This window comes from Arthrobacter pascens (assembly GCF_030815585.1).
Lineage (GTDB): Bacteria > Actinomycetota > Actinomycetes > Actinomycetales > Micrococcaceae > Arthrobacter > Arthrobacter pascens_A.
In genome coordinates this window covers 1,194,616-1,252,286 of sequence record NZ_JAUSWY010000001.1, presented here as the reverse complement: position 1 = coordinate 1,252,286, position 57,671 = coordinate 1,194,616, and the positions used below count along the sequence as shown (strand labels likewise).

General features: G+C 61.7%; 39 protein-coding genes and 6 pseudogenes (2 of these 45 only partly in view). 18 read left to right on the top strand and 27 right to left on the bottom strand.

All coding sequences use genetic code 11. The annotated features are described in order from the left end of the window. The 3 genes in view from QFZ30_RS05840 to QFZ30_RS05830 are tightly spaced (each overlapping or abutting the next) and all read right to left on the bottom strand, a layout consistent with a single transcriptional unit that may run on beyond the window. Positions 1-629: the 5' portion of a type II secretion system F family protein gene (locus QFZ30_RS05840; protein ID WP_307074340.1), read on the bottom strand. It extends 241 nt beyond the left edge of the window; only the first 629 of its 870 coding nucleotides appear in the window; the start codon lies at positions 627-629; its stop codon lies off the left edge, out of view. Further along, positions 626-1,480, bottom strand: a complete 855-nt coding sequence (locus QFZ30_RS05835) for a type II secretion system F family protein (RefSeq protein ID WP_307074339.1) — start codon at positions 1,478-1,480, stop codon at positions 626-628. Before QFZ30_RS05835 ends, QFZ30_RS05840 begins: the two co-directional genes overlap by 4 nt. Next, the gene (locus tag QFZ30_RS05830; RefSeq protein ID WP_307074337.1) at positions 1,480-2,703 is read right to left on the bottom strand and encodes a CpaF family protein; all 1,224 of its coding nucleotides are present in this window, start codon (positions 2,701-2,703) and stop codon (positions 1,480-1,482) included. Before QFZ30_RS05830 ends, QFZ30_RS05835 begins: the two co-directional genes overlap by 1 nt. Positions 2,704-3,400: 697 nt before the next feature. On the opposite strand from QFZ30_RS05830, the gene QFZ30_RS05825 reads away from it, so the two are divergent. Next, positions 3,401-6,061 (top strand): GH25 family lysozyme, encoded by a 2,661-nt coding sequence (locus QFZ30_RS05825; RefSeq protein WP_307080073.1) that lies wholly within the window; start codon positions 3,401-3,403, stop codon positions 6,059-6,061. A gap of 76 nt (positions 6,062-6,137) precedes the next feature. Here QFZ30_RS05825 and rfbA read toward each other — a convergent pair whose 3' ends face one another. Then, entirely contained in the window at positions 6,138-7,007 is an 870-nt protein-coding gene (rfbA, locus tag QFZ30_RS05820; RefSeq protein WP_307074333.1) for a glucose-1-phosphate thymidylyltransferase RfbA, read from the bottom strand. Positions 7,008-7,062: 55 nt separating this feature from the next. On the opposite strand from rfbA, the gene rfbB reads away from it, so the two are divergent. The 6 genes and pseudogenes from rfbB to QFZ30_RS05790 all read left to right on the top strand — a co-directional run bounded on the left by rfbB (position 7,063) and on the right by QFZ30_RS05790 (position 12,179). Further along, positions 7,063-8,061, top strand: a complete 999-nt coding sequence (gene rfbB / locus QFZ30_RS05815) for a dTDP-glucose 4,6-dehydratase (protein WP_307074331.1) — start codon at positions 7,063-7,065, stop codon at positions 8,059-8,061. 4 nt (positions 8,062-8,065) lie between these two features. Next, positions 8,066-9,493: a bifunctional dTDP-4-dehydrorhamnose 3,5-epimerase family protein/NAD(P)-dependent oxidoreductase gene (locus tag QFZ30_RS05810; RefSeq protein ID WP_307074329.1), complete on the top strand. Its 1,428-nt coding sequence runs from the start codon at positions 8,066-8,068 to the stop codon at positions 9,491-9,493. Positions 9,494-9,565: 72 nt separating this feature from the next. Then, positions 9,566-10,204 carry a glycosyltransferase family 2 protein gene (locus tag QFZ30_RS05805; RefSeq protein WP_307080071.1) on the top strand — a complete coding sequence of 213 codons (639 nt, stop codon included), beginning with the start codon at positions 9,566-9,568 and terminating at the stop codon, positions 10,202-10,204. A 12-nt stretch (positions 10,205-10,216) separates the two neighbouring features. Beyond that, positions 10,217-10,627, top strand: a complete 411-nt coding sequence (locus tag QFZ30_RS05800; protein ID WP_307074326.1) for a DUF2304 domain-containing protein — start codon at positions 10,217-10,219, stop codon at positions 10,625-10,627. A gap of 106 nt (positions 10,628-10,733) precedes the next feature. Further along, a pseudogene (locus QFZ30_RS05795) lies at positions 10,734-11,178 on the top strand (helix-turn-helix domain-containing protein); the annotation flags it as partial. 54 nt (positions 11,179-11,232) lie between these two features. Further along, positions 11,233-12,179: pseudogene (locus tag QFZ30_RS05790) on the top strand (transposase). A gap of 86 nt (positions 12,180-12,265) precedes the next feature. On the opposite strand, the gene galE reads toward QFZ30_RS05790, so the two are convergent. Further along, complete coding sequence (gene galE, locus QFZ30_RS05785; RefSeq protein WP_307074324.1) at positions 12,266-13,288, bottom strand: UDP-glucose 4-epimerase GalE; 1,023 nt, start codon at positions 13,286-13,288, stop codon at positions 12,266-12,268. A 110-nt stretch (positions 13,289-13,398) separates the two neighbouring features. Here galE and QFZ30_RS05780 point away from each other — a divergent pair, with 110 nt between their 5' ends. After that, complete coding sequence (locus QFZ30_RS05780; protein WP_307074322.1) at positions 13,399-14,145, top strand: glycosyltransferase; 747 nt, start codon at positions 13,399-13,401, stop codon at positions 14,143-14,145. Between the two features lie 107 nt (positions 14,146-14,252). Here QFZ30_RS05780 and QFZ30_RS05775 read toward each other — a convergent pair whose 3' ends face one another. Then, complete coding sequence (locus QFZ30_RS05775; protein WP_307074320.1) at positions 14,253-15,137, bottom strand: glycosyltransferase family 2 protein; 885 nt, start codon at positions 15,135-15,137, stop codon at positions 14,253-14,255. Between the two features lie 354 nt (positions 15,138-15,491). Between QFZ30_RS05775 and QFZ30_RS05770 the strand changes: the two genes are divergently transcribed. The 3 genes from QFZ30_RS05770 (at position 15,492) to QFZ30_RS05760 (ending at position 18,117) form a co-directional block, all read left to right on the top strand. Continuing rightward, positions 15,492-16,421 carry a glycosyltransferase gene (locus QFZ30_RS05770; RefSeq protein WP_307074318.1) on the top strand — a complete coding sequence of 310 codons (930 nt, stop codon included), beginning with the start codon at positions 15,492-15,494 and terminating at the stop codon, positions 16,419-16,421. Beyond that, positions 16,418-16,921, top strand: a complete 504-nt coding sequence (locus QFZ30_RS05765) for a glycosyltransferase (RefSeq protein WP_307074316.1) — start codon at positions 16,418-16,420, stop codon at positions 16,919-16,921. Before QFZ30_RS05770 ends, QFZ30_RS05765 begins: the two co-directional genes overlap by 4 nt. A gap of 146 nt (positions 16,922-17,067) precedes the next feature. Continuing rightward, positions 17,068-18,117, top strand: coding sequence for a glycosyltransferase (locus tag QFZ30_RS05760; protein WP_307074314.1), 1,050 nt, complete (start codon positions 17,068-17,070; stop codon positions 18,115-18,117). A 19-nt stretch (positions 18,118-18,136) separates the two neighbouring features. Here QFZ30_RS05760 and QFZ30_RS05755 read toward each other — a convergent pair. The 4 genes and pseudogenes from QFZ30_RS05755 to QFZ30_RS05740 all read right to left on the bottom strand — a co-directional run. Next, positions 18,137-18,812: pseudogene (locus QFZ30_RS05755) on the bottom strand (IS1634 family transposase); the annotation flags it as partial. A gap of 141 nt (positions 18,813-18,953) precedes the next feature. Further along, positions 18,954-20,243, bottom strand: a complete 1,290-nt coding sequence (locus QFZ30_RS05750; protein WP_307074312.1) for an ISL3 family transposase — start codon at positions 20,241-20,243, stop codon at positions 18,954-18,956. Positions 20,244-20,356: 113 nt separating this feature from the next. Further along, a pseudogene (locus tag QFZ30_RS21950) lies at positions 20,357-20,802 on the bottom strand (IS1634 family transposase); the annotation flags it as partial. A 294-nt stretch (positions 20,803-21,096) separates the two neighbouring features. Continuing rightward, a complete protein-coding gene (locus QFZ30_RS05740) occupies positions 21,097-22,035 on the bottom strand; it encodes a glycosyltransferase family 2 protein (protein ID WP_307074310.1) in 939 nt (312 codons plus the stop codon). A gap of 145 nt (positions 22,036-22,180) precedes the next feature. Between QFZ30_RS05740 and QFZ30_RS05735 the strand changes: the two genes are divergently transcribed. Then, positions 22,181-23,392: a lipopolysaccharide biosynthesis protein gene (locus QFZ30_RS05735; protein WP_307074308.1), complete on the top strand. Its 1,212-nt coding sequence runs from the start codon at positions 22,181-22,183 to the stop codon at positions 23,390-23,392. 829 nt (positions 23,393-24,221) lie between these two features. Here QFZ30_RS05735 and QFZ30_RS05730 read toward each other — a convergent pair. Then, a pseudogene (locus QFZ30_RS05730) lies at positions 24,222-25,528 on the bottom strand (IS256 family transposase). 134 nt (positions 25,529-25,662) lie between these two features. Between QFZ30_RS05730 and QFZ30_RS05725 the strand changes: the two are divergent. Beyond that, positions 25,663-26,415 (top strand): annotated as a pseudogene (locus tag QFZ30_RS05725) (transposase); the annotation flags it as partial. Positions 26,416-26,827: 412 nt separating this feature from the next. Here the strand turns inward: QFZ30_RS05725 and QFZ30_RS05720 are convergent. The 6 genes from QFZ30_RS05720 to glf all read right to left on the bottom strand — a co-directional run bounded on the left by QFZ30_RS05720 (position 26,828) and on the right by glf (position 35,146). Beyond that, the gene (locus QFZ30_RS05720) at positions 26,828-28,156 is read right to left on the bottom strand and encodes a hypothetical protein (protein WP_307074307.1); all 1,329 of its coding nucleotides are present in this window, start codon (positions 28,154-28,156) and stop codon (positions 26,828-26,830) included. Next, positions 28,153-30,147, bottom strand: a complete 1,995-nt coding sequence (locus QFZ30_RS05715; RefSeq protein ID WP_307074305.1) for a DUF6541 family protein — start codon at positions 30,145-30,147, stop codon at positions 28,153-28,155. The genes QFZ30_RS05720 and QFZ30_RS05715 overlap by 4 nt, the downstream gene beginning before the upstream one ends. A 189-nt stretch (positions 30,148-30,336) precedes the next feature. Beyond that, positions 30,337-31,062: an ABC transporter ATP-binding protein gene (locus QFZ30_RS05710; RefSeq protein WP_307074303.1), complete on the bottom strand. Its 726-nt coding sequence runs from the start codon at positions 31,060-31,062 to the stop codon at positions 30,337-30,339. Beyond that, a complete protein-coding gene (locus QFZ30_RS05705) occupies positions 31,063-31,944 on the bottom strand; it encodes an ABC transporter permease (RefSeq protein WP_307074301.1) in 882 nt (293 codons plus the stop codon). It lies immediately after the preceding gene. Next, positions 31,941-33,962 carry a glycosyltransferase gene (locus tag QFZ30_RS05700; protein ID WP_307074299.1) on the bottom strand — a complete coding sequence of 674 codons (2,022 nt, stop codon included), beginning with the start codon at positions 33,960-33,962 and terminating at the stop codon, positions 31,941-31,943. The genes QFZ30_RS05705 and QFZ30_RS05700 overlap by 4 nt, the downstream gene beginning before the upstream one ends. Then, positions 33,959-35,146: a UDP-galactopyranose mutase gene (gene glf, locus QFZ30_RS05695; protein ID WP_307074298.1), complete on the bottom strand. Its 1,188-nt coding sequence runs from the start codon at positions 35,144-35,146 to the stop codon at positions 33,959-33,961. The genes QFZ30_RS05700 and glf overlap by 4 nt, the downstream gene beginning before the upstream one ends. Positions 35,147-35,430: 284 nt before the next feature. Here glf and QFZ30_RS05690 point away from each other — a divergent pair, with 284 nt between their 5' ends. Both QFZ30_RS05690 and QFZ30_RS05685 read left to right on the top strand, forming a co-directional pair. Beyond that, positions 35,431-39,642: an FtsK/SpoIIIE domain-containing protein gene (locus QFZ30_RS05690; protein ID WP_307074296.1), complete on the top strand. Its 4,212-nt coding sequence runs from the start codon at positions 35,431-35,433 to the stop codon at positions 39,640-39,642. A gap of 710 nt (positions 39,643-40,352) precedes the next feature. Continuing rightward, a complete protein-coding gene (locus QFZ30_RS05685; protein WP_003804966.1) occupies positions 40,353-40,601 on the top strand; it encodes a WhiB family transcriptional regulator in 249 nt (82 codons plus the stop codon). An 88-nt stretch (positions 40,602-40,689) separates the two neighbouring features. Here QFZ30_RS05685 and QFZ30_RS05680 read toward each other — a convergent pair whose 3' ends face one another. From QFZ30_RS05680 to QFZ30_RS05665, 4 genes are read right to left on the bottom strand one after another with little or no spacing between them, the layout of a single operon-like run. Beyond that, a complete protein-coding gene (locus QFZ30_RS05680; protein ID WP_307074294.1) occupies positions 40,690-42,159 on the bottom strand; it encodes a sensor histidine kinase in 1,470 nt (489 codons plus the stop codon). A 27-nt stretch (positions 42,160-42,186) separates the two neighbouring features. Continuing rightward, entirely contained in the window at positions 42,187-47,040 is a 4,854-nt protein-coding gene (locus QFZ30_RS05675; RefSeq protein ID WP_307074292.1) for an NAD-glutamate dehydrogenase, read from the bottom strand. A gap of 55 nt (positions 47,041-47,095) precedes the next feature. Next, on the bottom strand, positions 47,096-48,403 hold the full coding sequence (locus QFZ30_RS05670; protein WP_307074290.1) for an AAA family ATPase: 1,308 nt from the start codon (positions 48,401-48,403) through the stop codon (positions 47,096-47,098). Beyond that, entirely contained in the window at positions 48,400-49,041 is a 642-nt protein-coding gene (locus tag QFZ30_RS05665; protein WP_307074289.1) for a hypothetical protein, read from the bottom strand. Before QFZ30_RS05665 ends, QFZ30_RS05670 begins: the two co-directional genes overlap by 4 nt. Before the next feature lie 154 nt (positions 49,042-49,195). Here QFZ30_RS05665 and QFZ30_RS05660 point away from each other — a divergent pair, with 154 nt between their 5' ends. After that, positions 49,196-49,411 (top strand): helix-turn-helix domain-containing protein, encoded by a 216-nt coding sequence (locus QFZ30_RS05660; RefSeq protein WP_307074287.1) that lies wholly within the window; start codon positions 49,196-49,198, stop codon positions 49,409-49,411. Positions 49,412-49,489: 78 nt separating this feature from the next. Here the strand turns inward: QFZ30_RS05660 and QFZ30_RS05655 are convergent, their stop codons facing one another. Next, positions 49,490-50,062, bottom strand: coding sequence for a hypothetical protein (locus QFZ30_RS05655; RefSeq protein ID WP_307074285.1), 573 nt, complete (start codon positions 50,060-50,062; stop codon positions 49,490-49,492). A 147-nt stretch (positions 50,063-50,209) separates the two neighbouring features. On the opposite strand from QFZ30_RS05655, the gene QFZ30_RS05650 reads away from it, so the two are divergent. Together QFZ30_RS05650 and QFZ30_RS05645 are read left to right on the top strand one after the other, a co-directional pair. Next, positions 50,210-50,956, top strand: coding sequence for a LysM peptidoglycan-binding domain-containing protein (locus QFZ30_RS05650; RefSeq protein WP_307074283.1), 747 nt, complete (start codon positions 50,210-50,212; stop codon positions 50,954-50,956). Positions 50,957-50,998: 42 nt separating this feature from the next. Further along, a complete protein-coding gene (locus QFZ30_RS05645) occupies positions 50,999-51,463 on the top strand; it encodes an Rv3235 family protein (protein WP_307074281.1) in 465 nt (154 codons plus the stop codon). A 119-nt stretch (positions 51,464-51,582) separates the two neighbouring features. On the opposite strand, the gene secA is transcribed toward QFZ30_RS05645, so the two are convergent. From secA to QFZ30_RS05620, 5 genes are all read right to left on the bottom strand, one after another. Then, positions 51,583-54,324, bottom strand: a complete 2,742-nt coding sequence (secA, locus tag QFZ30_RS05640) for a preprotein translocase subunit SecA (protein ID WP_307074279.1) — start codon at positions 54,322-54,324, stop codon at positions 51,583-51,585. A gap of 47 nt (positions 54,325-54,371) precedes the next feature. After that, positions 54,372-55,640: a winged helix-turn-helix domain-containing protein gene (locus QFZ30_RS05635; protein WP_307074277.1), complete on the bottom strand. Its 1,269-nt coding sequence runs from the start codon at positions 55,638-55,640 to the stop codon at positions 54,372-54,374. 32 nt (positions 55,641-55,672) lie between these two features. Beyond that, positions 55,673-56,398 (bottom strand): ribosome hibernation-promoting factor, HPF/YfiA family, encoded by a 726-nt coding sequence (gene hpf, locus QFZ30_RS05630; protein WP_307074273.1) that lies wholly within the window; start codon positions 56,396-56,398, stop codon positions 55,673-55,675. A 143-nt stretch (positions 56,399-56,541) separates the two neighbouring features. Further along, positions 56,542-57,477 (bottom strand): ComF family protein, encoded by a 936-nt coding sequence (locus tag QFZ30_RS05625; RefSeq protein ID WP_307074271.1) that lies wholly within the window; start codon positions 57,475-57,477, stop codon positions 56,542-56,544. A gap of 152 nt (positions 57,478-57,629) precedes the next feature. Continuing rightward, positions 57,630-57,671 carry the final stretch of an LpqB family beta-propeller domain-containing protein gene (locus tag QFZ30_RS05620; protein ID WP_307074268.1) on the bottom strand. The gene runs 1,677 nt beyond the window's last position, so the window shows 42 of its 1,719 coding nt (coding positions 1,678-1,719); the start codon falls outside the window, past its right edge; its stop codon occupies positions 57,630-57,632.

Sequence of the window (57,671 nt, the reverse complement as noted above, 5' to 3'; positions counted from 1 at the left end):
TCGGTGCGGGCTGAAAATTCCTGCAGGGCTTCGACCAGCGGTTTGCCTGCCCTGGTTTCGGCAAGGATCTTGGAGAATTCCTTGGCCAGTTCTCCGCGCGCACTGCGGCAGACCCTGTCCAGGGCACCGGTGGCGCTTTCCCCAGCGCTGACTGCCAGGGCCATTAGCTCGGCGAGGCTGGGGAACTCGGCCATCATCCGGGATTCCCGCTTGCTGATCTGGACGCCCAGCCAATAGTCGCGGAACAGAAAGCCGCCGAGCGCACTCCCCAGGACCGCAATGACAGCCAGGACAGGACTGAAGCGGCCGGACACGGCACCCAGGACAACCAGCCCAATGGAAATAACAAACCCAGCAGCTGCCCACAGAACCTGTTCGGCGCGGAACTCAACAGGTGATTTGTTGATGCCTGCCTGGGCCAGCCTCCGGGCGAGCGCCTTTGAACCCAGGTTCAGCTTGCCCCGGGCGATCAGGCCATCGCGCAGCACGGGGCGCACGATCCGTTCCAGCGGGCCGATCCGCTGGGTGAAGGTCGTGGGACGCATAAAGGGCAACCTGAACAGCAGCAACCAGAGGCCTGCCCCCAGAATAACGCCGTAGACGATAGCAGCCGCAGAAGTACCGGTCATCGGAGCACCCGTTCGTCCTGCGGAAGTGCGCCGATGCGCAGCATGATGGAGTAACAGACAAGTGACACCACCAGGCCGGCCACCAGGACCCCGGCTCCCAGCGGCGTATTGTAGGCCTGCACGGCTTCAGGCCGGCTGGCTAGAAGGACCATCACAATCCACGGGGCGGCAACAGCGAGCCTGGCTGCGTTGACGGTCCACGACTGCCTGGCCTCCAGTTCGCTTCGCGTCCGGGCATCTTCACGAAGAAACTCAGCAAGGGTTCCGAGCAGTTTCCCGAGGTCGGACCCGCCCACTTCGCGTGTCAGTCGGAGGGCCTCGACTATCCGGTCTGCCACCGGATCAGCCAGCCGGTCCTTGAGCTTGTTCAAGGATCCGTCGAACTGGCCCCCGGCGCGATAATCTGCACCGAAGTCCCGAAAAACATGCCGGAGCTCCTCCGGGCCCTTTGCGCCCAGCTGGATGAGGGCTTCGGGCAGGGACAACCCCGCCCGGATAGCGGACCTCAGATGATCAACCACGTCGGGCCACAGCTGGCGCAGCACCGCCGTCCTCTTCTTCGCCCGCCATCGGACCAGGCTGACCGGAAGCCACGCACCGAACAGTCCAAAGCATGCAGACATAGGCCAGGACCTGCTGACAGCATAGAAGACGAGTGTCACAAATATGCCTAGGCCCAGGCACGTGGCAACGAGTCCGGTCCCTGTCACCCTTTCAATGCCGGCGGATGCGAGCAGGTCCTCCAGCCGGTTGACTTTCGGAGGGCGGTCAGCGGGTTTCGGTTGCTCCCAGAAAGACCACCAGACAAGGAACAGCCCGGTTCCTGCAAGCACCCCCAGGAGAGGCGCCATCAGCGGGGCTCCAGCAGTGCGGCGACGTCGTAACCGGCGCGGGCAAATTTCTCGGGCGACGGCATTGAGTTGGCCCTCGGCTGAAGTTGTCCGTCCGCCGTGGCGAACACCATCGATGACTCAATGATGCCGTTCTCCACCCGCCGGCCCAGGGACAGGATCTCCGTTACATGGCGGCGACCATTGGTCTGCCGGCTGCAGTGCACCACAAGATCGATGCACGAGGCAACGGTGGGAACCACAAAGGCGCTGGAGATGTTTTCCCCGGCCAGCAGTGGAAGGGTACAGATCTTGGTCACCGCGTCGTGGGCTGAGTTCGCATGGACAGTACACATCCCTGGCAAGCCCGAGTTCAAGGCGATCAGCATGTCCAGGCTTTCTGCCTCGCGCACTTCGCCCACCACGAGGCGGTCGGGGCGCATCCGCAGCGCTTCCTTGACGAGCCTGCGCAGAGGAATTTCGCCTTCACCCTCAAGGTTGGGCTGGCGGCATTGGAGGCCCACCACGTCCCGCAACGGAAACTGGAGTTCAAAGATCTCTTCGACCGTGATCACCCGTTCTCGGCTGCCGATGCTGGCGGCGAGGCAATTAAGCATTGTGGTCTTACCCGCTTGGGTGGAACCCGAAACCAGGATGTTCAGTCCGCTGGCCACGGCGGCGCCGAGGAACCGGGCTGACTGTGGCGTCAGCGTGCCCAATTCCACGAGGTGCTCCAACCGGCTTGCCTTGACGACAAACTTCCGGATGTTCACCGCCCAGTGACGGCGGGTTACATCCGGAATGACCACGTGAAGCCTCGAGCCGTCCGGCAAAGCCGCATCCACAAAAGGAGATGACATGTCGAGGCGGCGGCCAGAACTCTTCAGCATCCGTTCTACAAGGTCGCGCACCTGCTGATCTGTCAGGCTCAGGGAGGTCAGCTCGGATTCGCCGTTCCGGGCAACATAAATTTCGTTGGGCGCGTTCAGCCAGATTTCCTCGATGGAGGGATCGTCCAGCAGCGGCTGAAGCGCCCCAAAGCCGGCAACCGCATCAAAAACGAACCTGCGGGCAGCCTCCAGTGGACCTATCGGAGGAAGCGGCCCCATGAGGGCACGCTCGTCGTAGTCAGTGACCGCCGCCTCAACAAGGCGCCGGACCTCTCCAGCTTGCCGCAAGGGGTCGAGCCCCCGCCGACGGATCAGCTCGCGGACTTCGTCCTCCACGATTCGCACAGCGTCCATGAGTTCCCCAATACAAAGGCCGCCCCGGTCGAGGCAGTGCAATTGGGTTAAAGCTAAAGGAGCTACCACACGGTGCCAAGTCATATGCGCAGAGCTGTGGATAACAGTGCTGCATCTTTCACTTTGGCAACACCAGAATCACTAGTTTCACCAGGCACCCCGGTGTTAGTGTGAGCGCATTAAGTCTCGGTATTCCCAGTTCGGTGTCTCCTGGCCGGATTTCACTGGACCTGCCAACCCGTAATGACGCGCTTTGGGGAGCGCATCATTTGTCTCCGGAGCAAAAATGAAGCGGAATCAGTTCAACAGTCACCGCCCTCTCCTGCAGGTTCTGGGGACAGCAGTTTTGACTGCATCGCTCGTTGCCGGCCCGGGTCTGGCCGGTATTGCCCTCGCAGTTGAACCAAGCCCATCGCCAGCCTCGGCTTCCACCACCCCGGCCCCCAGCTCCACCCCAGCCGTTTCGACGCCCGTTCGGGAAACATCAGCGCCGGCAACAATTGCTCCAACGGTGCCCACTACGGATCCGCTGGCGTCCGCCGTGCCCCCTGCAACGCCCACCAAGGAATCCATGGCGGAGGCCGTGGGCGACGGCGGCGCCGAAATGGGCCAGCGCTCCGCCCGTGTCACCGCGTCGGCTCCTTCTACATCATTTAAGAGACTCACCACGGAATCCCTAGCAACCGAAGGCACCTGGATGCCCACCTTCGGCATTCAGGGTCTGGACGTCAGCGGCCACCAGCCCAGTGTGGACTGGCAGCATCAGTGGAACATGGGCGCCAGGTTCGCGTATGTGAAGGCCAGCGAGGGCAACTACTACACCAACCCGTCCTACAGCTCTCAGTATCAGGGTTCACGGAACGTCGGCATGATCCGCGGGGCGTACCACTTCGCCATACCCAACTGGTCCTCCGGTGCAGACCAAGCACGCTATTTCGTCCAGAACGGCGGAGGCTGGTCGGCCGATGGTTACACGATGCCTCCCGTGCTGGACTTCGAATTCAACCCTTATGAGGGCCGGACCATCAACGGCTTCTACTTCGGCAACACCTGCTACGGGATGTCGCCGGCGCAGTTGGGCTCCTGGGTCCGCGACTTCGGCAACACCATGCGCTCAATGACCGGACGCTTGCCTGTCATCTACACCAACACTTCCTGGTGGAACCAATGCCTCGGCAATCCCTCAGGTTTTGGTGACTACCCGCTTTGGGTTGCTGCCTACCCGAGCTCTCCGACGAACAATGCAGGAGGGGTTCCAACGGCCAGCTGGAGCACCTACAGCATCTGGCAATACAGCAGCACAGGACCGTTCGCCGGCGACTCCAACGTCTGGAATGGGGATTACGGAAACCTGGTTGCGTTCGCCCGCAGTGGAGTGCCGGACGCAGCAGCACGTGCGATCGCCGATGTCCGTGCCAGAACGCCGCAGTTGGGAACACAGACGTCCGGAGTTATCTGCGGATTGCGCGGCGGCGGTTGTTACCAAAACTTCCAGGCGGGGGCAATCGTGTGGTCACCGTCGTTTGGTGCACACCCCAGCCCATCCGGCCCAATCCGGAATGCCTGGCAACAGGCTGGCTTCGAGAACGGTGTCCTGGGCTACCCAACATCGGCGATCGTCTGCGGGCTAAAGGACGGTGGCTGTTACCAGGCTTTCCAGGGCGGCGCCGTCGTCTGGACACCCGCGACTGGCGCACATCTAAGCCTGAATGGTCCGATCCGCACCGCGTGGGAGAAGTCGGGCTTCGAAGCGGGCCCCATGGGCTACCCGGTCGGCGGACAGGTCTGTGGCATAGCCGGAGGGGGTTGCTACCAGAACTTCCAGGCCGGGGCCATCCTGTGGTCCCCGGCGACGGGAGCTTATCGCAGTATTATCGGACCCGTCAGGTCAATGTGGCAACGGACCGGATTCGAAGGTGGGCCGTTGGGTTACCCGACGAGCAATACGCTCTGTGGGCTCAGGGACGGAGGTTGCTTTCAGACTTTTCAGACTGGGAGCATCGCTTCTTCAGGTTCAGCAGGAACACACGTCATATGGGGAGAAATGGCCCTGGCATGGCGCGCTTCCGGCCGTGAAAGCGGCCCTTTGGGCTACCCCACAGCAGATGAGGTGTGTGGTCTCGCACATGGAGGGTGCTACCAGAGCTTCGAAAAGGGGGCCGCGATTTGGTCACCGTCCAGCGGCGCACAACTGAGTCCCACCGGACCCATACGCGCAGCCTGGCAGCAGCAGGGTTATGAAAATGGGGTTCTCGGCTACCCCACCTCCTCCCAGACATGTGGACTCGTCGGCGGAGGCTGCTACCAGAACTTTCAAGGGGGTGCAATCATCTGGTCCCCGTCGACGGGCGCTTATGTCAGTAAATCGGGCGCAATTCGGAGCGAATGGAGCAAAGGAGGTTTTGAAAACGGGCCGCTGGGGTACCCCACCCGCAACGAAACCTGCGGGCTTCCGGAAGGTGGCTGCTACCAAAACTTTCAAAAAGGCACCATCACCTGGTCTCCAACACGCGGGGCGTTTGTCGTATTAGGTTCAATCTTCACCAAGTGGGATGGGATGCAACGCGAGGCGGGACGGCTCGGTTTTCCGACAGCTGGCCAGGTATGTGGTCTTGTAGACGGCGGCTGCTACCAGAGCTTCGCAAACGGAGCGATGCTGTGGTCCACGAAGACGAACGCTCAGCCAAGCATCAGTGGCCCCATACGTTCAACGTGGCAGGCCACCGGATTCGAAACCGGCCCGCTCGGATACCCGGTTGGAAGCGAAACGTGCGGTCTCTCCGAGAGCGGGTGCTATCAAAACTTCCAGAACGGAACTGTCACGTGGACGCCGGCACGCGGCGCCTTCGCAGTGACAGGGCCGATCTTTGCTTCATGGAAGGCGCTGGCGCGCGAGTCCGGGACACTCGGATTCCCGACTTCGTCTCAAGTATGCGGACTCATCGCCGGCGGCTGCTACCAGAACTTTCAAAAGGGAGCCATTCTCTGGTCGCCAGCGACCGGGGCTCAGGTCAGCCCAACGGGCCCTATTCGCACTGCTTGGGGTTCGATGGGCTTCGAGCGCAGTGGCCTGGGATATCCCACGAGCGGGGTCGTTTGCGGTCTACGCGACGGCGGCTGCTACCAGAACTTCCAAGGCGGTGCGTTTCTCTGGTCGCCGACCACCGGAGCCCAACCGAGCGTAGGACAAATCCGTATCCGGTACGCCAGCCTGGGATACGAAAACAGCTCCCTTGGGTATCCCGTCACCGGAGACATTTGCACCTTGGCAAATGGCGGCTGTTACCAGAACTACCAGCGGGGCTCCATCACCTGGTACCCCGCGACAGGGACCAGCGTCAGCAGCGTACGCCGCTGATTGCCGTGTGGATAGTGATGAAGGGCGCGAATGTTGACCTTTCACGCCTTCATCAATCGCGACTCTTTGGTAGGTGCTATGCGTGGTGCTCCAAAAGATCAATCAGGTAGGACCCGTAACCGCTCTTAACGAGGGGCTCCGCGCGTTCGCGGAGTTCGTCGTCACTCAAGAATCCGAGCCGCCACGCTATTTCCTCAGGCGCGCCGATTTTGAGTCCTTGGCGGTTCTCAGTGGTCCTGACAAAGTTCGACGCGTCATTCAGGTCGTTGAAGGTTCCCGTATCGAGCCAGGCTGTGCCTCGAGGCAATATCTCAACCTGGAGCTTGCCTCGCTCAAGGTAAGTGCGGTTGACGTCCGTAATCTCGAGTTCGCCCCGGGGTGAGGGTTCCAGGTTTCTTGCGATCTCCACGACGTCGTTGTCGTAGAAGTACAAACCAGGCACTGCGTAGTGGCTCTTGGGTTTGGCTGGTTTTTCCTCGAGCGAAACAGCCCTGCCATCGCCATCGAACTCCACCACACCGTAAGCCTTCGGGTCTGCCACCCAGTATCCGAAGACGGCTCCCCCGTCGATGTTTTCGAACCGGCGCAACTGCGTGCCCATCCCGTGCCCATAGAAGATATTGTCGCCAAGAACCAAGGCCACACGGTCATTACCGATATGTTCGGCGCCGAGCACAAAAGCCTGGGCCAGGCCGTCCGGGGAAGGCTGCTGCTTGTACGTTATAGAGACACCAAAGCGAGAACCGTCGCCGAGAAGACGCTCGAATTGCTCAGCGTCGTGGGGCGTGGTGATGATGAGGATGTCCCGGATCCCCGCCAAGATCAAAGTCGACAGCGGATAGTAGATCATAGGCTTGTCGTAAACCGGAACTAGCTGCTTGCTGACGCCCAGTGTGATGGGGTGAAGCCGAGAGCCGGTACCGCCGGCAAGTATTATTCCGCGCATGCCCCCATCTTTCCCTTCGCTAACTGCCGCGGCAAATCCGGTACCCTTGGGAACTATGCAGCGACTTCTCGTTACCGGCGGTGCCGGCTTCATAGGTTCGAATTTTGTCCACTACGTTCTGGAGAATACCGGGGACCATGTCACAGTTTTGGACAAGCTGACCTACGCCGGCAATCTGGAGTCGTTGAGGGATCTCCCGGAGGACAGGTTCGCGTTTGTCCAAGGGGACATATCCGACGCCGGTCTGGTTGACGGGCTTGTGGCTGACGCCGACGTCGTGGTCCACTACGCGGCCGAGTCACACAACGACAACTCCCTGCACGATCCCCGTCCGTTCCTGGACACGAACATCATCGGAACCTATACCCTGATCGAGGCCGCGCGGAAGCACAACAAGCGTTTCCACCACATCTCCACCGATGAGGTTTACGGAGACCTTGAACTCGATGACCCGGAGCGGTTCACGGAGGAGACCCCGTACAACCCATCGAGTCCATATTCCTCCACGAAGGCCGGCTCCGATCTGCTGGTCCGCGCCTGGGTGCGTTCCTTCGGCTTGCAGGCCACCATCAGCAACTGCTCGAACAACTATGGCCCCTACCAGCACGTCGAAAAGTTCATTCCCCGCCAGATCACCAACGTGATCGACGGCATCCGCCCCAAGCTATACGGCAAGGGTGAGAACGTTCGTGACTGGATCCACGCCAACGACCACTCTTCCGCCGTTCTAGCCATCATCGCCAAGGGAAAGATCGGCGAAACCTACCTGATCGGCGCCGACGGGGAAAAGAACAACAAGGACGTCGTGGAGCTGATCCTCAAGCACATGGGCCAGTCAGCGGACGCCTACGACCACGTCGTGGACCGCGCCGGTCACGACCTGCGCTACGCGATCGACTCCGCCAAGCTCCGCGACGAGCTGGGATGGGAACCGCGCTTCTCCAACTTTGACGCCGGCATCGAGGACACCATCGCGTGGTACCGGAACAACGAGGACTGGTGGCGTCCGCAGAAGGCCGCCACAGAGGCCAAGTACAAGGAACAGGGCCAGTAGACCTATGCCGATTGAGTTCTCCAAGAAACTGACAGCGCACGAAACCCCCATTCCCGGAGTTGTGGTCTACGATCTTCCCGTTCACGGGGACAACCGTGGGTGGTTCAAAGAAAACTGGCAGCGGGACAAGATGGTGGCCCTCGGGCTGCCGGACTTCCGCCCAGTGCAGAACAACATCTCGTTCAATGAGAAGGCCGGCACCACCCGCGGCATCCATGCCGAGCCGTGGGACAAGTTCATTTCAGTCGCCACGGGCAAGATCTTCGGAGCCTGGGTAGATCTGCGCGAAGGATCCTCCTTCGGTGCAGTCTTCACAACCGAACTGGATCCGAGCCAGGCGATCTTTATCCCCCGCGGCGTTGGCAATGCCTTCCAGACCCTGGAGGACAACACCGCCTACACCTACTTGGTGAACGACCACTGGTCCGCCGATGCACAGGGCCAGTACACCTTCCTGAATCTCGCCGACGAGACCGCCGCGATCGCTTGGCCGATCCCGCTGGACCAAGCAGAATTGTCGGACAAGGACAAGGCCCACCCCCGTCTTTCCGATGTTCTCCCGATGCCGGGCAAGAAGACTCTCGTGGTCGGTGCTGACGGCCAGCTCGGCAAAACCCTGCGGGAAATCTACGACGCCGACCCATCCGTGGAGTTCGCCGGTCGAGCCGAATTCGATCTCACCGACGAAACGGCGTACACCGGCCGGAATTGGAAGAACTACTCCACGATCATCAACGCCGCGGCCTATACCGCCGTCGACGCTGCGGAAACCCCGGAAGGCCGCGAGGCCGCTTGGAATGTCAACGTCACGAGCGTGGCACGCTTGGCGCGCATCGCCGTCGAAAATGACCTGACTCTGGTACACGTTTCCTCGGACTATGTCTTCGACGGCGCAAAATCCGCCGCCTACACCGAAGACGACCCCGTGTGCCCGCTCGGGGTTTATGGCCAGACGAAGGCTGCCGGCGACGCCGCAGTGAGCGTGGTGCCGAGGCACTACATCGTCCGCACCAGTTGGGTGATCGGGGACGGCAACAACTTTGTCCGCACAATGGCAACACTCGCAGGGCGCGGCATCGAACCTTCCGTAGTGAACGACCAGATCGGCCGGCTCAGCTTCACGCAGGACATCGCCGCAGGAATCAAGCACCTACTAACCACAGGTGCGCAGTACGGCACGTACAATCTCACGAACGACGGCGAGCCGTTGTCCTGGGCGGCCATCGCCACCGTGGTGTACGAGCTCTGTGGCGCTTCACGGGATTCCGTAACCGGGGTGACCACAGAGGAATACTTTTTGGGCAAGGCCGCGGCGCCACGTCCACTCAACAGCATCCTCGACCTATCCCGGATCAAGTCCGCAGGCTTCTCCCCCGCCGATCAGCTCCAGCGACTTCGCGCTCTGCCTCCTGTTTCTTCGACTGTGCGGTGATTGTGGCGCGTCTGGGTGTGTGGGGTTCTGTGAGAGGATGGTTTCGTGAGTAAGACGTGGGTTGTCATTCCGATGTACAACGAGGCAACCGTTGTGGGCGAGGTCATCGAGGGCTTGTTGGGGACGTTCCCGAACGTGGTGTGTGTTGATGACGGCAGCCGTGATGGTTCGGTGGCTGTGGCCCGGAACGCGGGGGCGGTGGTCGTTGAGCATCCTGTGAACCTGGGTCAGGGTGGGGCGTTGCAAACGGGCATTGAGTACGCATTGCAGGATCCGCAGACGGATTCGATTGTCACGTTCGACGCCGATGGGCAGCACCGGGTCGAGGACGCGGCGGCGATGGTGGCGCGTTTGCGCACGGAATCGCTGGATGTGGTGCTTGGTTCACGGTTCCTGGATTCCAGGACGAAGCTGACGGCCATGAAGCGGATCGTGCTGAAGGTCGCGGCGTTGCAGATGAAGCTTTCGACGGGGTTGGACCTGACTGACGCTCACAACGGCCTGCGTGTGCTGGGCCGGGATGTTGCGGGCCGGATCAACCTTACGCAGAACCGGATGGCCCACGCGTCGGAGCTAGTCCACCAGTTGGCGGCGTTCAAGGTCCGCTACGTGGAACATCCCGTGCACATCATCTACACAGACTATTCCAAGGCCAAAGGCCAGTCTCTGCTCAATTCGGTGAACATCGTCGCCGACCTGTTCTTCAAATAGGAGCGCCACCCCTTGATCTTCATAGTTCAGCTCGTTCTGGTCATCGCGGTGATCCTTGTGTCGCTGGCCCTGATGCGGGGCGGGTCGAACGCGCGGCACCTGGCCATCCGTCGGCTGCTGCTCGTGGTGTTCGCGTTCGCGGCCGCGACCTCGATTTTCATTCCCGACCTGCTGACCCGGGTCGCGCAGTTCCTAGGGATCGGCCGCGGCACCGACTTGGTGCTCTACGCCCTGATCTTCTGTTTCTTCGTGTTCATGTCAACGACCTACCAGCGCTTCCGGCAGTCCGAGTTCGCACTGACCCGGCTGGCGAGGCGGATCGCCCTTGACGAAGCCCCCCGCCCCTGGCTGGACGAGGACCGGGCGCGTTTGCAGGCCCCACCCACCCAGCAGCCGCCCGCCGCAACGGGCAGCGACCGCTAGGTGTAGTTCCCACGGAGGTTGTGAACAGCGTGGCGTGATGTGAAGGGCGAGGGCCTCCGATATCAATTTGGGTTACCACACTCATCTCGATGCCCAGGAGGCCGTCGTGTCCTACATTACCCACGACAACGCCGATCACGCACCGAAAGCGCGGGGGAAACTCGCCCGTCTGATCATCGAGGAAGGGTGGACTTTGCGCCGCGCCGCCGAGCGATTCCAGTGCTCGCCGGCCACGGCCAAAAAGTGGGCCGACCGCTACCGTTTCCGTGGAGAGGCCGGCATGGCGGACCTGTCCTCAAGTCCGCGACGGAGCCCGAACCGCACCGGGCTGCGTACCGAGCGGCGGATCGTGGCGCTGCGCTTCACCCGCCGCTGGGGACCGCACCGCATCGCGGCCCACCTGCACCAAGCACGCTCGACCGTGGGCCAGGTCCTGACCCGGTACCTGTTGCCCCGGCTGGCCTGCCTGGACCAGGGAACCGGCCTGCCCGTGCGTAAGCCGGCACCACAACGCTACGAACACCAGTCGCCAGGGGGACCTGATTCACGTCTACCCGGACTGGTACCGGCCGCTGAACCATGTCCATCACTCTTGGAAAGGTGCCGTGACCGCCATGTCCATCGTCGCTCATCCCCACCCATTTGTCGTGGGTGTCGACACTCACGCCCGCAGCCACGTCTATGCGATCCTCGTCGCGACCACCGGAGCCCTACTTTATACCAGGGAACTTCTCACCAATACGGCCGGAATCAACCGGGCGATCAGTTGGGTCGCCCGCCGTACCGGCGCGGACGCCGACACGCTCTGGGTCATCCGAAGTTGTCGCGACTTTCGGTGCGATCCTGGCCGGCACGGTGGCCTCCCATGGTATCCGGTGGCCGAGGCGCCGCGCATGGATGCTAGGAAGCGCCGCGGCGTTGGAAAATCCCATGCCTTAGACGCCCACCAGGTCGCGGTCATGGTGCTGCCGCTGCCCGTCGAGAAGCGGCGCCGTCCCCGGCTCAATGACGGGCTTCGCCAAGGCACGAGGATCCTGACCACCGCCCTCAGCACCATGAGTGCAGATCGCACACGGTCGGTGAATGTCCTCAACCCCCTGCTACGCAGCAACAACCTGGGGATCGATGCCCGCATGGCCCTGACCAAGCAACTGGAAGAGCTGGTGAAGGCCAGCGAGGCCGCACGCTTGCTGGAGCAAAGGGGTTCGGGGCGATCAGCGCCGCGAAGTGCCTTACGGCGTGGTCACACGAGGGCAGGGTCCGTAACGAGTCAGCGTTCGCCTCACTGGCTGGGGTGAACCCCATCCCGGCATCGTCCGGGAACACGGTCAGGCATCGGCTGAACCGGGGCCGTGACAGGAGCCTGAACAGCGCACTGCACATGGTTGCAGTAACGAGGATGACCCAGGACACCGAAACGCGTGCGTACGTGGAAAAACGACGCGCTGAAGGTCGTACGGACAAGGAAATCCGCCGCTGCATCAACCGCTATCTGGCCCGCCGCATGTACCGGACGCTCAACGCCGGATCCGCATCCATGAACGCGGCTTGACAGACATAGAAGAGTCCACAGGACCCATACCGGCATCGGAGGCAAAACCCCATCAGCCGCGTTCACAACGTCAGTGGGAATTACAGCTAGGACGCCGGAGTGGCGTAGCCGGAGGGATTGGATTCCTGCCACCGCCAATGGTCCACGCACATGGCCTCGAAGGACCGTTCGGCCTTCCAGCCCAGGTCCTGGAATGCTTTGGACGGGTCGGCGAGGCTGACCGCGACATCGCCTGGCCGACGGCTGACGATCTCGTACGGCACCGGACGCCCCTTGACTTGGGCGAAAGCATCAATGACCTCCAGCACAGACGTTCCCCGGCCCGTGCCCAGGTTCCACGTGAACAACCCGGCGTTGCCTTCGAGATAGTGCAGCGCAGCCAGGTGGCCGGCGGCAAGGTCCACCACATGGATGTAGTCCCGCACCCCCGTCCCATCCGGGGTGTCGTAGTCATCGCCGAACACCCGTACCACCGGCCGCAGCCCCACAGCGACCTGCGCCACGAAAGGCAGAAGGTTGTTCGGTGTGCCCACAGGGTCCTCGCCGATCCGGCCCGACCCGTGTGCGCCAGCCGGGTTGAAGTACCGCAGGACCGCGATCCGCCACGACGGATCCGCAGCGGCGATGTCCTCCAGGATCTCCTCGATCTGCTGCTTCGTGCGCCCGTACGGGTTCGTCGCGCCGCGGCGCATCCCTTCCAGCAACGGCAACGGGTTCTGCGGGTCGTAAACAGTCGCCGACGAACTGAACACCAAGCGCCCGACACCATGCTTCTTCAGGGCCGCCAGAAGGTTCAGCGTGCCCACCACATTGTTCATGTAGTACTCGTACGGGATCCGGGCCGACTCCCCCACAGCCTTCAACCCGGCGAAATGGATCACCGCATCCGGCCTGAAATCCCTCACAGCCCCTTCCAGGGCCTCTGCATCCAGAAGATCCGCCCACCGCGTCTGCACCTGCACGCCCGCAAGCTCCTGCACCCTTTCAAGCGACACCGGGCTGGCATTACTCAAATTGTCATACACCATGACCTCGTGCCCGTGCTCAAGCAACTGCAAAACAGTATGCGAGCCAATGAAACCCGCCCCGCCGGTAACCATAATCTTCATGCCCTCAGGCTATCGGCATATACCCGCGCCGGCTCAATCCAGCACCACCCGCACCTGCCCGTTGCTATGATGGGGGACGCCCCGCACCCCCAAGCCGCCGGAGAATACCCATGCCCACACGACCGGTCGTATCCGTCTGCATGGCCGCCTACAACGGCGCCCGGCACATCCACGAACAACTGGATTCCATCCTCGCCCAACTCACCGAACACGATGAAGTCATCATCGTCGACGACGGTTCCACCGACGGCACCCGCGAATGGCTCACCACCCTCCATGACCCCCGGGTCAAAGCCCACTTCAACGACACAAACCTCGGCTACGTCCGCAACTTCGAAAAAGCCCTCCAACTCAGCGGCGGAGACATCGTCATGCTCTCCGACCAAGACGACCTCTGGCTCCCCGGGCGCGTAGACGCCCTCATCCAAGCGCTCGACAACGCCGAAGCCGTCGCCTCCAACTTCAGCTACTTCGAAGGCACCCCACGCAAAATCGAACAACTCCGCCTCAAAAACGGCACCGGCCATCACAAAATCCGCAACCTCATCCGGCTCTGGATCGGCATCATCCCCTACTACGGCTGCGCCATGGCTTTCCGCCGCACCTTCATCCAAGCCAGCCTGCCCTTCCCCCCGTTCCTCTACGAAACACACGACCAATGGCTCGCCATGCTCGCCAACGTAAGAGGAACCATGACACACCTCGAACTCGAAACCCTCAGCCGCCGCCTCCACGCACACAACACCACGCCCAAAACCTTCCGAGGCCTCACAACCATCCTCAAAGCACGCTGGATGCTCACCAAAGCATTCATCGAAGCACTCCACCGCAGCAAAACAACGCCGCAGCCTGCGTAGCCATCCCGCGCAGAAGACCAACGCTTTCCCGGCCGCAACAGCGCGGAGAAAGACGGAGGGGCGGTGCCGATGGCACCGCCCCTCCGCATCATCGAGAGTTCCTAAGCTCAAGCCACAACGTGCTTGAGAAGCTTCTGCACCGCCGCACCATTTCCGGCTGCAAGGCCTTTGACGACCAGGGAGCCAGCGTTGAGCCTGCTCATCAAGTGGATATTCGCAGCCCGGGCAGCCTTCGTCCAGCCACGGTCCCGGAACCGATCCGCCTGCGTCTGGAAGAAACGACGCTCCTCCTCAAACCGACGTCCGTCAAGAGCGCGCACCGAGGAATCGGACGCGGAGTGGCGACGGTACAGGAAGGCGAGTTCAGGATCGACGACGAGCGCGCCACCGCGATCCGCTACGTCGAGGAGCATCGCCAGGTCCTGCACGACATCAAGGCCCTCGGTAAACCCGATCTCCTGTACGACCTCCGCACGCCACGCCAGCGACGGAAAGTAGGTCCAGTTGGCACGCAGGAGACTTGCAGCCAGATCCTCGTTGGCGAGTACCAGCGGTGCGGATGTCCGCGGCGCACACGCCTTCTTCACACGATCCACGAGAGGACTGACGGCCGCGCCGTTCTCATCGATCACCTGAACACCCGGCTGAACGATCGCAGCTTCCGGGTGAGTTTCAAAGGAGCGAACGACGACGTCGAGGTAGTTCGGCAGCATGATGTCGTCAGCACCCATAATGACCACGATTGGAGCATCGGCCCGCGCAAGCGCCTTGCGGTAGTTTCCGTTCGCGCCGAGATTCTCAGCGTTTTTCTCGTAGGAAACCCGTGGATCATCGATGCTCGCGAAAAACTCTTCGGGCTCCGCGCTCGGATAGCCATCATCGAAGACGCGCAGCCGCCAGTCTCGGAATTGCTGAGCCATGACGCTGTCGGCAGCCTTCTTCATAAGTCCCACGTCCCCGTAATAGGGCAGCATGACGTCGACTACGGCCATAGAGATCCTCCCACCTCATTCTTGCACCGGACGGCGCCTGACCCATGCTACCGGACCGAGCCGAACGGCATCCGCCGATAGCTGGAGCGAACAGCCAGAGATCAAGGCTCCTGAAGGAACCCCGTTGTCGCGGTCCTTTTCTTGAGTCAACACCTTTTTGGTTACATCTGCCCGGAGATAGCACCCCGCCAATGCTAGCTCGTCGATCTGGTACGGTACCTGTGCGGCCCGTTCCTTGGTTAATCCTGCCGGCGAATGGAGGCCAGCGGCCGCCAACGATAGACTGAACCCTGCTGTTTGATGGTTTCCGGCCATTGGGACGGTCTGTAGGGTGAGCGAAAGGAACATTGCGACGTGACGCGCCAAAGCGACGCCCGTGTGGTTGCCATTATTTCAGCCTTCCACCCGCCCGAAGACCTGCCGGCAAGGGTACAGGTGCTCAACCAACAGGTCCTTCATACCGTGGTGGTTGACGATGGCTCAGACGCCGACGGAATTAGTCCAGTGCTTCAGAGGCTGGAAGCGATCGGGTGCACCGTAGTCCGCATGCCGGGGAATGCAGGAATCGCTGCCGCCCTCAACAAAGGCCTCAACGTAGCCCTTGAGTCTTTGTCCCCCGACTTTGTGTTGACATTGGATCAGGACTCCGCTCTGGATGCGGGATACGTAGACGCTGCTTTGGACACTTATGCGCAAGCCAAGGCCAAGGGCATCAAGGCCGGGATCATCAGTGCGAAATCGCACAACGGGTTAGACGTTCCCTTGCTTACCAGAAAAACCGAATTCCCCGAAGCATTCGATCCCATGCAGTCCGGTGCACTGATCCCGGTCTCTACCCTCAAGACGGTAGGGATGCTGGACGAGAGGCTGTTCATCGACTATGTAGACTCAGAATTCAATCTCCGGGTTCGGTCCCATGGCCTGGCAACGTTGGTGGGGCGTGGCTGCAACATGACACATGCGCTAGGCCAAGCCCAACCTATGATCCTGTTCGGGTGGCATGTCACTGTTCTAGGAGTAAAACGCCACCTACATTCACACGCCCCGTTTCGTGTCTACTACATGACTCGCAACGGTATCTACCTATGGCGTCAATACGGCGCACGCTATCCTGGCTGGCTCGTCCGCAGGCTTCTCTTCCAGCTGCAAAGCGATGTTTTGCGGCTGCTTTTCGGAACGAATCGAAGAGGGCAACTTCATGCCTTAGCGCGGGGAGCCTGGGATGGCTGGCTTGGTCGGCTGGGAAAAATTGACCCGACCCTGCAGAATCGGATCGGCACGTGATCACGGAACCCGAAATCGGGCTTTCCGTCTGCATGGCAGCCAGCAACGGACAAGACTACGTGACAGGGCAAATCGGGTCTATCCTCCAGCAAGTCTCGCCCAAGGACGAACTGGTTGTAGTTGACGACACGTCCACTGACGGCACGGCCGATGTCGTCCGGGGCATAAACGACCCCTGCATTGTGCTAATGCCAAGCCGTGATAATCAAGGCTACGTCACCAGGTTTGAAAAGCCGATAACCGCCAGCAGAAATGAATACATCATGCTGTCGGACAAGGACGATATCTGGTTGCAGGGTCGTGTGGACCGTCTCATCAAATCCCTTCAGGACAAATGCTTCGCGGCAAGCAACTTTACGGTCTTCGTGGGAACGGCGAACAAGCTTCAAGAAGTGCCGCTGAGGGAACGGGACAGCCGTCGGTGGATTGCCGCTATCTTCGCCATGTGGATTGGATGCCGGCCTTATTATGGGTGGTCGCCAACCTTCACCGGGACATGATCCACGTTGGGTTCCAACAGTCGCAAGGCGCTTCATGCCGAGAACACTACGTCAAGGAAGATGCGGCGCCTGACCGATGTTCTCTGTGCAAGGATCATGCTTGTTCGCGCATTGTCGGTCGCCATCATAGGAAAGCTGGGTAGAGGATGAACTTCACAGGTCAAGCTATTGGCGAGCCCACTGGCGCTGGCCGGCTAACCGGCACATTCGGCGCGATCGCCCTCGCCGCCTACGAACCTGACGAATCAATGTTTGCGCGCCAGCTTCTTTCTATCCAGTCCCAGACCCACGCTCACTTTGTCTGCCTCATTTCGGTGGACGGCAATTTTGAGCGGACCGAAAAAATGGTGCAGGAAATATGCGGCGGCGACGAACGCTTCGTAGTCCTCGGCTACAGCAGCCGGCTCGGTTTTCATCACAACTTTGAGCGTGCCTTGAAGGAAGTACCGGCCGAGGCCCGCTGGGTGGCACTCAGCGACCAAGACGATTACTGGTATCCCACAAAGATCTCAACTCTGCTGCCCTACCTGGACGAGGCCCCACTGGTCACCGGCCAAGCTCGGGTTGTCTCGGCGGACATTTCGTCGAGCGACCCGGATCCGGCCAGAGGACGTTTGACTGACAGGAAGCGTGTTCCGGCTGCTGACCTTATTGCCAATAACCAAGTTACTGGTTCTTTGTGTATCTTCCGCCGGGAGGTTCTCGAACTGGCCTTGCCATTTCCATCCATGAAGACACCGTCTCAGTACCACGACCATTGGATCGGGCTCTGCGCCTCGGCCATGGGCGGTATCGCGGTCAAGGAATTCGTGCTCCAGGACTACATCCAGCACGGCGGCAACGTGGTCGGGGAGTCGCGGCAGAGCCTCTTTGGCTCGATCCGCAACACCTTCCGGTTGGTGCGGCGCTATGAAGGCGACGCCAGGCCGTCGAGCATGTGCAGGATTGTATATAAGACCGGCCTGGGATGGCGGAGCCTCATTGCCGAAAGCCTCACGGAACGGCTCGAGGCGCGCGGGCTAACCGTCCCGGGTGATCTCGACGAAGCACTCAGCGTTTATGGGGCGCCCCGGCGCGCTCGCTTGGTCCGTCTTCTTTTTACGGGAATGAGAAATAAGAATGTGCCTCCTATGAGGGTTCTGGAAATCCTCCTAGGTGCGGCAGTTAAGCGATGGGCCGCTCAGGCCACGCAGTGAACTCGGCCCGCTAGTTTCGGGAGATGGCCAGCGCGGTAACGACGATTGTCACGTGCGCCTCGATTTGCCTTCGGGTGCGATGGAACATGGGCCGGGCCCGCAGGTTGCTGATCCGAAGGACTGCTCGACGTGCCAAAGGTCGTGGTAGGAACCGATGACCTCCGTTGCGGCCATGATGGTCGCGGGAATGTTCGTCACGTAGCCTTTGAGCCCGGGTGCGTGGCGAGTTCAGCGCGCAGGTCTGGGTTGATGTCGTTCTTGTGGCCGGTTCTGGGGGGTGACCGTATGTCAGCGATCGATCAGCTGCGCGTCGGTGAACGCGTCGCCGTGCCATCGGAGGTGCGAGTCCAGGTCATTCGGGGCCTTCGTCATCCGTGAGCCGACGATGAACCGCAGGTTCGCCTCGTCCAGCTCGCGCAGGTTGTCCGCTGAGAGCATGCCGGCGTCCGCGACGACGACCATGTCGGCCAGACCGTGGCGGGACTGGAACTGATTGATGATCGGGACATTGGTCGCGGTCTCGGCCTTGTTGCCTTCGAAGCAGCCGATCTCCAACGGAACCACCCCGGTCCACGAGCAGACCGACAACGGTCTGGGGGTCGACCCGGCGTTCCTTGGAGTAGCCCCCCCTTCTGCAGTTGGTCTTCCTTCTCGGCCTCGAAATACAACGTGGTGACATCGTAGAGAACCGGGGAGACGTCCGCGTCGGTGCTGGCGTGGTGGGAGTACCAGGTCGCGATCCGGTCGCGGTACTTGCCGGTGGCCGAGGGTGCGTTTCATCGTCGCGTAACTGGGCTCTTCACGGTTCGTGGGGAAGTGGATCCCTGGAATGAGTGTCATGCCGCCGTCCGGACGGCACTTCTCAAGAGAATAATCGATTTGTAGTTGGTGGCGTTGCGGTACCCGCGGGCGGTGCGTTTGATGTTCTTGATCGCGGTGTTGTTAGCTTCCACCTTGCCTGTCGTGGCACCGGTGATGATCAGCACCTCGATTTCTTTCCACCACCGGCAGACGGTGCGGTAGAGCCTGTTGGTTTCCGGCCTCGCGGCTGCTGTGACAAGTTCCTCAAGCTTGGCTTTCGCTATCGCGGCGTCCTCCAGGGAGCCGGTGCGCAGCAGGGCTCTGAGTTGTTCCTTGACCTTCCAGACGGCTTGAAGGGTGCCGGTCGGATCGTCAGCGGTGAACACTTCTTCCAACCGGCGGGCGGCCCGGCAGCTGAGGGTGTCGCCGCCACGCAGGAGAAGCATGCGGTGGGCCCAGGCCTTGTCGATGGCCCTGCCGCGGCGGCCCTTGACCTGTTGGGAGAGGTTCTGCCGGGTCTCGGTCATGGACTGGTTGGCCAGCGAGATCAGGTGGAAGTGATCGACCGCGACAGCGGTGCGGGGAAGCCACATCCGCAACGCCTTGCGGAACGCTGCGGAAGGGTCGATCGCGACGACCTGCACGGCCAGCCGCCACTGCAGGGGCCGGGCAAACAGCCAGTCTCCGACGCCTTTGTGGTCCCGGCCATCAACGACGCCAAGGACCTGGCCGGTATCCAGATCAACGATCGTTGTCATCCACGGTTCGAACCGGGTCCACGCCTTCGAGATGGGGTCTTGGAAGTAGCGCACGGACCGGAACCGGTGCTCGTCGATGCCCAGCATTCGAGGACTGAGCTTGTCCACGTCGGGCAGCCGGAGCAGACATGCTTCGGTCACCGCGGCCCGGACCATCCACCAGGACACGGCGAAGCCGGCAGCTGTCTCCGACACAGCCCTGCCGGAGCGGATGACAGCATCCACGAGCTGGTCCCGGAGCCGGGCCGTGGAGCGCGCACGGCGCGGAACCTGCGGAGTGGATTCAAAGAAGGACCGCCGGTCGCAAGCCGTTTCCTCGCAGTACCAGCGGTACTTGGACCAGAGCACTTCGACAGGTCCGGCAACAGGAATATCTCTAAGGCGCTGCACGCGGCGTTCCTTCCGCCGGGACGAGATGACACCGCAGCTCGGGCAGCCCGGCGGCTGGTCACTTTCAACGATGACCTGCCGGGAACCAGCAGTGACGGTGGTGGAGACGACGCGGTAGTCGGGCAGATTAAAGAGGATGGTGGCAGCGTCGGTTGCTACCCCGGTAGGCTCGTTCACGGGCTCGTGGTCCTGTTCCAGGTTGAATGCTAGACACACTCATCCCAGCAGGGCCACGGGCCCCTTTGTCTTCAACGACACGAACTCAATTCCCCACCAACCACGAAGAGCCCGTAACTGGCAGGCACCTGGCCCAGGTCCCGAAGGACCCTGCCGGCATCCAGAAGAGAGGTCGGTTCCTCGACCCGGGCGATCACCAGGTCCCGGAACACGTCGTCTTCGAGCCCGTCGAATCCCAGCGCCGTGAACACCGAAGCCAGCGCACTGAACAGGAGGCGGGAGTCCACTCCCAGCACGCGTCCCGGGCTGTCACGACCGGCTGGTCCACTCGGGACGGCCACGTCAACCAAACCTGGCCCACGGGCAGGCTCAACCAGGCCCTTCACCTGCGGCGTTGGCTCAAGACCCAAGTCAAGAACACATTAAGCAGCTCAACGGCGCGTTGCAGCAGGCCGCCGAGCTTGGCTTCGGTGTGCGCTGAGCCGACATGCTGCACGATCCGCTGATTCCCGCACACGTACTCCGCGATCTGCACCGCCGTCGCTCCCGAGGCAGTCAGTCAGCACCCGCCTGATAAACACCACATCAGCGAAAGTAGGCCAAACCATTGGTGCGTGAAAAGCGGCCAGTTAAAAAAACATCACCGCAGGTCAAAGCCATATGCCTCCCCGAATGGGGTAGGCGTGAGCCAAGTCAGGAGGCGCGGGGGCTGACCGTCCCGGGTGAACTCGACGAAGCACTCAGCATTTACGGGGCGCCCCGGCGCGCTCGCTTGGTCCGTCTTTTTTACGGCAATGAGAAATAAGAATGTGGCCTCCTATGAGGGTTCTGGAAATCCTCCTAGGTGCGGCAGTTAAGCGATGGGCCGCCCAGGCCACGCAGTGAGCTCGGCCCGCTTGTCTGAGGGCAAGGAACGGAGTAGATCGCCGGGCTGCATAATTGCCGGCAAACGGAACATTCCGTCGGTTAGGCCCCTCACAGTGCTGGAGAACCACAGTTTCTTGTTTTTCGCTACTGAGAACTGGCGGAGTGCGAGTAAAGCCAGCCCGGCCAGCCTAAAAAAGGGACGGTCCGTGATAGGCCGAGGCCGAGGGTTAAGCCGGGTAATCCACAAATTGTTGCGGAGGAAGTAGTACAGCCGACCACCCATGTCGAGGACGCCAGCGTTGTTGGGGTGTTTCATACGGGAGGCCACAACATGTACGCCGAAAGATTCTCGCGCCAACCGTTTAGTGTATTCGACGTCGTCAAACCAGATAAAGAAGTCGGCGAACGGAAGAGGCATCTTAGCGGCAAGCTTCAGGTCAACCAGAACTCCCACGAATGTAGCGTGAGCGAGAGCTATACCGCCCAACTTTTGTGCTGCCAACTGGGCAAGGGGATCTGTCGAGATAGTGGGCAGGTTGCCCGGTACGATTGCCCCGTTTTCGTCTTGAACAAGGGGGGCGGCAAATCCGGGCCGCGGGGTGCTTTCCATAGCCTCGAGCAGAGGGCCCAAGGCATCGGTGTGGGGTTCGGCGTCGTCGTCCATCAGCCACGCCGAAGTGTGTCCGTGCTTCAGGGCCAACTCCACTCCCCATGCGAAGCCGCCCGCACCCCCCAAATTTGCACCTGTCTCGAAGAGCGTCATGCCGGGGTGGTTCCGTCGCACGTAATCCGCGCTGCCATCTGTGGATCCGTTCTCAACTACTATGATTTCGTCCAGTGGCCGTACCTGTGCCTCCAGGGCCCGAAGGCATTTCTTTAGATAGTCCAGTCTATTGAAGGACACGACGACGGCTGCTACGGACATTGATCATCCTGACTCTGCGGTGCAAGTTACCAATACAGCTTAGTCGTATGACCGTGGTTGTAGGGACGATGCGCTTTGTCTGCTCTAAGCTGGAGACTTTGACGCTACTCCCCACGCGGGCCACGAAAGGTTAAATTCTCACCTCATGAACGCCATCATGATCGCTCTCCTGAGGTTGGGGACCTTCACTCTCACCGTCGGCGCGAGCACCGTCGTAGGACTGCTGGCCATTCCAGTCATAACGCGTGTGGTCGGCGCAGATGCCTGGGCTGTCCAGGTCCTGGTTCAGTCGCAGGCATCACTATTTGGCGTTCTTGTCGCTTTTGGTTGGGGCACGGTCGGCCCAAGCCTGGTCGCTTCCACGGCGCCGGAAAAGCGGCCCCAGCTTTTCTTGGATTCTCTGGTGACCCGCACTTATCTTCTGCTCGTTGCCGCTCCGCTGATGATCCTCCTGATGACAGTACTTCGACCCGCGGAGACCGTGTTCGTTTCGATTGCCTCCGTGGCTTATCTGCTGCCGTTCGTGGGCGCGTCCTGGTACTTCGTGGGAGAGGGCCGCCCCCTCCGTTTGTTCCTCTTCGACGCTCTTCCCCAACTTCTTGGGACGATAGGCGGGCTGGGCGTGCTTATAGCGACTGACGACTTCACCCTGATGGTTCTCACGCAACTCGTCTTCAACGCAGGGGCTGTTTTGATCAGTTCCGTAGTTATTCTTCGCCAAGGGCCTTGTCTCAAGGCAAATTTCGCCCTGAGTAACTCCATCAAACAGATGTCAACGCAGCGGCACGGGGTTATCACCGCGGCTACAGGAAGCTTCTACGTGAACCTGCCGATGTTAGTAGTGAATACGTTCATCCCGAACCAACTGGACAGCTATGCCATAGCAGATCGATTGTTTCGGTTCGCGGTTACTGCCTTCTCCCCCGTTCTGCAGTTCGTTCAAGGATGGATCCCAGAGGGTGGGTCGGAATCCGTTGGCCACCGTATCAAAAGGGCGTCACAGCTTGCGCCTTTTCTTGGACTGTTCGGGGGCGCCGGCCTGGCGTTGTTGGGTCCGCTGGCTGCCCAGATCCTGGTTCAGGCACCAAGCGAGTTCGGGCCCGCCCTTAGCTTTCCTATCGGTGTCAGCTTTGCTGCGGTGGCTGTCTCCCAAGTCATTGGTCTCGCGTGTCTAGTCGCCATTGGAAGGGCACGTGACCTTGCCTCCTCGACGATAGTCGGCGCAGTGTTGGGGGCGCCCTTAATACTGCTGGGCGCCTTGAACTTCGGCGTCACGGGAGTGATTTGGGGCATGGCTTTGTCGGAAATTGCCGTCGCTCTGTTCCAAATCCGGGTTCTACAACGTCACTTTAAGTGAAGGAAAAGATCCACTGTATCCGTAATTACCTGCAGTTTGGGCTCGCTTATCAGGTGAAGCAGTGGGAAAGGGACATGCGGACGCCGTCTGCAATAGCCAGACTCTTTGCGCAACATTCCAGCGTGAGCTGTTTCGCATTTCTAGTGAGAAAGAAATTAAATCTAGGTCTAGTACATTTATTCCCGCCAGCCGGAACTTGACAGGGTGAATGAGGCCAGCGTGAGTTTAGACGGCTAGTTTCTTCTGGGCCGTTGGCTCCGTGTCTGTCTGGCTTTTCTCAAGAGGTTTGTTGATCCAGATCGTGTCGGGCAGGGCGAGGATCTTCGGGTGGGCTGTGGTGGAGAAGCGTTAGGGGTCCATCGTCCGGGCGGCGGCCAGGGTCGCCGACCGCTGAACGGTTTTGGCCGCAGCCAACGTCGGACGCGGTCTTCAGCCCGATCTCGGAGTGGCAATGGTTCTCTGGGGGTCGTTGATTTTTTTCCCGGCGCTCGTTTTCAATATCGTCGCAGGTCAGCGTCTTGTTGGGCGGTATTTTCGTGCACCGTTGGTGTGGTGCTCTGACCCGTCGAGGCCAGATAGGCAAGCCGGTTCATTGAATGTTTCGATGTCGGCGCCGCCAAGACCGCCGGGAATCCGGCCTTGGTCCGGGCGCATCCGCAAGGCTTCCGACAGACGAACCAAGGCGTTCACGTGGTGGCGCACCGACATGCCCGTGGTGCTCCGTCGGCCGGGGCTGACCCGTCTTCTGGGCGTCTTCCACACCGCCGCGGCCCAACTGCCCGCGAGCCTCTTGAGCCTGTCAAGTTATTTGTGTAAGAGAGGTGGAGCCTCATCGGTTTAGGTAGGGTCCGAGTCTGTCGGGATAGTTCAGAACGAGGACGCCAAGGGCTTCGCTCCATCCTTGCGTGAAGGTTCCCTCTATGAGTTTGTTGACCGTCTTGGCACGGTTCTCCCGGGCTCGGCCCTCAAGTTTGGCCCGGTCGCTGGCGCGTTTGTCCTCGATGTTGCAGATCGCCAGCCAGAGCAGTTTCACGGCGGCCTGGTCGTTGGGGAAATGCCCGCGGTTCTTGATGATCTTGCGCAGCTGGTAGTTCAGCGACTCAATCGCGTTGGTGGTGTAGATGATCCGACGCACCGGCGGCGGGAACGCCAGGAAGGGGGTGAATTTCTCCCAACCGTTCCGCCAGGTTCGTACAGTCGCGGGATACTTCCGTCCCAGATCGGAGGCCTCGAACGCGTCGAGTGCCTCCTGCGCTGCATCGGCCGTCGGGGCGGTGTAAACCGGCCGCAGGGCGGAGGCGACCTTCTTCCGGTCCTGGTAGCCGATGAAACGCATCGAGGCACGGATCAGGTGAACGACACAGGTCTGGACGGTCGCGGCCGGCCACGTCGCGCCGATCGCCTCAGGGAAGCCAGTAAGCCCGTCGCAGCAGACGATCAGGACGTCCTTCACACCGCGGTTGGCGAGTTCCGCGCAGACCCCTGCCCAGAACTTCGCGCCCTCGGTGGCTTCGACCCAGATCCCCAGAACGTGCTTGATGCCGTCCATGTCCACGCCCACGGCAATGTGCGCGGCACGGTTCTGCACCTGGTGTCCGTCGCGGACCTTGATAATGATCGCGTCCAGATACAGGATCGGATAAAGCGGCTCCAAGGGTCGCTTCTGCCATTCGAGGACCTCGTCCAGGACCTCGTCGGTGATCTTGGAAATCGTCTCGTGGGACAGCTCCGTGCCGAGCGTGGATTCCAGATGGTGGGCGATGTCCCGGACTGTCATCCCGCCGGCGTAGAGGCTGATAATCATGTCATCCAGACCACCCGTCCGGCGGGCACCCTTCGGCACCAGATGCGGGGTGAAGGACCTTCGCGGTCCCGAGGCACGGCCAGATCCACGTCCCCGGCAGAGGTTCCAAGTGTCTTCGGATACGACCCGTTGCGGGAGTTGGGCAGGAAACGCCCGATCGGATCGCCCTTGTCATAGCCCAGATGCCCGGAGAGCTCGGCCTGCAGCCCGCGTTCCAGCGAGGCCTTGATCAGCTGCTGAATGAAACCGTCTTTGCCGTCGAGTTCCAACTGCCCGGAATCGATCTGGTTCATCAGCTCATCGAACGCACCCGAAGCCTTCAACGCATCCATGCTGCCAGCCGCCGCGGCCTTGCGGGCCAACTGCTCTACCAGCTCTTCACGCGGTTTCGTCATAGCCACAATGATTCTCCAATCATCCAGCGACTACAGCCCTCCTACACAAACAATCTGACACCCCCAGCCTCTTCAACGACACCGGGGCCCTCGCCGGGGAGAAGGTCCTGGTACGCACCGACAGCGCTGGGGCCTCACGGAAATTCACCTGGCACCTGGCACAGCCTCGGCGTGCAGTTCTCCACCAGCTACACCCTCCCGTTCGGCAAGGCACACATGATCGACTGGATCAACGACAAACAGTACTGGCAGCCAGCCCAGGACCAGCACGGGAACGACCGCACCGACGCGTGGGTCATCAACGCCACCGACGTCATTCCGCTCACCGACTACCCGCCAGGCACAAAACTGTTCCTGCGCGCCGAATCCCTGCACCCCGGCGCGCAGCCGACCCTGCTCGATGCCGACGGACACCGGATCACCGCGTCCCTGACCAACTCCCCGCGCTGGCACGGCCCCTTCCTGGACGCCAGGCACCGCGCCCGCGGCCGGTGCTGGAACAGGATCAAAACGCTGAAAAACATCGGCCTGGGCAAACTGCCGTTCTTCGACTTCGCCGCGAACCAAGCCTGGGCAAACATCGCCGCGCTGGCCTTCAGTCTGGTCTCCTGGCTCCAGCTCGCCGCCCTCCCTCACGGCCACCACGCCACGGCCTGGGACATCAAACGCTGGCGCTACCGGCTCTTCGCGATCATAGGGAAATCATCCCCCGCGCCCGCCGCAACCAGCTGCTCTTACCGGAATCCGCCCCCGAGAAAGACCTCCTGAAACTGCTCCTGGAAAACACCGGCCGCCTCAAACAGCTCCTGCCTACCCCAGAGTAAGCGGGCACTCATCCTGTCCCGACCAGAAAACCCCATCACCGGAAGTGGAACCGGCGCCAAACCCAAGCGATCCAACGGGCCACATCACACTGCCCGAAAACAGAAAACAACCGCCGACCAACCCGCCGGCCGCAAACCAACGACCATCACCGACCATCACGAAAAATCGAGGCTAGCATGCCTGATGTCGCTCGGGCGTTCCCGGGAGTTGGCAAGGTCCACCGTAGTAGAAGCCATAGTTGGAGCGCCCTTGATCATCGTCGGCGCCGTTACCAATGGCGTCGTAGGCGTGGCGGTAGCAGTTTCCGAAATCGCAGTAGCGGCGTTTCAATTCGCTGTCCTGCGACGTTATTTTCGCTTCTTTGAGGTAAGCCCGGGAAGGTCCGCACAGCGCCCCCTCGAGCACTCGACACTAGCGCAGCAACAATGTGCAGCTAACCTCTACTTTGTCCCATGTCCAGCCACGGGGAGCGATGGGAACAGACTGACTCATGACAGTGGGTTCATTGAGGCAGGCCTGCCTCGCTACCAGGACTCCTTCAGCCCAGATAGGGCCGTCCTGTCGGCTAACCCACGATGGAAAGAAATAGACCGCCTGCAGCACTAGAAACCCACTGAGCACGGCTGCGAAGGCTGTCCGGACTCTAACCTCGGTGGCCGCTGCCGCCAACGGCAGCAAGGCCAGGAGGAACATTGACGGCACTGTACTGTAGCGGGAAAGAAAAAAAGTCTGCCATTCAGCATCGTTGAAACCGGCGTAGTCAAAGAATCGCTGGGGGTTGGCCACTTGTGTAGCAGCCCACGAGCCGACGGACGCGACGACGAGGACCACGGCCAGCAGACGGTGCTGCCGCGAGCCCTTGGAAAGGATGTACATGAACGCAGCCAGGAAGGGCAGAGCAGCCAGCACTATCGGCAGCGCCCCGAAGTTGCGAATGTTTTCTATTATGCTCGGCGAATCTCCGAAGACCAGAGCCGAACTGCTGTTGAGGAACCAGCCCTGCACGACGGAGACCGGGTTCACTTGGTATCCCGACGAAGGCGACCGCGGAAAGAACAGCGTCGTCGCAACCTGGCAAGCCAGTCCAATCAACAAACCAGCACGCGCGGGCCAGTGCCCCTTGTCCTTGAATCTATATAGGAACAGGGGTATGAACATCAACGACAGGATCTCCGTCAGCGCTACAAAAACTGCCACCATGAAAAGGAAGACACCTTCTGCCCTTGATGCCGCGGGCTTCAACAACAGCCACGGAACGGCCCACAGGAGATACCAGTGGACATTGGCGAAGTTCCCCAAGGTTTCCAAAGGTCCGGGAGCTACAAGGATGGTGATGGAGGCCCAGCAGATCCTGACGAGCGGATTTGGTGACATGGCTTTGGAACAGTGGAAGACCAGCCCAGCAATCAGAGCTACCGTGACACAGCTCAGGAAGTTCATTGCGCCCGCGAAATAGTCGACGGGGAACAACATCACCACAACTTCGGCCGCCACACGGGGAAGTACATGCAGGTAGCCCTCGTAAGGCGCAAAAACGTCCAGCAGCGTTCCGCCAGCCAATGCATCGCGCAGGAAGATGCCTCCGTCCTCAGCCCAGATGGTTCCCTGAGCTGTCACGGGCAGCCGCGCAAACGCTACTAGGGATCCTAGGACTACCGAACCAATCCAAAGCACGGGTCCCATGATCCGGCTGCGTCGCGAGGGTTCCGCAATGACTCGATCCATGCCCTCCACGATCATTGCCCGCAAGAATCTATTTTGTACAGCTTGGCTTCACCCTGAGAGTCTTCCAGGGTGGCCATGCCACTAGCAACTAGGTCGTCCAAGCCCCTATAGCCGTGGTCCCGGCCCTGGACCTCGCGGTGCCCAAAATCCAGGACGTATTGAACCTGCAACTGTTCCACGCTCGCGCATATCGCGGGCCCGGTCGTCGCAGCGTCAAGGCCGTTGATGATTCCTGCAGCACCTTCGGGCACCGCGCTCAAAATGTGCAGCTGCAGCACTTTCCTGTCTGCCAAGGCATATGCCAAGGAGCTGCCGTTCCATGGGTTGCCAATCATCGTGGCATCCTCCGGCACCTTATCCGGGAGTCGCTGGATAAGGGCCAACTCATCGGTCGAAATCAGGCCCGAGTTTTCCGAGAGGCGATAGGAATCTGCCATTGACTTCTGGGCCTCTTGAACGTTTGCCCCTTGAGTGCTGACAACCAGGACACCGATCAGCGCACCCGTTGCCAATAGGCACAGACCATTCCGACGGAGGAGCGCGGCGGAAGCGGTCCGGACGGGATGACCGGCACCTTCGACGTCACTGCTCCGATCGATACTCTCAATCCCGCGGGAAATCCATGGCAGTAGCCACCTGTCCCAAAGCTCAAGAGCGCCGCGAGTTGCGAGCGGAAGGGTGACAAGTGGAAGAAGGGCGGCCAGGCGCGGCGGGTCGTTATACCAGACTCCGGTAACCAAAGTACGGAGGTCTCCGGCGGGAAACGAAGCGACGACGACGAAAAGAGCGGCCCCCACGCCGTAAACACCAACCACCCAAAGCTGGTTCCGCTCGAGGATCATCCTGAAAAGGCCGAGGACGGCAAATACCATGACAGCCCACGCAACGGAGCGTCCGATTCCGGAACTCGAAATGACTTCACCGATGGCCCGGCCCGTCGTCTCGACCGGCGGCCAAAAGGCGGCCTCCGCCGACGGCCGAACATTCTTCCAGAGCAGGAAAAAAACGACGGAGCCCGCAATCAGAATGGCGGCCATGGCACCCAGGGCCAGCCACCGGCGTCGAGCCTGCCGGCCTGCGATGCCCAGGGTTGCACGACCCCACACGTATAGCAAAGCCGGGACCATGAGAGCGAAGAGCGCCATCGTGCTGCTCGGGTGTGCCAGCGTGATGCCCGGAAGAACCGCCAGCAGCAGTAGCAGGTCAAGAGTCCTGAAGTGCGACGGCTGGCGCGACAATCCTAAAGCTTGGAGGCTTAGCGCCAACACAATTGGAAGGAGAGCGTTACCAAGGAAGTTCGGGTACAGCACGCCGAAGTCCAATAGTGACATCGGAAAAGCCCCGAACGCTGCTGCCAAGACGCCGGCGACGAGGCTGACCGCTCGGCGGTTTCCGAGGACAGTGTGGGCCAGATAAATGCATCCCAGCGGCCAGACCAAAGAAGCTACGACGATGTTAACGACATTAACCGACGCCGGGAGGCTGGCACCTGTCGAGCTGACCACCAGCGCCACGACATCGTGCCACGCCGCCGGATAGAAGCCTGCCCCTGCCCCTGTCATGGAATTGAGCGTCAGCGAGGAAGCCGAACCTGTGTCTTCTATGTAGCGGATGGCGTTTAGGTGGAAGACATTGTCAAAGGTCTGTGAGAACGACTCCGGCTCGCCAAGAGCCGCGACGAGGCGGCGCCCTATGAGCGTGGCCGCGAGAACGACAGCGCCAACCTGAGCGACTGTATTCGCCCACGCACGGTGCGGCATGATCCGCTCGTTGAGGTCCGGCGCCCGTCGGGACAACAATGATGACACCATGTACGCGATAAGTGTCATCAAGACGGTGAAGCCGACTACGGGAATCAGCGACCATCCGATGCCCAAGAGGGGGGCCGCTATAGCCGATATGGCAATAATGGTCACACTGATTGCCGGTGCGATGGCGACCAGAGCGAACCCCCGCGCCCTGCTCGCCCATGCCACGGCTGCTCCCGGGACAAAAGCAATAGCCACCGCTAAAAGGAGCTGCGGGACTATATTCAACCAGGGCACAAGTATCCTCCGGGGCAGGTGAGATGGGAATTGCAGCGGGACGCGTGATCGGCGGGGCCCGCACGTGTGAGATCTTACTCGATTGGACGCGTAGACCGGTCTTTCACGAGCCCGACATGGTCGGCCAAGGCACGCGCCAAGGTCGAGTCCTTAGGACCGCAGGATCGCTACGGCGTCCTGAATCGGGCCGTCGAAGAGTACGTTTCCGTGCTCCAGCAGAATGCCGCGGTCACAGATGCGGGAAACAAGGTCCAAATCATGGCTGACCACCACTAGGGTTTTGCCGTGCTCAGCAAGTTGCTGGATCTTGTCGATGCATTTCCTCTGGAAAGGCTCATCGCCTACCGCAAGAATTTCGTCGATCAGGAACACTTCCGGGTCCGTGTGGACGGCAACGGAGAACGCCAGCCTCAAATACATACCTGAGGAATAGAATTTGACCTCCGTATCGATGAACTGGCCGATCTCAGAAAATTCAACGATCGCGTCGAAGCGGTCGTTGATCTGCTGCTCGGTCATTCCCAGAATCGCGCCGTTGAGGTACACATTGTCGCGGCCGGAAAGATCCGGATGGAACCCGGCGCCCACTTCGATCAGCCCTGCCACCCGTCCCCGGGTGCGAACAGTGCCAGAATCGGGCAGCATCACGCCTGAAATGTGCTTCAGGAGAGTGGACTTACCGGAACCGTTCAGGCCCAAGAGGGCGACGGTTTCACCCGTCTTTATGTCCATGGAGACATTTTTGAGCGCGTGAAACTTCTCGGACAGATCGCCCTTCCGGCCCTTCGCAATCCAGACAACGGCCTCCTTGAGAGACCTTGTATGGCGCAGCACAAACTGCTTGCTGATATCAGAGACCTCTATTGCGTTAACCAATTACAGCTCCTGCGCGAATCGGCCTTCAAGCCGTCGAAAGGTAAATTGACCCAGCCCAAGGACCAACAGTGCGACTACAAGTCCGAGGGGCAGCCAGAGACTGAAAAGGTTCGGTGGCATCGCCGCGGAACCATCCGTCGTCGGAAACCAAAAAGCGTAATGGAACAGCTCGACGCCGATGGTGACGGGGTTCGCCTGATAGATGGAGAACGCCACGGAACCAAGTTGCGCCTGCACCATGGTCCAGGCGTACATGACCGGCGAAGCCCACGTGGCCACCATCAGCAACATATCCACAAGGTTTTCCGCGTCTCGGAAATAGACATTGGCAGCGCCGAAGAACAGCCCAAGACCCGTCGCAAGCAGCGCCACAATGACAAATCCGGCTACGGCCGCCAACAGTTGGAAGGCATCCGGATGCCAGCCAGCGAAAAGGCTCGCAACGATCAGCACCACCAGCTGCGGGAAGAAGTGAACAGCCGACACCCACACGGAAGCGACGGGAAACAACTCGCGAGGCAGGTAGATCTTCTTGATCAAGTTGCCGTTGGTGACAATCGATCGGGCCGCGTTACCGAGCGCCTCGGAGAAGAAGTTGATCAGCACGATGCCGGAGAACAAGTAGACCGCGTAGTTGGGCAGTCCATCGGGATTCCTGGGACTGCGCTCAAGCCCGAGGAATACACCAAGTGCCACATAGAACACGATGAATTGCACGCCCGGCTTTACGTAGGACCAGAGCAGCCCAAGCACGGAACCGCGATAGCGGACCTTGAGTTCCTTGCGAACCAATAGTTTCAGCAGGAAGCTCGATTGACGAATATCGCGTACGCCGCGACCTAAACCTGGGGTGGTCAGACCCCCTTGGGCGATCTCGCTCACTTAATCTCGTTCTGCGTGTGCTGCTCGAATGTGTTCCTCCAGGATTCAATGGAGGTGAGTCCGTGCATGGCCGCTTTGTACTTTTTGCTGAGGGCCGGCCACTCCTTAAGTAGCGTCGAGTGAAGGCGTGCGCTCTCAGCCAGCATTTTCCGTAGCTGTTTCGGATCACGCCTGTACCAAGACGCGCCGGTGCCTTCAGCGTTGCTCACCACGGCGCTGTCGTACTGGGCCATGCGCCACCACCGGTTGTCCTGGTGAGCCACCGTCGTCTGGGGGCGTTCAGCGCTCGACCCGTGTACCGGACTGGCCAGCTGCCTGATGACTGTCTTGGCAGCCCAGGGAACAAGCGAGATCCTGGACGGCTTTGAGAACCCGTGTCCCCTGCGTGGCGGCTTATCCATTTTGGGGGTCGGAAACTCGTCCGGATCCGGGCGGAAGACGGAGTCGGAGTAGCCGGCCATCATTTTCCGGATCTCAGGTAGTTTGGACGGAAGCAGATCCCGCAGGCCCTCGGGGCCTTTCAGCACGTCTTCAAGAGCCCAGAGACGTCCCTGTTCTGTTGCGTACTGCATCGACACGAGGTGCTTCACGTCATGGTACTGGGATTCCTTGACCACCCTGCCGCCGAATTCATAGGGGCTGTGCAGCAATGCAGCGATTACGCGGTTACGGACGTGGAAGTATGCCTGCCAACCGACGAGGTCATCTTTGTCAATCCAGGACACATGCCAGACAGCAGAACCGGGAAGGGAAACAGTAGGGTAACCGTGTGCCTTCGCCCGGAGGCCATACTCGGAATCGTCCCACTTGATGAATAGGGGAAGGGAGAGTCCGATTTCGCGGATCACCTGCGTCGGGATCAGACACATCCACCAGCCGTTGTAGTCCACATCACAGCGGCGGTGCAGCCAAGACGTCTGACGCAAGTTCGAGGACATGAAGTCATGTCCAAGGATCATCTCTTCGTTGGGCAGTGACGGCTGGAACCTGTACGGGTTCACTACCTCGCCGAAGGTATGCAGAACCGTCCGGTTGTAGAGGTCGAACATGTGTCCGCCAACGATGGTGGGCGTCTTGCAACGGTCAGCAAAAGTCAGGAGCCGGATGATGCTTTCCGGCTCAACGACGACGTCGTCGTCCATCAGCAGAACGTAGTCGCTGCCGTTCTCAACAGCCTCGAACATTCCCCGGGCAAACCCTCCTGAGCCGCCGAGGTTGGACTGGTTGATAATCCGCAGCTTCCCGTTGAGGGAGTCCCTGACGTCTTCATAGCCCGCGGCGTCCGAGACCTTCTGTGAACCTTGGTCCACAATCAGGATTTCCTGAACATGCTCCAGTGCTTCATCGTTTTCTGCGAGGAGCCGGAGATTGTTCAGGCAGAAGTCGGTCTTGTTCAGGGTGGTGATCTGAAGTGTTACAGCTCCCGGCTGAGTATCAACGGCCGGTCCCTGCCACTCGGCGTCGAGCATAACAAGCGGTTCCGAGCCGGCCACGAGGTCAAACCAGTACCAGCCGCCGTCGCCGAAGGGCGCCAGCGACAGGTCGAAGAAGTTCTCCGAAATCCCCTCAACCCGGCGGGTATCGACCCGCTGCAGCGACCCGCGCGCATTCGACTTGTAAACGATGACTGACCCGGCCCCCTGGGTCCGCACATGGAGACGGATGTTCTCGACTGTGGTCCAGCGGCGCCAATAGCTTGCCGGAAAGGCATTGAAGTAGCTGCCGAAAGAAACACGCTCCCCGGACCGGACCGATGTCGAGCGCCGGGAAAGAAAGTCCTCAACGTGGGCTTCCTTCGTCGGGCTGCTGAACGCCTGCGCCTTGCTGGGCTTGCCGTCGCGGTCGCCAACGGTTGGCAGCTGGATACCGGTGGCCGTGCCCATGTCCATGTACAGAGGTACGGTGTCCATTTGGCTGGAACTGGGCAGAATCACTCGCTGGAGCGTCTCCCAGCGCGCTTCGGCGCCCTCAAGGCTGGCAGTTTCGGCGGCTTTGGTGCTGTTGGTTGAGACACTCATGCGTCTACGCCACCGCTTTCAAGGTTGGTTCCATCTTCAAAATGCGGGCGGATCTTGTTGTCGAACATGGTCAGGGCGGAGCCGATGGCCATGTGCATGTCAAGGTACTTGTACGTGCCCAGGCGCCCGCCAAACAGCACGTTCTTCTCCGCGGCAGCCAGATCACGGTACTTGACCAGACGTTCCCTGTCCGAGGAAGTATTGATCGGGTAGTAGGGCTCGTCGCCCTTCTCCGCTGCGCGGGAGAATTCGCGCATGATGACGGTCTTTTCCGTCTGGTAGTCACGCTCCGGGTGGAAGTGGCGCGGCTCGATAATGCGGGTGTAGCTCACATCGGCGTCGTTGTAGTTGACCACCGACGTTCCCTGGAAATCGCCGACGTCGAGCACTTCTTCCTCGAAGTCGATGGTGCGCCAGGAGAGGTCACCCTCGGCGAAGTCGAAGTAGCGGTCGACAGGTCCGGTGTAGATGACCGGGATGTTGCCGACCACCTTGTCCTTGCTGTACTCGTGCGACTCGTCGAAGAAGTCGGTATTGAGACGCACCTCGATGTTCGGGTGTTCGGCCATCTTTTCGATCCAGGCCGTGTAGCCGTTCGTCGGCAGACCCTCGTACTTGTCGTTGAAGTACCGGTTGTCGTAGTTGTAGCGGACCGGGAGGCGGGAGATGATGCCTGCGGGCAGATCCTTGGGATCGGTCTGCCACTGCTTGCCCGTGTAGTGCTTGATGAAGGCCTCGTACAAAGGCCGCCCGATGAGCTGGATGCCTTTGTCGTTGAGGTTCTGCGGATCAGTCCCTGCAAGTTCTCCAGCCTGCTCCTGGATCAGTGCCTGGGCTTGACCCGGCGTCATGTTCGCACGGAAGAACTGGTTGATCGTCGCAAGGTTGATCGGCAGGGAATAAACCTCGCCCTTATGCACGCCGTAAACCTTGTGGACGTAGTTCGTGAACGTGGTGAAACGGTTGACGTACTCCCACACGCGCTCGTTGGAGGTGTGGAACAGGTGCGCCCCATAACGGTGTACCTCGATACCGGTTTGCTCTTCTTTTTCGCTATAGGCGTTTCCACCGATGTGGTGGCGGCGGTCAATGACGACCACCTTCAAGCCGAGCTCAGTGGCGGCCTGTTCTGCGATTGTCAGGCCAAAAAAGCCAGACCCTACGATGACGAGGTCAGCGGTCACAAAATCTCCTGGTTCGAAAGCGGGCAGCGCAATGGTGCGCATTGTCTGCTGCTCTAGCCTACCCGAGACCCCACTTCGACCGTCGAATCCGCCCTCGCAGCTACACCTGGGCGCCCGCGTCCAGGCGCGTTCAATCCTTAACGTTGCGCAGTACACCACCGTATTGCACGGACATTGCACTGAGCCAGAACATTGGTCGTTGTCCACATACGGCAACCTCCCCGGGACAACCTGATAGCCCGTGGCTAGCGTGGAGGCAAGCGAATCGTTAGGACGTCAACACCATGCAGCTGCACTGCACCCTAGTCAGCAGCCCGGGCTCCGGACTGCATGGCCCGCCGGTCGAACTCACCATCGATGCCCGCCGCGGAACCACCGGAGCCGAGCTCCAGGACAAGCTTGCGGACAGGTTCGGAACGGGCCTGCTCACCGTCGAAGGCCAGGCCATAGGTCCAATGAAGCTTGGTGAACAGCCTCTGGTCCACGGCGCCGTCCTCGTCGACGGTCCTGCGCAGGGAACCGCCCTCAGACCGCGGCGCACCATCGTCGAATCCCCGGCGTCGTTGGCCTTGTCAGTCCTCGGTGGCGCAGGTGCCGGAACCGTCGTCCCGCTCCGGCGCGGAACGTACACAATTGGGCGGAGCACCGCAGACATCCTGATTCCTGACGCGGAGCTCTCCAGGGAACATGCACGCATTGTGGTCACCGATACGGCCGTCACCATCGTTGATCTTGACAGCGCCAACGGTACTGAGGTGAACGGTGAACGGGTAAGAAGCGCAATCATTTCAACCGGCTCCTCCATCCGTTGCGGAAATTCCACCATGTCCATCATCTTCCTGGAACCGCCTGGCGCAGGGCTCGATGAGGCGGGAACCTCCGTGCAGGAACCGCTGGTGGTCAGCCGGCGCGTGGAAACCGGAAGTCGCGCAGCACTCCTGCTCGCGGCTACACTCCCCCTCGTCATTGGTGTGGGACTGGCCGCATTCACCGGAATGTGGATGTTTCTTGCGTTCACGGCGGTCTCCGCGTTTTCCATTGTGGTCCCGGTATTTTCCGGGCATCGGCAGCGCCGCGCGCTGGCTGCGGCAGTCGCCGCTGCGGTCCGGGAGGACAAAGAACGACGGCGGCGATCCGCGCCGCCCCTTACCGACTTGGCGATCACGGGTCAGCTGTCGTCGAAACGGTCAAATGCTCCGGTCCCGAGTGACGGCATCTGGCTGCGGCTTGGCCAGGCCCTCCAGGCCGCGAACATCCGGTTCGAACCAGCCGATCCGGACAGGGCAATTCCGTCCGCCGGCCTCATGCCGCTGACGCTCGATCCCGCCAGGCGGGTAACCACAGTCCGAGGCCCGCGGGCTTCCATTGACGGTCTGGTCCGCTCGATACTCATGCAGTTGCGCGGGTACCCCAGAGGCTGTGGCACCTTCGTTGTGGTCCATGGCGCGGCGGAACACCTTCCACTAGCCGCGCGCAATCTGGCTGGCGTTACTCTTGCAGTCAGCCGCGCAGCACTCGGAGCAGTTCTGGACAGAGGTTACGGGCCCCGGTATAGCCACGGGGTGGTCATTCTCGCCGGGGGCGAGGATGCACACGGCACCGACTCCGGGATCATACCCAGGGCCGTACAGGAGAACTGGCGGGTCATCCGCCTCTGGCAAGTCGAAGGCACCCCGACGGCGGCCGACGTCGAACTAGGCGAACAAGGCTCGCTGCTCCGAACGCCCACGGAATGCATCCGTTTCGTGCCGGACCTTGTTCAGGATGAAGTCTTCAGCCGCTTTTGCCGTCGACTGGCGCGACCGGCCGCCCTCCCCACCGACGGTGAGAAGACAGTCCCGTCGTCCTGCTCACTTGCGGATCTACTCCCGCTTTCGGCAGCGGAAACAACCTCAAGGTGGGCAGCACAGCGGCTGACCCGAGGACTCGCTGTTCCCGTCGGGCGTTCTGTCGATGGAAAACGCGTCCTGGACCTACAGGCCGACGGACCCCACCTCCTGGTTGCCGGAACCACTGGTTCCGGCAAATCTGAACTCCTGCGCACCCTGACCGTTGCGCTGGCACTCAGCTATCCGCCAGACCGCATTAACTTCCTGTTTGTGGATTTCAAGGGCGGTTCTGGACTGGGGCCACTGACAGGTCTCCCCCACTGCGTGGGAATGCTCACTGACCTGACCAACCATGAACTCGAACGCTCGCTCTCGTCCCTTCGCGCGGAAATCAGGCTCCGCGAGGAACTACTTGCATCAGTCCAGGCCCCGGATCTTCCGTCATACCGGGCATCTCAGGCTGGACAGGAGTCGCCGCTCCCCCACCTCGTAGTTGTCATCGATGAATTTCGCATGCTGGTGGAAGACGCGCCCGAGGCTCTACGGGAACTCATGAGAATCGCTGCAATAGGGCGCTCCCTCGGCGTCCACCTGATAATGGCCACGCAGCGGCCGCAGGGCGCGCTGACCGCGGATATCCGCGCCAACGTCACCACCAGCATCGCCTTGCGCGTGCAGTCCGAGATGGAGTCCATGGACATCATCAGTACCAAGGCTGCAGCCGGAATTAGCGTGGATACCCCGGGAAGGGCCTACCTTGCGCGGGGCACTGAGGCTCCGCAGGAGTTCCAGGCCGCTTCGCTGGGTGGCCCGGCCACCGAAGCTGGAACCGAAGCTGAAGCCGAAGGAATCAAGATCCGATTTGCTATCGAGGCGCTTGAGTCCCCGGCAGACGACGGCATCCCGGCGTCCGATCCGGCCGGTGTGACGCCCGCGCTGGCAGCAGCTCCACTGGTGACCGCCATGACGGAGCTCTGGGCAGCCATGGGCGGAGAACCCGTCCGGCGGCCCGTTGCGGCACCGCTTCCCTGCATCCTGCCGGAACCCGTCATTGCAGAACCGGCTCTGACGGCACCGGCCCGGGCAGGAGCCTTCCCGTCAGCATCGCCGACGACCTGGACCATCAGCCCCTGGACCATCCAACTTGGCCTGATGGACCTACCCGATGAACAGCGAATAGCACCTGTCGCGTGGGAACCTGCCGGCCACGGACACCTGGGACTCGTCGGTGCATCGGAGTCCGGAGCAAGGGAGGCCCTGCGGTTCGCGGTCCGCGCGCTGGCGGCCCACCCCACGGAATCACATCTGTACATACTCGACGGGGACGGCTCCTTCATCGGAATGGCCGGACACAACAGAGTCGGGGCACGCGCTGGCCTGCATGAACTGCGCCGGGCAGTCCGGATACTGGAGCGACTGGCCCGGGAGCAGTCGCAGCGGCTCAGCCGTCCCGCTCTCGACGACGAAACGCCCCTCATCCTGGTGATTGCTGGATGGGGGTCCTGGGTCTCGGCCTTCCGTTCCGGCCCCCTGGCCTGGGCCGAGGATCTGGTGCACGATCTTGTCCGGGACGGCAGCAGGGCAAAGCTCACTGTGCTCCTGTCCGGCCAGCGGGACCTTGTCACCGCCAGGTTCTTCGCGTCGGTGCCGAACCGCGTCTATTTTCCAACCGGCTCCAGCGAGGACAGCCGTCTTGCCTGGCCAAAAATGCCTGCTACGGCCAGGGCACCGGGAAGGGCCGTGGCTGTTGGTGCCCTCTCGTCCGACAAGACTGCCGTGTGCCAGTTCTACACCCCATCCCGTGGCGGTACAGAGGTCCGTTCGGCAGGAGGCATCCAGCGACATCCCATAGTCAGGCGTCCGTTCCGGGTCGATCCCTTGCCGGCAAAGGTACCAGCCCACGAGATCCTGGCACGGGCGGCCGGGGACGCTGCCGCCGAGGCCTCGGAGTCCAGCGAGGCCGCCGAGGCCCGCGAGTCCGCCCAGGCCGCCGGCGCCGGATTTCTCGGCCAGTCATCAGGCGCGGTCAGGCTCCGGCACCACTTTCTCCGGGTAGGGGTGGGCGGGGACGATCTGGCATCGGTGTCCCTCCGGCTGCCGGCGGGCGGGGTCCTCGCTGTACTTGGCGGCCCCTCCTCCGGAAAGACGAACCTCCTCCAGTTACTTCCACTGCTCAACGGGGAGACCAACCCATGGCTGACACCTGAAGCGGGAGCGGACCCCACCGACTACTGGTCCCGGATCCTCCGCAAGGCCGTTGCCGGCGAAGTGGACCGAGGTTCCATCGCGTTGGTGGACGACGCAGATCTGCTGCCGGCGGTTGCGAATCACGGCCTCACAGAGCTCAGCGCCATGGGTTTCACCGTGGTCGTGACGGCCAGCTTCAGCCCGATGGTCCTTCAGCGGGTTCCGTTGGTGCTGAGCGCCCGCGGCCTGGGGACGGGTTTGCTGATTGCCCCGCGCACTTTGATGGACGGCGATCTCTTTGGTGTGCGGTTCGACGTTGAATCAAATCCGCCGCCGGGCAGGAGTGTTTTGATCTCCGGCGGCAGGTCGATGGCTGTCCAGCTGGGCTGGGTTACCGCCGAACTGCCCGCCGCGCCCCTCGGGACTCGGGACTCGGGACGAGCCGGACATCAGGGAGCAACCTCAGAGAGCCGGAGGTGAACCGCCTGTTCGGGACGCATAGCTGATAACCCGTTTGTCAAAGAGCAGAACTACGGCAGTGAGCGCCGGGACCAGCATGGCTACGCCTGCCCATACGAGTCCCCCTGTCAGCGTAGGGAAGCCAATGGTCAGGACGAACAACTGGGCCACTAATGCGGCGGCGCGTGTCCACCGGTACCCACGGAACAGAAAATGGCCCACCGCATAAAGCCATGCCGCGAACGCCAACAGAAGTCCAAGAGTGAAGACGGCCCCCCAGAAAGACTGGACAGGAGCACCTGATGCGAGCCTGTACCCATACCAGCCTGCGGCGACCAGCAGGGCCGTTGCTTCAGCCACAGCGATCAGGGCTATCACCACTATCGCCCGCGGCCGCCCCCCGTCCCCTGACACAGACGGATCTCGTCCGTCGTCGGAACCAAAGCCATGTGCGGAGGGATCAGGCGACGAATCTGCGGGGTTCTCCGGGGGTCTTGACACAATGGCACCCTACCGGACATAGTCGGACGGTGGTGAGGGCCATCAGCACCGATGTGATGTATCGCTCAGCGTTCCGGGGATTTCGAGGCTTATTACCCCTTGTTTACACAGCGTTAACATGACAGGCTTAATTCAGATGACCGAGGGGGCCCGCAGGGCCCCTTTCCTATGTAGCTCCTAGTGAATAATTTCACAAAGAGCTCTTCCCAGAATTGGAGCAACTGATCAGCATGGATTGGCGTAACCGCGCAGCGTGCCTTGACAAGGACCCGGAACTGTTTTTCCCCGTCGGAAACACGGGCCCAGCCCTCCTCCAGATCGAGGAAGCCAAGAGCGTCTGCCGCCGCTGCCCGGTTGTTGACACGTGCCTTCAGTGGGCCCTCGAATCCGGGCAGGACGCGGGAGTATGGGGCGGTATGAGCGAGGACGAGCGCCGAGCCCTGAAGCGTCGGGCAGCACGCGCCCGCCGCGCCTCCTGACCTCAACGGCAGACAACGTACACGGCGATGGCCGCGACCAGAAGGTCGCGGCCATCGCTCTTAAGCTGTCCGGACGTCCGCTCCCAAGCTACTTGGCCACGAGGCTCAGCCGGATCTGGACTGCGGTTCCCCCACCTTCGCGCGGTTGCCACCGGATGGAGCCGCCAAGTTCACTGGTCACCAGGGTGCGGACGATCTGGAGTCCCAGGCCTTCCACGTGGGGCGTATCCGGAAGGCCGACTCCGTCATCCGCCACCGTCACGGTCAGGAGTTCCTCGCCATCTTCCTCCTCGGAACGGTCAGCCAGGAGCCATACCGTTCCCGCGCGTCCTTCAAGACCATGCTCGACGGCGTTGGTCACCAGTTCATTAATCACCAGCGCCAGCGGAGTGGCGAAATCGCTGGGCAGTTCGCCGAAGAGCCCCGCACGCTCGGTCTTCACCTGCTGCGAGGGCGACGCAACCTCGGCGGAGAGTCTGAACTGACGGCCGATCAGCTCATCAAAATCAACACTCTGGGTCAACCCCTGCGACAGGGTTTCATGGACCAGGGCAATGGTGGCAACCCGGCGCATCGCCTGTTCGAGGCCCTGTTTGGCTTCATCGCTGACCATCCGGCGGGACTGCATCCGCAGCAGGGCAGCCACGGTCTGCAGGTTGTTCTTGACCCGGTGGTGGATCTCGCGGATGGTTGCGTCCTTCGTGACGAGTTCCAATTCCCGCCGCCGCAATTCGGAAACATCACGGCACAGCACCAGCGCCCCGAAGCGCTGCTGCTCATCGCGGAGCGGGATGGCCCGCAGCGAGAGGCTAACCCCGCGGGATTCGATCTCACTCCGCCACGGCATCCGCCCGGTCACCACCAGCGGCAAGGTCTCGTCGACCATCCGCCGGTCCTTGAGCAGGCTGGCAGTCACTTCAGCCAATGAACGGCCCTCAAGTGACTCGCCGTCCCCCAGCCGCCGGAAAGCCGACACCCCGTTGGGGCTCGCATACTGCACGATGCCCTCGGCATCGAGCCTGACCAGGCCGTCCCCCACACGCGGCGCACCGCGGCGGGAGCCGGTCGGCGACGCAAAATCGGGCCACAGGCCCAGCGTCCCCATCCGGAGCAGGTCATAGGCACACTGCCGGTAGGTGAGCTCCAGGCGCGAAGGCATCCGGGAACTGGACAGATCCATGTGGGTGGTCACAACAGCCAGGGTCCGGCCGTTCCGGACCATGGGAACGGCCTCCACCCTCAGGGCCATGTCACTGTTCCAGTTGGTTTCACTGGACCGCTCAATGGCGCGGCTGTTCCACGCTTTGTCGACCAAGGGCTGCAGATCGGACCGGATCCCCTCGCCCACAAAGTCCCCGTGGAAGACGGTGTGCGTGGTTGAAGGACGGACGTGCGCCAGCGCAATGTAGCCGTATTCCGGATGTGGAAACCACAAGGCCAAGTCGGCAAAGGCAAGGTCGGCAACCATCTGCCAGTCGCCCACCAGGAGGTGCAGCCATTCGGCATCGCCCGGCCCGAAATCAGCATGTTCCCTGATAGGGTCCGTAAAGATTGCCACTGCACCTCCAGTTACGACGCGTGAACACTAGCGCCGGACGATTGACCTCAAGAGCCTCAATGCTACCGACAGTGAAGCCATATCGTCGGCTTCGAGCGAGTTGACCTCATCGAACATGCTCTTGGCCCGGCCCAGCTGCTCCGCATTCTGCCCTTCCCACGCCCTCAGCCGGTCCTCGGCCGAGGCCGCCGGCTCCGTTGACTGGAGCACCGCCGTCGTCATGTCTGAGACGGTGGAGTAGAGATCGTCCCGCAGCGCTGCCCGGGCCAAAGCCTGCCACCGGTCCTGGCGTGGCAGGGTGCTGATCCGTTCCAGCAAGGAGTCTGCATGGAAGCGGTTGAACACGGTGTAGTACACGCCCGCGATCTCTTCGACGGGGTCCTTGCGGGTATGCGCGATCTTGGCGATATCCAGCAGGACGAAGCTCTCAAAGAGCTCTGCCCAACGGAGTGCCAAATCATCCGGCACGTCCCACTCGCGTGCCTTCTCCAGCCAGCTGGCAACCCTCTCACGGTCGTCTCCGCGCAGATAATCAAGCAGATGCGCGCGCATCGGATCCATGAGCGGCTTGAATTCAGCCACAGTATCGGCGATGGGGCGGGAAACACTGCCCTGGCCCAGAAGCCAGCGGACGGCGCGGTCCAGCAGGCGCCTGATGTCCAGGTGGAGCATGCTCCAGTGTTCGGTGGGGAACGACGCCGGGAGGCTGTTCAGCTCGCCTATCATGACGTCCAGCTCATAGATTTCCCTGAGCGCCACGAACGCTTTGGCAATTGCCACCTCTGTGGCGGATGTCTCCTCCATGGTGCGGAAGGCGAAGGTGATCCCGCCCATGTTGATCATGTCATTGGCCACCACCGTGGCAATGATCTCGCGGCGGAGCGGATGGGTGTCCAGCTCTGCATCGAAGCGTTCCCTGAGCTGCTGCGGGAAATACGCGCGGAGCGTCTGGCGGAACCATGGGTCGTCGGCGAGGTCGCTTTCGCGCAGTGCCGAAGTCAGCTCGATCTTGGCATAGGCCGACAGCACCGAGAGTTCCGGGGAAGTGAGGCCTTGGCCCTGGTTCAGCCGCTCCCGCAGAGTCTCCGTGGTCGGCAGGGCCTCGAGCTCGCGCTTCAAGTCCGCTGACTTTTCCAGCCAGTCCATCAGGCGCTCATAGCTGGGGCTCCACTCGGCAACGCGCATCCGGTCATTCAGGAGCAGGATGTTCTGGTCCACGTTGTCCTCAAGAACCAGCCGGCCCACTTCTTCCGTCATGGAAGCGAGGAAAGCGGCGCGCTCTTCCGCGGTCAGCTTGCCCGCAGCCACCATGCGGTCCACGAAGATCTTGATGTTCACTTCATGGTCCGAGCAATCCACGCCGGCGGAGTTGTCGATGGCGTCGGTGTTCAGGATGACCCCCTGCAGCGCCGCCTCAATACGGCCGCGCTGGGTCATGCCCAGGTTCCCGCCTTCGCCCACCACCTTGACCCGCAGGTCCTTGCCGTCAACACGGATCGCATCGTTGGCCTTGTCACCCACCGAGGCATTCGATTCGGTGCTTGCCTTGACATAAGTCCCGATCCCGCCGTTGTAGAGCAGGTCGGCTGGGGCCAGCAGGATGGCGCGCAGCAGCTCAGGAGGACTCAGCTCGGTGGTTTCACCGGGCAGTCCCAGCGCGGCGCGGACCTGCGGCGAGACGGGAATGACCTTGGCCTGGCGGGCAAATACGCCGCCGCCCTCGCTGATGAGGGATTTGTCGTAGTCGTCCCATGAGGAACGCGGCAGTTCGAACAGCCGCTGCCGCTCGACGAACGATGATTCCTCATTCGGTGTGGGGTCAAGGAAAATGTGCCGGTGGTCGAAGGCGGCGAGCAGCCGGATGTGGCGGGACAGCAGCATGCCGTTGCCGAAGACGTCGCCTGACATGTCCCCGACACCGACCACTGTGAACGGCTGGCTCTGGGTGTCCAGGTCAAGCTCGCTGAAGTGGCGTTTGACCGACTCCCAAGCGCCGCGGGCGGTGATGCCCATGGCCTTGTGGTCGTAACCCACCGAGCCACCGGATGCGAACGCGTCGCCCAGCCAGAAGCCGTACTCGGCGGCCAGCCCGTTGGCAATGTCGGAGAACGTAGCCGTTCCCTTGTCCGCCGCCACCACAAGGTAGGAATCGTCGTCGTCGTGCCTTACAACGTCCGACGGCGGAACGAGGGTCTCCCCGTCGGGCCGGGTGACCAGGTTGTCAGTCAGGTCCAGCAGCCCACGGATAAAGGTCTTGTAGCTCTCAATGCCCTCTGCCATCCAGGCTGCGCGGTCCGCCGCGGGATCGGGAAGCTGCTTCGCGAAGAAGCCGCCCTTCGCCCCGGTGGGAACAATCACGGCATTCTTCACTGTCTGCGCCTTCACGAGGCCCAGGATCTCTGTCCGGAAGTCCTCGCGGCGGTCGGACCAGCGGAGTCCGCCGCGTGCCACCTTGCCGAAGCGGAGGTGCACGCCTTCGACCCGGGGCGAATAAACCCAGATTTCGAACATCGGCCGCGGAAACGGAAGCCCCTCGAGGTTGGTGGGGTCCAGCTTGAAGCTCAGATGCGGCTTGTACTGGTAGTAGTTGGTGCGGAGAGTGGATTCGATCAGGTTGACGAACGTGCGAAGGACCCGGTCGGCGTCGAGCGTGGCCACTTCCTCAATGGCAGCGGACAGTTCCCGGCGGACCGATTCCTGGGTCTCGCTGCGTTCGTGCTCGCTCAGCGCAGGATCAAACCGGGCCGCAAACAGGGCACTCAGGCCCTTGGTTACCTCGGGATTGGCCAGCAGGGTATCAGCCATGAACTCAAACGAGTTGGTGTTGCCCATTTGCCGCATGTACCGCGCATAGGCCCTCAGGACCGTTATCTGACGCCATTGCATTCCCTCGCGCAGCACCAGCCGGTCAAAACTGTCAGACTCAACTGCGCCCGATACGGCCGCACCGAACGAATCGGCGAGCAGCTGTCCAGTGGACACCGGGTCGACTCCTGAAGGGTACTTCAGGCCCAGATCGTAAAGGAAAAAGTCCCGTCGGTCCGCAGTTTCGATCTCGAAAGGACGCTCATCCAGCACCTCGAGACCTAGGTTATGGAAGTACGGCAGAATCTGGCTCAGGCTCTTCGGTTCCAGCATGTAGAGCTTGACGCGTGCGTCCTCCTCCAGCGTGGCCCCCGCGCCCTCCGGGAGGTAAACATGGACTCCTGGCCGCTCCTGCCTGGCTCCGGCGGTACGCTCGGCCTCCGCTCCGTACTTCTCGAAGCGGGCAATGTCCTCCAGCGCGTCCTCGACTTCGTAGTCAACGCGGTATCCGGCGGGAAACGCCTCTGACCAGATGGCAGCAAGCTCCTTGGAGCGCTCATCGGCGCCGCTCCCCCTCAGTACCTCGCCGATCCCTTCGCTCCAGGAACGGGCGGCCCGGACCAGCCGCTTCTCCAGCTCTTCAGTGTTGGCATGGCTGACATCGGCGCCCTTGGGGAGGCGGATACGGAAGAACAGACGCGCAAGGGCAGACTCCGTCATCCTGGCTTCGTAGTCAATGGAAACCGCCTGGAACGTCTCCCGCAACTCCTCCTCGATGCGGAGCCGGACGTTGGTGGTGTAGCGGTCCCGGGGAAGGTAGACCACCGCTGACATGAACCTGCCGTAGATGTCCGGCCTGAGGAACAGCCGGGTCCGCCGACGCTCCTGCAGCTTCTGGATGCCGGTGGCTGTCGCCGCAAGATCAGGAATCTCGATTTGGAACAATTCGTCGCGGGGGTAGGTCTCCAAAATTCCCAACAGGTCCTTGCCGGAATGCGAATCCGGCGGGAAACCGGCGCTCCTCAGTACGGCGTCCACCTTCTCACGGACAATCGGTATGTTCCTGACCGAGCCCGCGTACGCGCTCGTCGCGAAGAGGCCGATGAAGCGCTGCTCGCCATTGACATTGCCCGCCGAGTCGAAGCTCTTAACCCCGATGTAGTCCAGGTAGGCGGGGCGGTGGACAGTGGACCGTGAGTTCGCCTTGGTGATCACGAGCGCGCGCTTTTCCCGTGCCTTCTTCTGGCCGGCGTCGGTCAGGTGCTGGACATGGTGCGAGTTCGCACCCGCCCGGAGGAGGCCGAGCCCGCTTCCTTCGCGCAGATCCAGGACATCTTCGCCGTCGACGGTGATCAGGTCGTACTCGCGGTAGCCAAGGAAGGTAAAGTTGCCCTCGTCGAGCCAGCGAAGCAGATCCTGCGCCTGCCGCAGCTCGACGATCTGCGCCGGGTTGGCCACCTTGTCGAGGTTTTCGGCGATCTGCAGTGCTTTGTTGCGCATTTTGGGCCAGTCTTCGACGGCGGCGCGGACGTCACCGAGTACCCGTTTCAGCCCCTCCAGCAGTGAAGCCCGGGCATCATCGGAGGCGCGGTCAATCTCAACAGCAATCCACGACTCCATGTGGGACGCGTTGTCGCCCTGGGCTATCAGGTGCGACAAACTCGGCATGGTGGCGGTGTCGCCACTGGAGATACCGACGCTGGAAGGAACCCGGTCAACCTTGACGAGCTGCCCGGTTTCCCGGTTCCGGGTCACAACGAACAGGGGGTGGAGCACCAGGTGGATGGCCGAGTTCTGGCGGACCAGCTCGGCATTGACGGAGTCGACCAAAAAAGGCATATCGTCCGTTACCACATAGACGACGCTGCTGTCTTCCTCGTTGACGATGGCGATTTTCGCCTCGCCCGGCAGCCTGACGGCGCCGACCTCGCGGTGGGTTTCGGCGCGGGCGGCGAGCACGTCCTGCGAGTAGCTTCGGGCGTCCTCTTCAGCTAGGTGCTGGTAGTAGTCCCCGAGAAAACCTTCACGGAATCCAATTGAAACGGGCTGATCCTCCACGCTGGATCCAGACGACATCGACAAACGCCTCCATCAAGATTGATGCTGCACCTTTGCAGCTCTTATGGTGAGCCTAACCCTTTAGCCGACGCCTTGCTGTGGAAGAAAACACAGAGGATCTCGAAGTTTGCTGGACAGGTGCACAAACCAAATCAGCTATCGCCTGTCGAAGCCTCGAGTCAGGTGCCGTCTCGAGCAGCAGCGAGCCCCCCAACAGAGCGGCGTCGGCAGCGGCATTGTCCGCCGGCAGAAAGGCTTTGAGCCCGGATGAGGGACCATATCTGTCCCAGGCCTCGCGCAACTGACGCTCCGGAGCCCTGCCGACAGCGGCAGCCCGGACCTTATTCATCACCACAATCGGCGACACGTGCGGGACGGCTGTTTCAAGTTCCGCCAGGCCGCGGACCAGCCGGGGCACACCCACCGGGTCGGCCGAACCTACGGCATACACGGTGTCCGCGAGTTCCAGGCTGCGCAGGGTGGCCGCGTTCCGCCGCGGCGCCATGGTGTCGAAGCTGAGCTCTTCATCCGCTTCGAAGCAGAATCCGGTATCGATCACCACAACATCGGCAATTTCCCTGGCACGCTCCAGCACCAGGGACAGCGCGGCCGCACGGAGCTCGGTCCAGCGGTCGGCCCGGGCGATTCCTGTCAGTACCCGGAAGGTACCAAGCCTGGTAGCCACGGGCGTGGCCACCCTGAGCAGCGCCTCGGTATCCAGGAGCCCCTGATCCGCCAGCCTGCAGGCCTGGGCCAAGCCCGCAGATTCATCCAGCAGGCCCAGGACAGCGGCGATGCTTGCCCCATAGCTGTCGGCGTCCACCAGGAGGACGGACTTGCCCTCTGCCGCCATCTCCCCCGCCATATTGGCTGCAAGGAAGGTCCGTCCGGGAGATCCGGCCGGCCCCCACACGGCAATGATCTTGCCGGATCCGGAAGCTGGCGGGACGTCAGACGATGCTGCCGGAAGTTGCCTGAGCGCAGCAGCAGTGTCCGCCAGCGCACTACCGGAATTCGTACGCGGTCCGAAACCGGTCAGCTGGGAAACTGCCTCGGCAATCCTGCCGGCCAGGGCCGCGGATTCCACTCCGGACAGCGCCGACGCCACCCCTATCCCCCGCAGCCTCGCGGCCTCGTCGGGACTGTCCGTGAGGGCGATGATCGCAACTCCGACCGCCCCGAGCCTGTCAACGAGCGAGGCGGTCAGTTCCTCGCAGCCGTCAGCAACGACGGCGGCCCGCGCCAGGCCGCTCTGGCAGGCTGCCAGCAATTCAGTCAGCTCGGCGCAGCGCCGCACCACGGTCACTGGACCGTGCAGCCGCTCCAAGCCTTCCACCAGGTCTTCCTGGGTCTGGCCGACAGTCACCACGGGAATGCTCATGAAGCTCCCCCGCCCGGATTCCACACCACGGAAATCTTGGCCTGATTTGCCTGTGCACCCAGCAATGCAGGCATCTGGCTGTCTGCCACAAGGACCATGAGCACCGTATTCCGGGAAGATCCGAGTGCAGTGGATCCGGTGGACACCTGGGCAATCTCCGCACCGGGAAGGAGCAGCTTTGGTTCGCTGAACCCATTGCGTGCGTCAGGCAAGGCAACCCACACGTCAACCCGGGTGCCCGCCACGGCCTGGGCAGGGAGAGTCTCTTCAATGGTCACAGCTACCGGCTTGCGGTCCAGCTCGTCCACCTTGCCCAGGCTTTCCTTGGGAACCAACTGGTTCTTGCCGATTCTCTGGACGGCAACCACCCCCTCGGGCAGGCCCGATTCAACAGTGACGTAGTTTTCCTCGGTTGCGCCAAGCCGGACCTTGGCACGGATGACGTTGTCCGGAGTCAGCTTTTCACCCACCGCGATTGAGTCCCGCGCTGCATAGACTTCGGTGGTCCGGTCAGCGCTGCCAACCAGTGAGATGACACCCACAACAGAAGCCAGGACCAGCAGAATGCCCACCAGCAGCCGGGGGTCCTTCCACGATGGCCGCTTAAGCCTTGCCCCAGTGGCCCCGTCAGCACCCATGCCGCTTCTCCCCTTGCTCCGCACCGGATGGCTGGTTGCGCCCGGACACCCTCATTGTGACGGCATGACTGCCTCAACGAAAAGTCAAAAGGAGAAACAACACCAAACTGTGGATAACGGCATCAGTTAGCATCACAGATGGCAAAATGGATACATGCCCCGATTTCTCACTCTCGCAGATGTTGCAGAGCAGCTACAGATCAACTCGCCCGCGGCGTACGCGCTGGTCCGCAGCGGGGAGCTCAAAGCCATCCAGGTTGGAGGCCGAGGCCAGTGGCGCGTGGAAGAGAAAATGCTCGAGCAGTACATCGAGGAACGCTACGCCGAGGCCAGCCGGATGATCCGGGAAGCCAAGTCGAAGTCCGTCTGATCCAGACCAAGTAGCCGCGGCCCCGTCAACTTCCGGTTGTGCCGCCGCCCCGTTAACTTCCGGACGCGTCTCCGGATCCTAGGCGTCAGCCGTCCGCGGCGACCTGATCGACGCCAGTGCGCCAAAGGGAATTGTTGAAACCTGAGTGATGGCTGAAGCACGGCGGACCTCACCCAGGCTCACGGCGGCCAGGTCAAAGTAGTCCCTGCCCACCCTGTCAATCACGCCTGCCAACCCGAGGCCTTGCTCCGATCCGCCCGTGATATTCACGACGAGCTCGGACCGGTCACGGGCCAGCCCGCGCAGGGCGCTCGACAATCCGATGCTGCGCCGTAGCCGTGAGGGTTCACCGACGGACAGCCGCCCTATGCCCACGTACCTGGCGGCCGCAGGGTAGGGAATCAGAACCTGATGACGCGCCTGGTTCAGGACCAAGGCATCGGCTCCAGCATGGCTGAGCGCCCCTTCGAAGACGATCCCGGACACGAGATGCACTGCCACGTTGCTTCCCAAGGAGCCACGCAGCCTGTCAACCAGGTCGATGGACGCTGTCTCGACTCTCGCCCGTTCAGTGACCTCGACTTCCATCGACAACCTGTCAGCCTCGGCAAACTGTGACTCCATGTCATTGAAAAGGGCATCCCACCGCATGTGGCCAGCGTAGGGCCGCCCTCGCGGTCGGTCAATTCATCATGGACTTCTCTCCAACGTCTGGACAAAAATCGTCAACCTAAGGCAAACTAGTCTAATTACATCAAACAGCATCAAACTGCACTAAACAGATGAAAGGTACCCGTCGTGGCCGCAGAGACAAACCGCTGGGTTCGCGCTGACGCTGCCATTTCGGCGTCCATTCTTCTTCTGGGTTGCTTTCTCTCTGTCACGGGTGCCGGTCTTGTGGAGCGGTGGACCTTGTCTGCAGCACAGCAGCAATCGCCCGACGTTGACGAAATCCTCGGCGCGCTGGCAAATGCGGCCGGGCTCGCCGTCGTGGCTTGGTGGATCCTGTCCATGCTTCTGGCGACTTCGGCGGCAGTCCTTGAAAAGATTGGCAGCAAACGGGCCGCCGCGGCCGCTAGCATGTTCTGCCCGGCCTTCATGCGGCGACTGGCCATGGCAGCACTGTCCGTTCAGCTCCTGTCTGCTCCCGTGGCCAACGCCGCGGCACCTCCCGCGGGTCCGACGTGGGGGCCTACACAGGAAGCCGCTGTCTCAGCAGCCTGGCATCCCACGGGCGAAGAAACGAGGCAAGCGCCTGAACTTCAACCCGCCTGGCGGCCCCATGCCCCGGTGACTGATCCCGGACTTCTCGCAGCCCAGCCGACCCGCGCTGCACAGAGCGTTCCCCAAGCACTAGGCGATGTGACGGTGCTTGCAGGCGACACGCTCTGGGACATCGCTGCCCGCGAGCTCGGACCTGCGGCAACGGACGTGGACGTGGCGCTGCATTGGCCCCGCTGGTACCAGGCCAACAAGGCAGCCATCGGCCAGAACCCCGATGTCCTGCTGCCCGGCCAGATTCTCAAATCACCGTCCGCCGCCTAGCCGACGGTCCCACGCGCGTCCACAACCAATCAAGGGGAAATCATGAGTGCTGTAACACCGATCCGCTCCGCCGCAGTCAACGGCACCCGGACCGCGGCTTCCCGACAACTTCCAAGCGGGACGGATGCCGCCCTCCGCCCGTTGCGGGCGGCGGATGAGACTGCGGAAGTCCTCGCCATCACCCGGAACACGGTCCAGGCCGCGATGGAGGTCCTCGCCGGTATCCGGCCCGTCCACCAGCTTGCGCGCAGACTGGATCCGCGCTGCCTCGCAGCACTGCAGCACCGCGCATCGCTGATCCGGCGGGAACTTGCACGCTCAGCATCCCCGTCGCTGGCAAGGCTTCACAAGAACTCCGTAGTGCGCTCTGTCCGCATCTGCGAGGTGGCCCCCGGAATCTATGAGGCAAGCGCTGTGGTGGTCGACGACGTCCGGGCCCGGGCCGTGGCCGTCCGGCTCGAACGGAGCAAGCAGGTCTGGCGGGTGACAGAGCTCGCCGTGGGCTGACCTCAGTGACGGGGAGACTAAAATTGGTGCCGCGGATATAGGGCAGGGCCTGCCCTATTCAACCTGCCGTATTCACACAGCTCAATCGGCGTTGCTTGTCCGACCCTCGGCGCCCGATATCAGCGGCGCTTTTTCTTGCTGGTGCGTTTGGGGGCATCCTGGGCAGCCGCCTTTGCCGGGTTGCCGGAACGAGATGAGGAGGAGCGGCTTTCCACCCGGGTCTGGGTTCCGCCGTCTTCGCCCGGAGCGGTGTACTGCAGTTGCGCCGGCTTCTCCGGCGCTTCAAGACCGGCCGCACGGATCTGCGGTTCAACGTGCTCGGTGTGCCCGCCGGCGGCGTCTGCCACCACAACATCCTGTGCAGGAGTGACTTCCACCTCAAGGTTGAACAGGAAGCCGACACTTTCCTCACGGATAGCCTCCATCATGCTCTGGAACATGGTGAAGCCCTCGCGCTGGTATTCAACGAGCGGATCACGCTGGGCCATGGCACGCAGGCCGATGCCCTCCTTCAGGTAGTCCATCTCGTAGAGGTGTTCCTGCCATTTACGCCCGATGACCGACAGCACCACGCGGCGCTCCAGCTCACGCATGCTTTCGGAGCCGATGGTCGCTTCACGCTCCTGGTACACCAGGCGGGCGTCTGACAGCAGTTCTTCCTTCAGGAGCTCCACGGTAAGCCTGGACTTACCGCCGGCCTCTTCGATGATGTCCTCGGGCGTGACACTCACGGGATACAGCGTTTTCAGGTTGGTCCACAACTGGTTGAAGTCCCAGTCGTCGCCGTTGCCCTCGGCCGTGGCGGCGTCAATCATTGCCGTGACCGTGTCTTCAACGAAGAACTGCACTTTCTCGTGCAGGTCGTCACCTTCAAGAATCCGGCGCCGGTCGCCGTAGATGGCTTCCCGCTGGCGGTTCAGCACGTCGTCGTATTTCAGGACGTTCTTGCGCTGTTCGGCGTTGCGGCCCTCAACCTGGCCCTGGGCCGAGGCGATGGCACGGGAGACGAGCTTGGACTCCAACGCAACGTCATCAGGAACAGAACTGTTCATCAGGCGCTCGGCGGCGCCCGAATTGAAGAGGCGCATCAGGTCATCGGTCAGTGACAGGTAGAAGCGCGATTCGCCCGGATCCCCTTGGCGTCCGGAACGACCGCGGAGCTGGTTGTCGATGCGTCGGGACTCATGCCGCTCGGTACCCAGGACATAGAGTCCGCCGAGGTTGAGGACTTCCTCATGCTCGTCCTTGACAGACTGATTGGCAGCTTCCAGGGCGGCAGGCCATGCGGCTTCGTATTCCTCGGAGTTCTCCTCCGGGTCCAGTCCGCGCTTGGCGAGCTCAGCTACCGCGGTGAACTCAGCGTTTCCGCCGAGCATGATGTCCGTGCCGCGCCCTGCCATGTTAGTTGCAACAGTGACGGCACCCTTCCGGCCTGCCTGCGCGACGATAGCGGCTTCACGGGCATGATTCTTGGCGTTCAGGACCTCGTGCCTGATGCCTTCCTTGGCGAGCAGTCGGGAGAGGTATTCGCTCTTCTCAACGCTGGTGGTGCCGACCAAGATGGGCTGGCCCTTTTCGTGGCGTTCTGCGATGTCTTGGACGACAGCGTCGAATTTCACTGTCTCGTTCTTGTAGACGAGGTCCGACTGGTCGATCCGAATCATGTCGCGGTTGGTGGGAATGGCCACCACGCCGAGCTTGTAGGTGCCCATGAACTCGGCGGCCTCAGTCTCGGCCGTACCGGTCATGCCGGCGAGTTTGTCATACATACGGAAGTAGTTCTGCAGCGTCACCGTTGCCAAGGTCTGGTTTTCAGCCTTGATCTCGACGCCTTCTTTGGCCTCGATTGCCTGGTGCATGCCCTCGTTGTAGCGCCGCCCCGCGAGGATGCGGCCGGTGTGCTCGTCCACAATCAGGACTTCGCCGTCCAGGATGACGTAGTCCTTGTCCCGCTTGAACAGTTCCTTGGCCTTGATGGCGTTGTTAAGGAAACCGATGAGCGGCGTGTTGGCGGACTCGTAGAGATTCTGGATACCGAGATAGTCCTCGACTTTTTCAATGCCGCTTTCAAGAACGCCCACGGTGCGCTTCTTTTCGTCGACTTCGTAGTCCTGTTCAGGCTGCAGTCGCAGCACCACCTTGGCGAATTCGCTGTACCAGCGGTTGGTATCGCCCTGGGCGGGGCCGGAAATGATCAGCGGGGTGCGGGCTTCGTCGATGAGGATGGAGTCGACTTCGTCAACGATCGCAAATTTGTGGCCCCGCTGAACGAGCTCAGACTTGTCCCAGGCCATGTTGTCGCGGAGGTAGTCGAAGCCGAATTCGTTGTTGGTGCCGTAGGTGATGTCGGCAGCATATTGCTCGCGCCGAACCGCGGGGTCCTGGTTGGAGAGGATGCAGCCGCTGGTCAGGCCAAGGAAGCGGTAGACGCGGCCCATGAGGTCGGACTGGTATTCAGCCAGGTAGTCGTTCACGGTGATCACGTGGACACCGTTTCCGGCGAGGGCATTGAGGTAGGCAGGGGCGGTGGCCACGAGGGTCTTGCCTTCCCCTGTCTTCATCTCGGCGATGTTTCCCAGGTGAAGGGCAGCGCCACCCATCAGCTGGACGTCGAAGTGACGCATGCCAAGAGTCCTCGACGAGGCCTCCCGGACAGCGGCAAAGGCTTCCGGCAGGAGATCGTCCAGCTTCTCGCCGTCCTGGTGGCGCGTCCGGAGGCGGTCGGTTTCTTCACGGAGTTCGGCGTCTGTGAACGTTATAAACGAGTCTTCGAGGGCATTGATGGCTTCGGCGTAGTTACGCAGTTGCCGCAGGGTTTTTTTGTCACCCGTGCGGAGAAGTTTTTCGATAAGTGATGCCACGTGAAGATGCTCCCAGTCTCATGCCGCCGAATTCTGGCGATTTTAGTCTACGGGAGAGACACGGACCACGTGGACTGTGTTCCCTGAGAGCTGATAGGTCCTCCACCGCGGCGCAGCGCCAAGGCAAGGGAGTCTGCAAGGTTCCCGACCGGGCTGACCACGACGTCCTCCAGCCCCAGCCACTGAGCCATCAGCTCCAGCTCGTCTGCAAGTTCGACGGCGGTGTCCAGCGGTGCGTCCTGCTCGGCGTAGGCCGACTTGGCGAGCAGCAGTCCCGCCGCCCGGTCCGCCTTCAGGTCCACCCGGGCCACTATTCTGTCCCGCAGAAGGAACGGCAGAACGTAGTATCCGAAGCGTCTTTTGTGTTCGGGCGTGTAAATCTCAATGCGGTAGTGAAAGCCAAACAGCTCCTCAAGCCTGCGCCGCTCAAAGACCAGTGAGTCAAAGGGACTCAGCAGCGCCCGCCCTGCAGCCCGCCGCGGCGTCCTGGCTTCGGCATGAAGGAACACCTTCCGGTCCCAGCCTGCGACAGTAACCGGCTCGAGCCTCCCTGCGCTCACGAGATGGTCCACCGAGGCGACCGCAGCCTTGAGCGGAGTGCGGAAGTAGTCTGCAAAGCACCGCACGGTTCCGATGCCATGGGCCTGTGCTGCCGCGTCGATGAGCCGATGCATGGCCTCAACAGGGTTCCGCCGGTCCCCGCCCAGCGAAAGCTGATCAGGCAAGACGCGCGCGGTCAGGGCATACCTGCGTTCGAACTGCTCTGATCTCGACGCTGCCGAGATCAGGCCATCCTGGAACAGGTCTTCAAGAACCCTTTTAACCGCGTTCCAGTTCCATCCCCAGTTGTCGTCCCGCCGGTCTTCCACATGCCCGATTTTCACAGTGAGTTCGGCCGCCGTCATGGCCCGTCCCGCGTCGAGGGCTTCGAGGATCTTGCCGGCCACGTCTTTTCGCAGCTCCGGCTCCATGGCAGACGCACCCACCCACTTGCGCTTCTGCCACTGCACCAGGTCCAGGAAGAACTCCGGACGGATGTAGCTGGCTTCGTGTGCCCAATACTCCATCATGCGCCGCGGGTGCGTGGCGGACATACGCTGCAGGATGCTGCGGTCGTAGTTCCCGAGGCGCGAGAAGAACGGAAGATAGTGGCTCCGGGACAGCACATTGACGGAATCGATCTGGACCAGCTGGAGCCGGGCAAAAGTACGGCCCACCGTCCGTAAAGTCACGGGGCCGGCGGGCCGTCCTTTGTCCAGTCCTTGAGCTGCCAAAGCGATCCGCCGGGCCTGGTCCAGGCTCAGCGTCGCTGACACGTCAGTCCTTTCGATGGATGGTGTGCACCATCCTAGATCCTGGCAGCCTCATCGTCGGAGCGGTAAGCAATAATCTTCTCTTCAACCACGGTATCCCCGGGTTCGCATTCGTGGTCCAGGGTGATAACCCCATAAGTCCAGCCGCGGCGGCGGTACACAACGGACGGCGTATTGGTGGCTTTGTCGACAAAGAGGTAGAAGTCGTGGCCCACCAGCTCCATGTTGTCCACGGCATCGTCTAGCGAGAGGGACGCGGCGGGAAAGACCTTGCGCCGGATCAGCACCGGCGAATCCCCTGCCGGAATGTCATTCTCAAGATCGTAGGGCGACTTCTCGGCAGGCGCGGCCACGGGCTCGTTCCGGTGGCTCGCTTCGGCATATATAGGTTCATGGGCACTGGCGGGTTCCAGGGCCGCTGTGGCTTCGCGGACTGCCTTGGGAGTGTGGCGGCCGTGGTGGACCTTCTTGCGGTCCTTCGCACGGCGAAGCCGCTCAAGCAGCTTGTTGTAGGCGAGATCAAAGGCAGCGAATTTGTCTGCGGCGCTGGCTTCGGCACGAATCACGGGTCCACGGCCCAGGACAGTCACTTCGACGGTGAGCTGGTCGCCGGTCTGCCGGGCGTTCGTTTCCTTGGACACCTTCGCGTCCACCCGCTGGACCTTGTCGCCAAGTGATTCGATCTTCGAGATCTTCTCACCGGCATATTCGCGGAAGCGGTCTGAGACCGTCAGATTTCGTCCGCTGATCATAAACTCCATGGTGCCCTCCAAATGACTTCGGTGACACGACGGCGGCACTTCCTAGAGCCGATCTGATTGACAGTCGAGCCCCTTTCCGAGCCGCCATCGACAGGTACATCTGTTCTTGGTACCCACAACCGACGTTAGTTCATAGCCACCCGTTATTCATCCTTTATTCGTTTATTTTTTTCTAAGTCATCGGGCTTTCGGCCAGCACCCGCGGATGCGGTGCTGGCGCTGCCGGAATCGGGCGGGCGTGTCGCTGCCAGGACCACGGCGCCTGCCACGAGGGCTCCGGCCAGGTGCAGTGCCCGGGCTGCTTCTGAGAGCGTTGCCCCTGTGGTCAGGACGTCGTCCACGATGACACACCGGCGGCCAGACACGCTCCGCCGTTTCCATCCTGGGACGCACATGGATCCCCGGACCCGCTTCGCCCTGGCGCCGCGGCCAAGGCCTTTCTGGCCGCCTGGAAGTTGATACAGGGCGGCGCGGCGCCGGGACTTCCGAAGCACGTCCAGCACCGGCGTGCCGACCAGGATGCTTCCATGTCCCAGGGAGCCAAGAAGCAGATGCACGGGACTGAATCCCCGTTTCACGAATGCCCCGGCGCTACTGGGAACCGGGACCAGGCACACGGCGTCCATGCCGTCGACTGCTGCTGCAACAGCACCCCCCAGCCCCTTCGCCAGGATCGCCCCGAGCTGGTGCTGGCCGTGGCTCTTGAAGGAAAGAAGCGCCTGCGCCAATTCTTCGCGGTACACACCCGCGGCCACTACAGGGAGAATAATGCCGCCGTCGACGTCCATCAGTGCCGGGGCCTGCGCCTCCGCCCTGAAGGGTCTGCTGGTCAGTATCCTGACCTGGCGTTCACATGCCACGCAGAGAGCAAGGTCCTCGGCACCACAGCAGACGCAGTCCACAGGCAGGGCTAGCGCCAGCAGCTCCAACGCTGCCGCGCCCATCTGGTCAACGGCCCGCAGGAGCCGCCGTTCATGCTCTCCCCGGTGCTTCGCCGATCTTTGCGGGACCGGCAGGAGGTCCGGATCCGCAGGAGGTAGGCCCCTGCCCGGTCGGTGGGGGAACTCGCCAGCAGTCACATCCCGATACTCGCCTCGCGGCGAGCAGGAGGGAAGCCTCCGGGTGGCCTATGTGGACAACAGCGGCAACCAGGCAGCACCAGGGTTGTTTTGAGGGCTCGAAACGACACCTCTGCGACTCAGTTGGGCGGCCGGGAGAGCGCGTCAGTGTCCTAGCCCGGGAAGGATAGGTCGATAGGCCCCTTGAGCTGGGG

Bases quoted from the DNA above. Each gene is read 5' to 3' on its own strand.
- QFZ30_RS05835 (WP_307074339.1), bottom strand. From the start codon at position 1,480: ATGGCGCCTCTCCTGGGGGTGCTTGCAGGAACCGGGCTGTTCCTTGTC.
- QFZ30_RS05830 (WP_307074337.1), bottom strand. From the start codon at position 2,703: ATGGACGCTGTGCGAATCGTGGAGGACGAAGTCCGCGAGCTGATCCGT.
- QFZ30_RS05825 (WP_307080073.1), top strand. From the start codon at position 3,401: ATGCCCACCTTCGGCATTCAGGGTCTGGACGTCAGCGGCCACCAGCCC.
- rfbA (WP_307074333.1), bottom strand. From the start codon at position 7,007: ATGCGCGGAATAATACTTGCCGGCGGTACCGGCTCTCGGCTTCACCCC.
- rfbB (WP_307074331.1), top strand. From the start codon at position 7,063: ATGCAGCGACTTCTCGTTACCGGCGGTGCCGGCTTCATAGGTTCGAAT.
- QFZ30_RS05810 (WP_307074329.1), top strand. From the start codon at position 8,066: ATGCCGATTGAGTTCTCCAAGAAACTGACAGCGCACGAAACCCCCATT.
- QFZ30_RS05805 (WP_307080071.1), top strand. From the start codon at position 9,566: ATGTACAACGAGGCAACCGTTGTGGGCGAGGTCATCGAGGGCTTGTTG.
- galE (WP_307074324.1), bottom strand. From the start codon at position 13,288: ATGAAGATTATGGTTACCGGCGGGGCGGGTTTCATTGGCTCGCATACT.
- QFZ30_RS05780 (WP_307074322.1), top strand. From the start codon at position 13,399: ATGCCCACACGACCGGTCGTATCCGTCTGCATGGCCGCCTACAACGGC.
- QFZ30_RS05775 (WP_307074320.1), bottom strand. From the start codon at position 15,137: ATGGCCGTAGTCGACGTCATGCTGCCCTATTACGGGGACGTGGGACTT.
- QFZ30_RS05760 (WP_307074314.1), top strand. From the start codon at position 17,068: ATGAACTTCACAGGTCAAGCTATTGGCGAGCCCACTGGCGCTGGCCGG.
- QFZ30_RS05740 (WP_307074310.1), bottom strand. From the start codon at position 22,035: ATGTCCGTAGCAGCCGTCGTCGTGTCCTTCAATAGACTGGACTATCTA.
- QFZ30_RS05735 (WP_307074308.1), top strand. From the start codon at position 22,181: ATGAACGCCATCATGATCGCTCTCCTGAGGTTGGGGACCTTCACTCTC.
- QFZ30_RS05720 (WP_307074307.1), bottom strand. From the start codon at position 28,156: ATGATCGTGGAGGGCATGGATCGAGTCATTGCGGAACCCTCGCGACGC.
- QFZ30_RS05700 (WP_307074299.1), bottom strand. From the start codon at position 33,962: ATGAGTGTCTCAACCAACAGCACCAAAGCCGCCGAAACTGCCAGCCTT.
- QFZ30_RS05690 (WP_307074296.1), top strand. From the start codon at position 35,431: ATGCAGCTGCACTGCACCCTAGTCAGCAGCCCGGGCTCCGGACTGCAT.
- QFZ30_RS05685 (WP_003804966.1), top strand. From the start codon at position 40,353: ATGGATTGGCGTAACCGCGCAGCGTGCCTTGACAAGGACCCGGAACTG.
- QFZ30_RS05675 (WP_307074292.1), bottom strand. From the start codon at position 47,040: ATGTCGTCTGGATCCAGCGTGGAGGATCAGCCCGTTTCAATTGGATTC.
- QFZ30_RS05670 (WP_307074290.1), bottom strand. From the start codon at position 48,403: ATGAGCATTCCCGTGGTGACTGTCGGCCAGACCCAGGAAGACCTGGTG.
- QFZ30_RS05665 (WP_307074289.1), bottom strand. From the start codon at position 49,041: ATGGGTGCTGACGGGGCCACTGGGGCAAGGCTTAAGCGGCCATCGTGG.
- QFZ30_RS05660 (WP_307074287.1), top strand. From the start codon at position 49,196: ATGCCCCGATTTCTCACTCTCGCAGATGTTGCAGAGCAGCTACAGATC.
- QFZ30_RS05655 (WP_307074285.1), bottom strand. From the start codon at position 50,062: ATGCGGTGGGATGCCCTTTTCAATGACATGGAGTCACAGTTTGCCGAG.
- QFZ30_RS05645 (WP_307074281.1), top strand. From the start codon at position 50,999: ATGAGTGCTGTAACACCGATCCGCTCCGCCGCAGTCAACGGCACCCGG.
- hpf (WP_307074273.1), bottom strand. From the start codon at position 56,398: ATGGAGTTTATGATCAGCGGACGAAATCTGACGGTCTCAGACCGCTTC.